The following is a 54,981-nucleotide window of genomic DNA, read 5'->3' as shown; positions in this document are numbered from 1 at the left end:
GACCTCGACGACTACCGCCAGATCCGGTCGCGGCTGACCCGCGGCAAGTACGTCGACGACGTGACGATCAACGACGTCATCCTCGCGACGGTCACCGGGGCGCTGCGCACGTGGATGCAGACCCGTGGCCTCCCGGTGACGAGCGCGTCGACGCTGCGGGTCATGGTGCCGGTGAGCATCGTCGACGGCTCCGGTGACCCGCTGACGGACGCCGCGATGACCGCCTGCTTCATCGACCTGCCGATCGGGGAAAACACCCCGTCGATGCGACTGCACCAGATCGCCTTCGCCATGCGTCAGCAGATCGAGTCGGCATCGGCAGAGGGCATGGGCGCGACCTCCCTCGCGTCGATCGCCGGCTTCGCCCCACCGACCCTCCACACCCTGGGCGCCCGGCTCAGCAGCGTGATGTCACGACGCCTGTCCAACCTCGTCATCACCAACGTGCCCGGCCCCCAGCAGCAGCTGCAGGTCGAGGGCAGCCAGCTCGTCGAGACCTACCCCGTCATGCCGCTCGGGCGCGGTCAGGGCCTGTCGATCGGCCTGACCTCCTACGACGGGCGGGTCTACTACGGGCTCACCGGCGACCGCGACTCCATGGCCGACCTCGACCTGCTCGCGCAGGCCATCGAGGACTCCCTCGCCGAGCTGCGCTCGGCCCGGCGCACCCGGAGGGCCTGACGTGCGGGTCTACCTGCCGCTGCTCGAGTCCGACCTGACACAGGTCGCCGCGGACGGGATGCTGCCGGAGCGCACCGGCTACGCCGTCACCGACGAGGTGCGCGCGCTCGACCCCGCCGCGGACGAGGAGGACCTCGAGTTCGAGGCCATGTGCCAGGCGCTCGACGCAGCCCGTGCGCTCGGCGCCGGACGACGCGTCATCGCCTCGGCGGACGTCGACCAGGCGAGGGGGAGTGGCACGGACGCCGCGCTCGCCGGGCTGCTGCACGTGCCGGTCACCGACGTCGCCTCCTTCCATGTCGAGGAGAGCGCCGGCGAGGTCGGGTCCGGCTACGACGACCTGCTCTGGTACGACGTCACGGAGCTGTCCGCGCTCGTCTGACACGTGGACGCGCCCTGGTCGGCAGGGGCCGGGGCGTCAGGACAGGCGCGTGGTCAGCTCGGCGATCTCGTCGTCGATCGACTGCTCGATCGCCGGCTTGCTGGCCGCCTCGATCTTGCGGCCGAGGAGCGGGATCGAGCAGGTGAGGTCAGCGGCCACGGACAGCCGGGAGGCGCCGGCCTCCGGGGCGAGGGTGATCGTGCCGACGAGGCTGACCGGCACGCCGGCCACGGAGATCTCGAGGTCCGCCGTGCGCGACCCGTCATCGGCAGCGGGGCGCCAGTGCTGCTGCTCGGACACCGTGAGGGTGTCGCCGACCATGGAGACGACCGGCCCGGGCATGCCGGCGGTCGGCAGCCTGCGCTCGCAGTGCACGTTGGCCCCGCCGCCCGGAGCATCGGCGACGGTGGCCGTCGCGTCGGGGACCTGCGCGCGCACCTTGGCGAGCTGGTAGTCCTCGGTGCGGATGACGGCAAAGGCCTCGTCGACTCCGGCGGGCAGGGTCGCGCTGCGGGTGATCTTCATGGGCACACGCTAGCGCGGGAAGCGGGTGGTCACGTGCGCAGCGCAGCGGCCGCCAGGGCCAGCTCGTGCGCCGCGCGCCGGCAGTCCGCGGCGAGCCGAGCCCGGTCGCTGCCCAACCCCGAGACGAGCTGGTGCACCCGACCCTGCAGCTCCTCCCTCCGATCGGCGCCCGCGGCCTCGCCGCCGGCATCGGCGACGCCCGTGATGCCCCAGGCACGGTGCACGGTGCCGTCGCGGACCTGCAGGCCCGCGGCCGCGGCCTCCTCCTCGAGGGCGTGCAGGCCGGCCGTCGTCGCGGCCAGCTCGGCCGCCGACTGCTGGAGCGAGCGCGCGCACTCGTCGAGGGTCGCGGCGCTGGCCGCGGCGGACGCCGCCACCCGGTCGACACGCTGCCGGGTCGCGACCGCGCGCGGCCCCGTCCACCCGGGAGAGGCGTCGTCGAGGGTGGCGCGCACCCGGTCGGCGTGGGCGGTCAGCTCCAGGGCGGTGCGGCGCAGGGTCGCACCGAGCGCGCTGACGGAGGCCGGGTCGCCGAGGAGCGGGTGGTTCATGCTGTGCCCCGCGGGGTCGTCACGTGGGACCGAGAGACCGCGGACGGGCTCGCGTGGCCGGAGACGGAGAGGGAGATCTCGCGGCAGGACGCGGACAGCTCCCGCAGCGTGTCGATCGCGGCGTCGACCAACGCGTCGACCGCCGTCTGGGTGGCGTGGTCGCCGACCGAGACCATCGTGTCGAGCAGGGCCTCGCCCCCGGTGGCCGCGGACTCGGCCGCGGCCGACAGGGCGGTGCCGAGAGCCGTGAGGTCCTCCGGTCGAGGGTGCGAAGGGGGCATGGTCCGGACAGCCTAGCCGCGCCCTCTCGTCGGCCGCGGGCGTCGTCCACAGACGTCGCCCCGACGAGCATCGGGCCGGTCACGTGAGGTAGATCATGAGCGCTAGGCTCCGACCATCGGGACAGCGAGGTCCCGATGACCAGTTGCGACGCAGATCGAGGACGCCCCACCCATGGCCCAGCTGCCTGCCCACTCCGTCACCGACAACGCCCCCGGCATCGCCGGAGAGCTTGCTGCCGCCGCCACCGCGGCCGGCGTCGACCCGGCCTTCGTCGAGCGGTACCTGCGACACGCCGACGAGGTGGCGCTGCGCGAGCGCAGTGCCCACGACCTCGTCGCGCTGGCGACGACCCACCGCGAGGTCGCCGCGACGAAAGCCCCGCAGGAGACGATCGTCGAGGTCGTCGACGGGGCCCTGCACGTCGTCACGGCGGACCGCCCCTTCCTCGTCGACTCGGTGCTCGGCCAGCTCGCGTCCGAGGGGATCCGGGTCTCCCTGCTCGTCCACCCCCTCTTCGTCGTCCGGCGGGACGCCGACGGCGCGCTCCTCGAGGTCCTCGACGAGGACCCCCGCACCGGGCACGACGAGGCCGGCGTGCTCCACGAGTCCTGGATCCGCGTCGAGCTGGCCGAGCCCTGCGACCTGTCGCTGCTGCGTGAGCGGGTGGCCGAGGTCGTCGACGCGGTCGCTGCGGCGGTCGACGACTGGTCCGCCATGCGCGATCAGGTGCTCGACGCCGCGGCCCTGCTCGAGCAGGGCCGCGGCACCGGCGACGTCCAGGAGCAGACCGCGTCCGCGGAGTTCCTCCGCTGGCTGGTCGACGACCACTTCACCTTCATCGGCTCGCGGGACCACGTGCTCGACCTCGCCTCGCACGACGGCTCAGTGACCGCGATCCCCGGCAGCGGCCTGGGTATGCTGCGCTCCGACTCGACGGCCGAGGCCATCACCCCGCTCGGCGGCGCACTCGGTCACGAGACCGCCGACGTCAGCTGCCTCTCGATCGGCAAGTCGCACGCAGTCCTGCCCGTGCACCGTGTCACCCACCCCGACCTCGTCGCCGTGAGGTTCACCGACGAGGCGGGGCAGGTCGTCGAGCGCCGCATTGCCGGGCTGTTCTCGTCGACGGCCTACACGAGCTCGGTGCTCACCATCCCGCTCATCCGGGACAAGGTCGACCGGATCCTCGCGGAGTCCGGGTGGGCCCGCGACAGCCACTCAGGCGCCTTCGCCACCCGCCTGCTCGAGTCCTTCCCGCGGGACGAGCTCTTCCAGGCCCCCGTCGAGCACCTGCGCGCCGTCGTCACACGCATCCAGCAGATGGCGTACAGCATGCGCACGGCGGCCTTCCTGCGCCGTGATGTCCGAGGGCAGTTCGTCACCGCGATCGTCTACCTGCCCCGTGACCGCTACACGACGGCCGTGCGACACCGCATAGAGGACCACCTGCGCGAGTCGACGGGGGCCGACGAGGTGTCCTTCACCGCGCACGTCTCCGACGAGCCGATGGCCCGGCTCTACTACGTGCTGCGCGGCACGCGCGGGGTCGAGCTGCCCGAGGGCGAGGCCGCCACCGCCCTCGACGCGGCGATCGCCGAGGCCGTCCTCACGTGGGAGGAGCGCCTCGTGCGCACCGCCGGCAAGCTCGTCGGCGCCGAGGTCGCCCAGCAGCTGCTGCAGCCGTGGGCCGGTGGCTTCCCCGTCGACTACCAGGACGACTTCGACGCGGCCCAGGCCGTGGCGGACCTGAAGAACCTCGTGCTGCTGGGCGAGGGCACCCCCTTCGCCTGTGCCCTCTACGACCCCCGCCGCGGGCACGGCGGCGGTGAGGACCCGCGGATCCGCCGCTTCAAGCTCTTCAGCATCGAGGAGCTCATCCTCGACGACCTCATGCCGATCTTCCGTGACCTCGGGGTCCAGGTCATCGAGGAGGAGCCCTACACCCTCACCCGGGCCGACGGCGTCCGCGCGGGCGTCTACGACATCAGCCTGCGCGTCGACGACCCGGCCGTGTGGGAGGCGCACTCGCACGAGGCTCTGCGCGGCCTCGTCGAGTCGGCCGTCACGGCCGTTCGCTCGGGGCGCACTGAGTCCGACGGCTTCAACGCGCTCGTCATCCGGGCCGGCCTCACGTGGCGGCAGGTCTCCCTGCTGCGCGCCATCGGGCGCTACCTGCGGCAGGCGGGCGGCAGCTGGGGGCAGACGAGCCTCGAGACCGCGCTCGTCGACCACCACGAGATCGCCCGCGACCTCGTCGAGCTCTTCGAGGTGCGCTTCGACCCCGAGCGCTTCGACGGCCTGGCCGACGACGCTCGCGCCGCCGCCGAGCAGGAGGTCGTCGCCCGGATCGAGACGGCGCTCGAGGCGGTGACCTCGCTCGAGCACGACCGGATCATCCGCGCCTTCATCGGCGTCATGGCGGCCACGCTGCGCACGAGCTACTTCATCCGTGACGAGCAGGGCGAGCCGCTGCCGCGGATCTCGCTCAAGCTCGAGCCGGCCAAGGTGCCGGGCATGCCCAAGCCGCACCCCGCCTTCGAGATCTGGGTGCACAGCCCGCAGGTCGAAGGGGTCCACCTGCGCTTCGGTGCGGTCGCCCGCGGTGGCCTGCGGTGGAGCGACCGCCGCGACGACTTCCGCACCGAGGTGCTCGGCCTCGTCAAGGCGCAGATGGTCAAGAACGCCGTCATCGTGCCCACGGGCAGCAAGGGTGGCTTCTTCGGCAAGCAGCTGCCCGACCCCACCGTCGACCGCGAGGCGTGGATGGAGGCTGGGCGCTCGGCCTACCGCGCCTTCATCTCCGGCCTGCTCGACGTGACCGACAACCGTGTGGACGGTGCCATCGTGCCGCCGGACCGGGTGGTCCGGCACGACGGCGACGACTCCTACCTCGTCGTCGCCGCGGACAAGGGCACGGCCACCTTCTCGGACCTGGCCAACTCCATCGCCCGCGAGTACGGCTTCTGGCTCGACGACGCCTTCGCCTCGGGTGGGTCGGTCGGCTACGACCACAAGGGCATGGGCATCACGGCCCGCGGCGCGTGGGAGTCGGTCAAGCGCCACTTCCGCGAGCTGGGTCACGACACCCAGACCGAGGAGTTCACCGTCGTCGGCATCGGTGACATGAGCGGCGACGTCTTCGGCAACGGCATGCTGCTCTCCGAGCACATCCGGCTCGTCGCGGCCTTCAACCACCTGCACGTCTTCATCGACCCCCAGCCCGACGCGGCCGCGTCCTTTACCGAGCGCCGGCGCCTCTTCGAGCTGCCCCGCAGCACGTGGGACGACTACGACCGCTCGCTCATCAGCGAGGGCGGTGGCGTGTGGTCACGCAGCGCCAAGTCGATCCCGGTGAGCGAGCAGGCCGCGGCCGCACTCGGCCTCGACGGGCCGACCTCGCTCACCCCCAACGAGCTGATCCACCTCGTCCTCCAGGCCCCGGTGGACCTGCTGTGGAACGGCGGCATCGGCACCTACGTCAAGGCGACGAGCGAGTCGCACACCGATGTGGGCGACCGCGCCAACGACGCCATCCGGGTCGACGGACGCCAGGTGCGTGCCCGGGTCATGGGCGAGGGCGGCAACCTCGGCGCCACCCAGCGGGGGCGTATCGAGGCGGCCAAGGCCGGGGTGCGCATCAACACCGACGCCGTCGACAACTCGGCCGGTGTCGACACCTCCGACCGTGAGGTCAACATCAAGATCCTGCTCGGTGAGGCGATCCGTCGGGGGATCCTCGACGAGGCCGACCGGGTCGAGCTGCTCGCCTCGATGACGGACGAGGTCGCCGAGCAGGTGCTGCGCGACAACTACGAGCAAAACGTGTTGCTCGGCAATGCCCGGGCGCAGGACGGGGCGATGCTCGTCGTCCACGAGCGCCTCATGGAGACCCTCGTGCGTCGCGGTGACCTCGACCGCGAGCTCGAGTTCCTCCCGAGCAGCGCGCAAGTGCACGACCGCCTGGCGGCAGGGGAGGGGCTCTCGTCTCCCGAGCTGTCCGTGCTGCTCGCCTACAGCAAGCTCGCGCTCAAGGCCGACCTCCTCGAGTCCGACCTGCCCGACGACCCGGCCACGGAGCGGCAGCTGACCGAGTACTTCCCGACGCCGTTGCGCGGGACGTACGGCGAGGCGCTGCGGGCCCACCCCCTTCGTCGGGAGATCGTCACGACCGCTGTGGCCAACGACCTCGTCAACCGGGGCGGGATCACCTTCGTCCAGCGGGCGGTCGAGGAGACCTCCGCTACGTCGGCGCAGGTGGCCAGGGCCTTCCTCGTCTGCCGTGAGGTCTTCGGTCTGGACGACTACGTCGCCCGCGTCGAGGCGCTCGACAACGTCGTGCCCACGCGCGTGCAGACCCGTCTCTACCTCGAGCTGCGGCGGCTGATGGACCGTGGCGTGCGGTGGTTCCTCGCCAACCGTCCGGGCCGGCTCAACGTCTCGGAGGAGATCGACCACTTCAGCGCACCGGTCGCCGAGCTCGCGCTGCAGATCCCGCAGCTGCTGCGGGGCTCGCAGGCCGAGCGCCTCGTGCGCAAGACGCAGGACCTCGTCGACTCGGGTGTGCCGACTGACCTGGCCCGGCGCACCGCGATCCTGCTCGACCTCTACTCGGTCCTCGACATCGTCGACATGGCGCAGCAGAGCGGCCGGACGACCCTCGAGGTCGCCGAGACCTACTACCTGCTGTCCGAGACCTTCGGCATCGACGAGCTGCTCATCCTCGTCACCCGCCTGCCGCGCGAGGAGCAGTGGGATGCCATGGCTCGAGGCGCCCTGCGCGACGACCGGCGGGGGCGCCCCCCCMCGACGAGGCCGCCGAGCGGGTCCAGACCCAGCTCGGCGGGATCCGACAGCTGTCCTCGCCGGGGGTGGCCGCACTGTCGGTGGCGCTGCGGACCCTGCGGTCCGTCACCCGCTGACCCGGGGCGGGCCCGGGGAGCTGCGTCACTAGGATCGCGACGTGCGGACACTTGCCGACTTCTTGCGCATCACCCCGGGCCTCGAGGCCGAGGACGCCGAGTGGCTCCACCTGCTCGTGGAGGACTGGCACCTGCTCGCCGACCTGTCCTTCAGCGACCTCGTCCTGTGGGTCGAGCACGAAGGGGGGTGGGTCGCCGCGGCGCACACCCGCCCCATGACCGGCCCGATGGTCTTCGTCGAGGAGGTCGTCGGGCAACCGGCGAGCAATGTCTTCGGCGACCTCGTGGACCGGGCGGCCCAAGAGGGGCAGAGCGAGCACGTGCGGGAGCGGGGCCAGGACCTCATCCACGAGCGGGCGCGCACGGTCCGGCGGGCCGGCCGCACGATCGGCATCCTCAGCGTCCACGACCAGCTCGACAGTGGTCGGCCGCAGACCCGCCTCGAAGAGGCCTACGCGGAGATGGGCGACGATCTCTTCCTCATGGTCGCGGAGGGCACCTGGCCCCATGCGACCTCCCCGAGCGGCGCACGGCGCGGGGCCCCTCGGGTCGGTGACGGGGTGATCCGGCTGGACGAGGCGGGACGCGTGGAGTATGCCTCGCCCAATGCGCTGAGCGCGATCCGTCAGCTGGGCCACCCGGGGCCGGTGGAGGGGGAGGTCCTCGTCCAGGTGATGAGCGACCTGCCCGGCCAGACGAGCCACATGGACGAGGGGTTGGCCCTCGTCGCCATGGGCCGCGCCGCGTGGCGCTCCGACCTGGAGACCCGGGGTGCCGCGATCTCGTTGCGCGCGGTGCCGCTGTACCGCGGTCGGACCCGGCACGGCGCGATCGTCCTCGTTCGCGACGTCTCGGAGCTGCTGCGCCGCGGCGCCGAGCTGATGACGAAGGACCAGACGATCCGGGAGATCCACCACCGGGTGAAGAACAACCTGCAGACCGTCGCGGCGCTCCTGCGGATGCAGGGGCGCCGGGTGCCTGATACCTCGGCCCGGACCGCGCTCGGCGAGGCGGAGCGTCGCGTCGGGGTCATCGCGATGATCTACGAGGCGCTGAGCACGGGTTTCGCCGAAGCCCTCGACTTCGACGACGTCGCCGTGCGCGGTCTGCGCGCGATCGTCGAAGTGGCCCGCACGAGCGGCGCCATCGACTCCCAGTTGACCGGATCCTTCGGGCTCGTGCGGGCCGAGGACGCGACGGCGGTGGGGCTGATCCTCTCCGAGCTGGTGCAAAATGCGGTCGAGCACGGCATCCCCGAGGGCGGCTCGATCCACGTCGACGCCCAGCGCACGACCGAGGACGACGAGGGCGACATCCTGCGCGTCACCGTGGTCGACGACGGCCGGGGGCTCCCGACGGGCTTTCGGCCCAGCCGGGCCGGCCTCGGCACGCGCATCGTCACCTCGATGGTGCACGACCTGGGCGGGCAGATCCGCTGGGACGACGCCGAGCCTCACGGCACGCGGGTGCGCTTCAGCGTGCGTCTGGGCGGCGTCGAGAGCTGACCGGGGCCAAACACGACGAAACCGCCCCCGAGCGAGTGCTCGGAGACGGTGGTCAGGTGGTCAGATGTCAGCCGGCTCGGCGGGCCCGGGCCTTGCGACGCTTGAGCGCGCGGCGCTCGTCCTCGGAGAGGCCGCCCCAGACGCCAGCGTCCTGGCCGGACTCGATGGCCCACTTGAGGCAGGTGTCGACGACCTCGCACCGACGGCAGACCTTCTTGGCCTCCTCGATCTGGGCGATCGCGGGGCCGGTGTTGCCGATGGGGAAGAAGAGCTCGGGATCTTCGTCGAGACAGGCTGCGCGGTCGCGCCAATCCATGGGGGTGGTGCTCCTTGTCGTCGGGGAGGTCGTGCACATCGTGTGTCGCTGGCCGGGGCCGACGTGTGAGTCGTGCCGCCGGGGCGTCCACGACCCAAAACACACATCATTGTTCACGCTACCGGTCCGTATGCCAACAGTGTGGGACGACCGCTTTGTTCCGTCGTGCCGTGTGATGAGTCACGAAGGGTCACCTACGCTGCTGGTCGTGACCTCGAGCCAACCCCCTTCGTCGCCCACCCCGTCCGCCCTCGCGGCGGCGCTCGTCTGCCTCGTCGAAGCCCTCTTCCTCGTCGGGACCGCCGTCCTCTACGGGCTCGAGCTCGCGGACGGACGCAGCGACGACGCCAACGTCGCGTCGATGTCGCTCGTGGTCTGCCTGATCTTCGCGATCCTCCTCGCGGTGCTCGCCGCCGCCTGGCGCAAGGGGGCCCGGTGGCCGCGCACGCCGACGATCGTGTGGAACGTCCTCCTCCTGCCGGCGGCGTGGACGCTGGCGACGACCAGTGGGTTGTGGGTGGGCCTCACCCTGGCCGTCGTCGCCGTCGCGGGTGTCGTGGCGGCGCTGCTCGCACCGTCGGCGGACCTGCCGGACCGCGCGCTCTGATGGCCGACATCGACGTGGTCGAGGCGGACATCGCCTCCCTCCGGCACGCTCTGGAGACGGGCCGGACGACGAGCGAGGGGCTCGTGCGGGCCTACCTCGCCCGCATCGAGGCCTACGACCGCGGCGGGCCCGCGCTCAACGCGGTCGTCGTCGCCAACCCGGCAGTGCTCGACGAGGCGCGGGCGTCGGACGAAAGGCGGGCGCAGGGGGCGACCCTCGGGCCGCTCGACGGCATCCCCTACACCGCCAAGGACTCCTACCTCGTCCGTGGACTGACCTGCGCGAGCGGGTCGCCGGCCTTCGCCGAGCTGGTCGCCCAGCGTGATGCCTTCACCATCGAGCGGCTGCGGGCGGGCGGTGCCGTGCTCATCGGCCTGACGAACATGCCGCCCATGGCCAATGGTGGGATGCAGCGCGGTGTCTACGGGCGTGCCGAGAGCCCCTACAACGGCGCCTACCTCACGGCGGCCTTCGGGTCGGGATCGTCCAACGGGTCGGGCACGGCGACGGCGGCGAGCTTCGCAGCCTTCGGTCTGGGGGAGGAGACGTGGTCCTCGGGCCGGGCTCCGGCGAGCAACAACGGCCTGTGCGCCTACACACCGTCCCGCGGGGTCATCTCCGTGCGCGGCAACTGGCCGCTCGTGCCCTCGATGGACGTCGTCGTGCCGCACACCCGGACGATGGCCGACCTGCTCGAGGTGCTCGACGTCATCGTCGTGGACGACCCGGACACCACAGGCGACCTGTGGCGCACCCAGCCGTGGATCGACGTCCCTGCGCCCTCGCAGGTCCGGCCGACGTCGTACCCCGCGCTGCGGTCGGGCGGCTCGCAGCCTCTGCGTGGACTGCGCCTGGCGGTGCCGCGCATGTACCTCGGGACGGACGACGAGGCGGGCACCGGGGTCGGCTTCGGCGGTCCCATCGGGGAGCGGATCGTACCGCGCGCCAGCTCCCTCGAGCTCTTCGCGGCGGCGCGGGCCGACCTCGAGGCGGCGGGGGCGGAGGTCGTCGAGACCGACTTCCCCGTGGTGTCCAACTACGACGGTGATCGTGCCGGTGCGCCGACGGTCGCGACGCGCGGACTGCTCCCGGAGGGCTACCTCGACGAGGAGATCTGGGACCAGTCGATGTGGGGCTGGGAGACCTTCTTGCGGGCCAACGGCGACCCGGGGCTCCACCAGCTCGCCGACGTCGACGGCGCGCAGATCTTCCCGCCCCCCGAGGGGGCGTTGCCCGATCGGTACGGTGAGCTCGACTTCGACCTCGCCGACTACGTGACCCGGGCGCGCGAGGTCGGCGTCGTCGAGGACGTCACGACCCTGCCCCTGCTCGAAGGGGGGCTGCGCGGCCTCGAGGAGACCCGTCGGGTCGACCTCGAGGAGTGGATGGACGGACTCGGTCTCGACGCGGTGATCTTCCCCGCGGTCGCCGACGTCGGGCCGGCGGATGCCGACGTCAGCGAGGCGTCGGCCGAGGCCGCGTGGCGCAACGGCGTGTGGGTCGCCAACGGCAACCTCGTGCCCCGCCACCTCGGCATCCCCACGGTCACGGTGCCGATGGGGACGATGCGTGACATCGGGATGCCGGTCGGTCTGACCTTCGCCGGTCGCGGAGGTGACGACGTGCGGCTGCTGACGATCGCCGCGGCCTTCGAGGCGACGGGCACACGTCGCACCGAGCCGCCGCGGACGCCCCGCCTGCCCTGAGGAGGATCAGCTCGCTGTCGGGCCGGGCCGGGCGACCTGGATCTCCTCGGCCACGCCGTCGACGACGAGGTAGCCCCGCCCGGCGAGGCGGGGCAACGCTGGGACCCGCAGGCCGAGGGCGTCACCGTCGGACCGCGCGAGTGGCTGGAGCAGCAGCCCGGTGCGCTCGCGGGCGAGGTCGGCGACGAGTCCGCGGACCTGACCGGCGGCCGTTCGGGTCGTCGTCGACCCGATGAGGAGCCCGCGGTCGAGATCCAGGCGTCGCCCGATCTCGCGCACGACGTCGGCGACGGGGGTGCCCTCGAGTCGCTCGAGGTCGTCGACGACGACCGCCAGGTCGGGGTGCTGCTGACGCAGGGTGACGAGCTCGTCGCGGTCGTCGGGCCCGAGGGTGGGGCAGCCGAGGCCGTCGGCGAGCGCCGGGGAGCCGAGGACGACGAGCGGCTGGCCGGCGGAGCGGAGCTGCCCGGCCAGCATGGCGAGTGCCGTCGACCGGCCGCTGCGGGCCGGGCCGCAGACGAGGAATCGGCGCGCACCGTCGGTGCGCCACAGCACGGGGTCTCGACCCGAGCCGCCGAGGCCCACCGGGACCATCTCCCGGTCGCCGGGCGGCAGGTCGGCGAGCAGCACCTCGTCGGGCAGTGCGCACACGGTCCACGGGGGAGTGGTCGGCGCAGCACGGGGCGCGGCGGGGGATGCCGGTCGGGCCACCTGCACGAGATGACCGCCGGGCTGCCACCGGGCACGTCCCGGGACGAGGCGCTCGGAGACCTGGGTGCGGGTGAGCCCGGCGAGGGCGGCGTCGCCCCGATCGCCGAGGTGCAGGACGAGCCGCGAGGCGACGAGGGAGGACACCCGCCCGGACAGCAGCTCGCGTCCGCCGGCGACGAGGACGCACAGGCCGGCCGAGGTCCCGTCCCGCATGAGCGTCTCGAGGCTCTCGGCCGTCTCGCCGAGGTCGCTCGCCCCGCGCGGGCGCGTCACCCGACCCCAGCCATCGACGGCGAGGAGGAGGTGTGGCGGGGGCGTCGGCCCGCCGGCGCTGTCGTGGGCGCTCCACCACGCGTCGAGGGTGGCGTGGCCGCTCGCTCGCAGGAGACGACGCCGGTCGCTGATGTCGGCCTCCAGGCGCTCGAGGAACCTGCCGACGACCGTCGTATCCTCGCCGTCGACCACGCTGCCGACGTGGTCCAGGCCGGACAGGGTGGTCGTCGTGGCCGACCCGTCGCCGATGACCTGGACCTGGAGCCGGTCGGGTGACCACCGCCGGGCGGCGGCGTGGACGACGGCTGCCAGTGCCGTCGTGCGCCCCGAGCCGGGCGCCCCGACGACCATCCAGTGGCCTGTGGCGGGCGACCACTCGGCGGCGACCTGCCGTTGCTCGGTCGGCAGGTCCATGAGGGCAAAGGGCGCGCCGGCGCCGGTCTCGCCCGAAGGGAGCTGGGTGTCGGTGAGCTCGTCGGGCAGGGGCGGCAGCCACGGCCGGTGGGGTGGTGGCACGTCGAGTCGGGCGGCCAGCTGGGTCAGCGTGGCGGTCAGCCGCTCCAGGTCACTCGGGCCCGAAGCGTGCTGCGGCGGGGCGACGGGCCAGGGCCGGCCGGGTCTTCGCAGGAGGAGAGGTCCCTCGGAGTCGGCGGCGTGCCCGGCGATGCGTCCGGTCTGGAAGGCGCGCGCCGGACCGCCCCCGGTGCTCGCCAGAGCCCGCCCTGGAGCGCTCTCGGGGAGGTCCGCCGCGTCGGGGCAGCCGATGACGTCGTCGCTGTCGGACCGGTCGCACACCCGCAGCGCGATGCGCAGGTTGACGTTGGCGCGGATGTCGGCCGAGACGATGCCCCCCGGTCGCTGCGTCGCGAGGACGAGGTGGACCCCGAGCGAGCGCCCGACGGCCGCGATGCGCAGCAGGTGGGCGAGGGCCTCGGGCTGCTCCTCGGCGAGCATCCGGAACTCGTCGATGACGATCACGAGACGGGGGAGCGGGTCGCCGTGGTGGCGGTCGATGTCGGGGGCGCCGGAGGCGGCGAGGATGTGCTCGCGCCGGGTGAGCTCGGCATCGAGGCTGCTCAGGGCGCGTTCGGCGGCGGTCGGGTCGAGGTCGGTGAGCATGCCGACGGTGTGCGGGAGCCGGGCGCACTCGGCGAAGGCCGCGCCACCCTTGTAGTCGACGAGCACGAAGGTGATCTCCTCGGGCGACAGGTGCGCCGCCAGGGCGGCGACCCAGGTCTGCAGGAACTCCGACTTGCCGGAGCCGGTCGTGCCTGCGACGAGGGCGTGCGGGCCGTCCCGGCGCAGGTCGAGGCGCATCGGGCCGTCGCCACCGACGCCGACGACGACCTCGAGATCGGAGGGGGTGCCCTCGTCGTGCCGCCACTCCTCGGCGAACCCGTCGAGGTCGTCGGGGTCGCACCCGACGACGTCGACCCAGCGAGCAGCCGAGGGCAGGCTGCCACCCGTGCTGCCGGGCGTGGCGTCGCGCAGCGGCGCCAGTGCCGTCGTGAGTCGGCGGGCCCACGCCTCCCCGGTGCCGTCGACGACTCCGCGGGCGATCGGCTCGTCGGCTCGCAGCAGGCGCAGGTCGTCGTCGTGGAGGGCGACGACCGCCCTGGCCTCGTGGGGCAGGTGCTCGGCGACGTCGGCCAGGGCGATGACGTGGACCCGGTGGTCGCTCCCCGTGCCCATGATCGTGCGCAGGTTGGGGTCGCTGCGCCACGTGCCGGCGTCGTCGACGATGACGACGTGGGTCGTCGGGGGTGGGCTCGCGTCGTGCCGTGAGCGGGGCGTCTGCGCCACTCGCGCGGTCGTCAGGGCGGCGAGGTCGGCGAGCACGGCGGCACCGCCGTCCGGGTCGGCCGTGGCCCGGGCGGAGTCCGGGTCGTCGTCGTGCGCCCTCAGGTGCACCAGCCCGGCGAAGGGAGCCCACCATCCCGTGTCGTCGGCGACGACGCTCACGCGCACGTCGTGGTGCGAGTGCAGGACGACGAGCTGGCCGAGCAGGTGCCGTGCCAGTCGGTCGCGGCGGACGCGGTCGCCGGCGATGCCGAGGACCCCGATGTCGGTGAGGTCGACGACGAGGGGCACGTCGTCGAGCACGGGATGCTCCCGGGTGCCGGCTCGGTGCTCCACGTCGAGACGGGCGGGCAGGGCGCCGAGTCCGAGGCGCAGGCACAGGTGGAGCTCGTGGCCCACCCGTCGCTCCCACAGGTGGGGGCCGTCGCCCCGTGCGGCATCCAGCAGCGCCGCGGCATCAGGGGCTGCTCGCAACCGGTCGCGGCGCTCGGCGGCCAGGGCGGCGGTCAAGCGCTCGCCGGCACGTGCACGGTCCCGGACCCAGGCCGCGTGGGCCTCCCTGTGCTCGCGGCGGGAGCTGGTCCGGTCGGACAGGGTGGACCCGAGGACGAGGATCGGAGAGAGCAGGCCGAAGAGGAGCATCCGCGGCCCGAAGAAGAGTGCGAGGAGCCCGGCGAAGGGCAGCGGGAGCAGCACCATGAGCCACGGGATGCGACGTCGGCGCGGTGAGCTCGGTTCGGCAGGGACGGTGATGGTCGGCGGTGCGCCTGCCCGCGGGACGTGGGGGAGCGGGTTGACCCCGAGGGTGCCGTCGCCGGTCACGGTGCGACGGGAGGGACGGGGGCGGTGGGCCTCGATGACGAACGTGCTCCTGCCCGCGCGCAGGTGGCTGCCGGCCCGCACCCGGGTGCCAGCGGCCGGGACGGCCGCACCGTCGACGGTGGTGCCGTTGGTCGTGCCGAGGTCACGCAGGAGCACGCCGTCACGGTCGACGGTCAGCTCGAGGTGCTCGCGGGAGAGCGCGTCGTCCGCGACGCGCAGGGTCGCAGCCTCGCCTCGGCCGATCGTGTGCCGCCCTGGCTGGAGCTCGTGGGTGCGGCCGGCGTCAGGGCCGCAGCTCGTGACGACGCGAAGGGGCGCTCGCCGAGGCAGGGCGTCCTCCTCGGCGTCGTCGGAGCCGAGGACGAGTGTCGCCGCGTCGAGGAGGGGCGGTCGACCGATCGGCGCATCGGGCGGTACGCGTCGGCCACCGACGTGCACCGTCGTGTCGGTGCGGCCGTGGGCGGCGAGGAGGTCGTCGAGCGTGTGGTGGGCTGCGGCGCGCACGTCGACGGTCGTGCTCGATGCGTCGGATCGGTCGACGAGGTTCATCCGCAGCTGCATGGTCGGCACGGTAGATCCGGACGGCCACGGGTCGCCCGCGGTTGTCCACAGGCACGTGTCAGTCGTCGAGCCCCCGGGCGGCGAGGGCGTCGCCGAGCTCGTCGGCGCGACGCAGCGCGCCGACGATGAGCGGTACGGCGAAGGCCCGCGGGCTCGCGGTCAGACCCCGTGCGTGCTGGGCGCTGCGCACGCGGTGGCCGAGGTCGATGACGAGCGGGACCGCGCGGATCGCCAGCTGCAGCATGAGCCCGACGCGCTCGGGGTCGACGCCCACGCGACGCAGCGGGCCGCAGACGCGCACGACGACGTCGATGAGGTCGCTCGTGCGCGTGGTGAGGGTGACGAGGTTGGCGAGCAGGACGAGGGCGAGGAGCACCCCGACGATGACACTGGCGCGCTGCCACCCGGCGACGATGGTCTGGAAGACGGCGAGCGGCACCATGACGAGGAGCAGCGGTCGCAAGAGGTGCAGGAGCACACGGAGCGGCATGCGCGCGATGGTGTAGCCGGCCAGCACGAGGAGCAGCCCGCTCGCCGTGACGAGCGGTGACCGGACGAAGGGGGAGGCGACCCCCACGAGGAGCAGCCCGAGCAGCTTGGCCCCGGCCGGGAGGCGGTGCAGCAGCGAGCTGCCGTCGCGGTAGAGCCCGATCACGGGCGGGCGTCCATGAGGTCGAGGTAGTGCGCGATCGCCTCGGTGGGCGGCCCGTCGTGGACGAGTCGGCTGTCGTCGAAGACGAGCACCCGGTCGAAGTCGGTGAGCAGGTCGAGGTGGTGGGTGACGAGGACGACCTGCTGGGTCAGGGCCCGCACGGCGTCGGCGACCCGACGGGCGTTGCGGATGTCGAGGAGTGTCGTCGGCTCGTCCATGACGAGCAGGTCGGGCTCCGTGACGAGGACGGCGGCGAGGGCGAGGAGTTGTTTTTGCCCGCCGCTCAGCAGGTGTGCGGGGTGGTCGCCTCGTCCGGCGAGCCCGTGTGCGGCGAGCGCGGCCTCGACCCGGTCGGCGATCTCGGCGCGGGACAGGCCGCGTCGCCTCAGGCCGAAGGCGACGTCCTCGGCGACGGTCGGCATGACGATCTGCGAGTCGGGGTCGGTGAAGCAGAAGCCGACCCGGCGTCGCACCTGCTTGCCCTGGCGGGTGGTGTCGAGGCCGTCGAGGGTCACCGTGCCGTGCTCCGGGACGACGAGGCCGTTGAGCATCCGGGCGAAGGTCGACTTGCCGGACCCGTTGGCCCCGATGACCCCGATGCGGTGCTCGTCGAGGCGGACGGTCAGGTCCCGCAGCACGGGAGGGCGGCCGTCGAAGCCGTGGGTCACGTCGCGGACGTCGATCAGCATGCCTGCACCACCATCGCGACGCCCTGACCGCCGCCGGCGGCGATCGCGGCGAGCCCGAGCTCGCCGGGCCGCAGCTGGTGGAGGAGCCGGACGGCGAGGACCGCGCCCGAGGCTCCCCAGGGGTGGCCGAGGGCGAGGGCCCCGCCCTGCGCGCACACGCGCTCGGCGTCGAGCCCCAGCTCGTCGCAGCAGGCGAGGACTTGGCCGGCGAAGGCCTCGTTGATCTCGATGGCGTCGAGGTCGTCGAGCCCGATCCCGCTGCGCTGCAGGGCCATCCGCGTCGCGGGGACGAGGCCGCGGCCGGGGCGGGTCGGGTCGACGCCGGCCGTCGCGGTGGCGAGGACGCGCAGGCCGTGGCCGCCGAGCCGCTCGTGCGTCGGGCGGTCGACGACGGCGACGGTGGCCGCCCCGTCGCTGATGCCGCAGGAGTTGCCGGCGGTGACGCTCCCTTCGTCGCGGAAGGCCGGTCGCAGCCGGGCCAGCTTGTCGACGGTGAGCGTCGCCTTGGGCCGGTCGTCGCGGGTCACGCCGGCGACGGCGACGACCTCCGCGTCGAAGACGCCAGCCCCGCGGGCGGCCACCGCCCGCGCGTGCGAACGGGCCGCGTACGCGTCCTGGCGCTCGCGCGTCGCGCCGGCCTCCTGCGCGAGCAGGTCGTTGGCCAGCCCCATCTCGGGGTCCTCCCAGCCCTCCGGGGCGAAGGGGGCCCGCTCGTAGCGCACGAGGTCGGCACCGTCGACGGGTGGCCAGTGCCGCCACGGGGCGGTGCTCACCGACTCGACGCCCCCGGCGAGCACGGCACCCGCCCCGCCGCGCACGAGGGAGACAGCGACGTCGATGGCGGCCAGGCCGCTCGCACACTGCCGGTCGACGGTGAGCGCGGGCACGGCGGCGGGCAGGCCGGCGAGCAGGGCCGTGGAGCGGGCGACGTCACCGCCGGGGCCCATGCAGTTGCCGAGGACGACGTCGGTGACGTCGGTCGGGGCGAGGCCGGACCGCTCGAGGGTCGCGGCGAGCACAGGGCCGGCGAGCTGGTCGGCGCGGATACCGGCGAGGGAGCGGCCGGCGGTGCCGATGGCCGAGCGGGTGCCGGCGACGATCACGGGGTGGCTCATCGTGCCTCCTCCAGGGCGGAGCGCACGGCCGCGCGGTCGATCTTGTCGTGCCCGGTCCGTGGCAGCGGGTCGAGGTGCAGCCAGCGGCGTGGTCGTTGGGTGGGGGCGAGGTGCTCGCGGGCGACGGCGGTCAGGTGGGGCACGTCCCCAGCATGCGTGACGGCGGCGGCGACGACCTCGCCGAGGTCGGGGTGGGGCAGGCCGACGACGACGACCTCGCCGGTGGACCGGGGCCGCAGGACGGCTTCGACGTCGGCGATGCGGACGGTGGCCCCTGCGGTGGTGATGCCGCCGGCGCGGCCGTGGACGACGACCCGGCCGTCGACGACCTCGCCGTGGTCGCCGACGGTGACCCAGCCCCCTTCGCGCCGCAGCTCGTGGTCGGGCTCGAGGTACCCGTCGCTGACGAAGGGGGAGTCCACCCACAGCGTCCCCGCCCGCGACTCGACGGCGACGCCGGGGAAGGGACGCAGGTCGTCGCTGTGCCCGCCCCAGGCGACGAAGGAGAGCTCGGCGGCGCCGTAGTAGTGGTGGAGGTGACCTCCCACGGCGGTGACGGCGCTCGCCTCGGCCGGGGTGGTGCGGTCACCGGCGACGACGAGCGTGCGGCCGGTGAGGTCGGTGCCCTCGGCGAGCAGGCGGCGCAGGGCCGTGGGGGTCAGGTGGGCGTGGGTGGCGTCGTCGAGCGCGTCGACGAGCCGCGCGCCGGCCCAGCGGGCGTGGACGGTGGCGAAGAGGTTCATCGTCGCGGTGACCGGACCGGGGACCCACACCCGACTGCCCGACGTCATCCCGGTCAGCTCGCTGACAGCGGCGAAGGAGTCGGTCCACGACGCGGTCGTCCGCACCACGGTGCGGGGCCGGCCGGAGGTGCCGGAGGTCGGCAGGGCGACAGGCACACCGATCCGGTCGGCCTCGACGAAGGCGGCCACGGGGTCCGTCGCCGTCAGCACGTGGACCTCAGACGAGGGCATCCTCGCGGGCCACCCGTCGCGCGCGGATGAGGCCGGGGTAGGCAGCGTGCACCCCCTTCGCGACGACGGCGCAGATGACCGCCTTGGCGAGGTCACCGGGGACGAAGGGGGCGGCCGCGACGAAGGCCGCGCCGACGGACAGGTCGGCGCGCAGCACCATGCCGACGACTCCGAGGAGGTTGAGCAGGAGGACGCCGCCGAGGACGTTGATGCCGATGCCGGGGGCAACGCGGTAGGGCGTGCCCATGGCCTGGGTCATCATGCCGATCGCGTAGGCGGCCACCGGCCAGCCGACGAGGTAGCCGACGCTTGGGCCGGCGAAGACGCCCAGACCGCCGCGGCCGCCGGCGAGGAGCGGCAGGCCGAGCGCGACGAGGGCGAGGAGCACGAGGACGGCCAGCGCTCCGCGGCGGGCACCGAGGACGGCGCCGCAGAGCATGATGCCGAGCGACTGCGCGGTGATGGGGACGGCATTGCCGAAGGGAGCGATGGCGGGGACGAGACCCAGCACGGCGATGATGCCGGCGAAGGTCGCGATCTGCGCCAGTTCGCGGCCGGTGGAGCGCTGCGTGGACACGGGTGCCTCTCGGTTGGGACGGCCGGGGTGGCGTGTGGGGGAGCGGCCGTCGGACTCAGCCACGCATCATGGCACGGTTCACCCCCGAGTAGAACACCGTTCAGGTGGCGAGGTGGGGCACCTGTGGATTCTCGAGATGCGAAGCGCTGACAAATCGCTAGCGTCGTGGTCCATCGGGCCGGGGAGTCCGTGTCGCCACGCCACACCGCACGAGGGGGTCGTCCGATGGACGCCGTCGAGACCGTCGAGACCGAGGTCCGCGAGCTCATCCGACGCTCCGGTCTGGATCCGGTCCGCGAGACCGGGCAGGTCGCCGACCTCGTGCGCGCCGCCGTCGTCGACTACGACGAGCGCAGCACGCACGGTGGGCTGCCGCCGCTCGGCAACGTCGAGCGCGCGGTCAAGCTCGTGCTCGACACCGTCGCGGGTTTCGGCCCGCTGCAGCAGTACTTCGACGACCCGCTCGTCGAGGAGATCTGGATCAACGCGCCCAACCAGGTCTTCGTCGCGCGCAACGGCGTGCCCGAGCTGACGAGCACGGTGCTCACCGGCGACCAGGTGCGCGACCTCGTCGAGCGGATGCTCAAGTCGTCGGGTCGGCGGATCGACCTGTCGTCCCCCTTCGTCGACGCGATGCTGCCCGACGGGAGCCGGCTGCACGTCGTCATCCCCGACATCACCCGGGAGCACTGGGCGGTCAACGTCCGCAAGTTCGTCGTCAAGGCCGACCACCTCGACGACCTCGTGCGTCTGGGCACTCTGACCCGGGAGGCCGCGGTCTTCCTGCAGGCGGCGGTCGCGGCCGGTCTCAACATCCTCGTGGCCGGCGGCACGCAGGCCGGCAAGACGACCCTGCTCAACTGCCTGTCCGCGGCCATCCCGCCGCGGGAGCGGGTCATCACGTGCGAGGAGGTCTTCGAGCTGAAGATCCCCATGCGCGACGTCGTGTCGATGCAGTGCCGCCAGTCCAACCTCGAGGGCCTGGGCGAGGTGCCGCTGCGCCGCCTGGTCAAGGAGGCCCTGCGGATGCGGCCGTCGCGGATCATCGTCGGCGAGGTCCGCCAGGCCGAGAGCCTCGACCTGCTCATCGCGCTCAACTCCGGTCTGCCGGGCATGTGCACGATCCACGCCAACTCGGCCCGCGAGGCCGTGACGAAGATGTGCACGCTGCCCCTCCTCGCCGGTGAAAACGTCGGGTCGCGCTTCGTCGTCCCCACCGTCGCCGGGTCGATCGACCTCGTCGTCCACGCCGCCCTCGAGTCCGACGGGGTGCGCCGCGTGCGCGAGATCGTCGCGCTGCCGGGGCGGATCGAGAACGACGTCGTCGAGACGAGCGACATCTTCACCACCCGTGACGGGCGGCTCGTCCGGGCTGACGGCTACCCGCCCCACCGTGACCGCTTCGCCCGCGCCGGCTACGACGTGGCGGCGCTGCTCGGAGCCCGACCGTGACCGGCGTGCTCGTGGGTGCGCTCCTGGGCACCGGACTCTTCCTCGTCTGGTGGTCGATGTGGCCGGACGAGGGCGAAGGGAGGTCCCCCCGCCGCGAGTCCCGGCTCGTGCGCCGCCTGCGCGACGACCTGGCGCAGGCCGGGTACCGGGGGATCGGTCCCGGAGGGCTCCTCGGTGCGTGCGGCGTGGGCTTCGTGCTCACCCTCGTGACGATCACGGCGCTCACCGCGGTGCCGGCGATCGCGCTGTGCTTCGCGGTGATGGCCGGGTGGGTCCCGCTGGCCGTCGTGCGGATGCGGGCCCGTGCCCGCAGGGCCCACCTGAGGGACCTGTGGCCCGATGCGGTCGACAACGTGACTTCCGCCGTCCGTGCCGGCCTCGCGCTGCCCGAGGCGCTCGCGCAGCTGTCGGTGCGCGGCCCGGAGGAGCTGCGGCCTCCCTTCGCCGAGTTCGCCAGCGACTACCGCACGACGGGTCGCTTCAACGACTGCTTGGACCGGCTCAAGGAGCGGCTGGCCGACCCCGTCGGCGACCGGCTCGTCGAGTCGCTGCGGATCGCACGGGAGGTCGGCGGCTCCGACCTCGGCTCGCTGCTGCGCACGCTGTCGACCTTCCTGCGAGAGGACGCGCGCACCCGCAGCGAGCTCGAGACCCGCCAGTCGTGGACCGTCAACGCCGCGCGACTGGCCGTGGCCGCACCGTGGATCGTCCTCGCCCTGCTGTCGACTCGGCCCGAGTCCGTGCAGGCCTACAACACGACGACGGGGGTGCTCGTCCTCGCCGTCGGGGCCGCCGCGACCGTCATCGCCTACCGGGTCATGGTGCGCATCGGGCGCCTGCCCGAGGAGGAGCGGGTGCTGCGATGACCGACCTCCTCCACGACATCGGGCTGGCGCGCAGCGGTGCCGTCCTCGGTCTGCTGCTGGCCCTCGGCCTTGCCCTCGTGCACCAGGGCCTGCCGCGCCACCGTCGGGCGACCCTCGACGACCGGCTCGCTCCCTATCTGCGCGACACCCCGAAGCCCTCCCGGCTCCTCGAGACCGACGAGGTGTCGCTGCTCGCCGTCATCCCGACCGTCCTGCGCCCCCTCGTCACGGACCTGGCCCAGCGGGTCGAGTCCGTGCTCGGCGGGACGAGCTCGGTGCGTCGCCGACTGCTCCGAGCCGGGCGGGCACCGGACACGGACCGCTTCCGCGCCGAGCAGGTCGTCCACGGGTTCGGCGGGGCCGCCCTCGGCGCCGTCCTCGGCACCGCCTTCGTCACCGGCCAGGGCCGGTCACCGCTCTTCCTCGTCGCCCTCGTCGTCCTGGGCTTCGGCATCGGCGTCGTCGTGCGCGACACACTCCTCAGCCGAGAGGCCGACCGGCGCGAGGCCCGGATGCTCGCCGAGTTCCCCACGGTCGCCGAGCTGCTCGCGCTCGCGGTGGGCGCCGGTGAAGGGGCAGCCGGAGCCCTCGAGCGCGTGGTCCGGCTGTCCGACGGCGAGCTCTCCGACGAGCTCGGTCGCTGTCTCGCCGACGCCCGCGCGGGCGCCAGCCTGCCTGTGGCGCTCCAGGGCCTGGCCGACCGCACCGGCCTGACCTCGCTCGCGCGCTTCGTCGACGGGATCGTCGTCGCCGTCGAGCGCGGGACCCCGCTGGCCGAGGTCCTGCGCGCACAGGCACAGGACGTCCGCGAGGAGGGGCGCCGCCAGATCATGGAGGCCGGCGGCAAGAAGGAGATCGCCATGATGGTCCCGGTGGTCTTCGGTGTCCTCCCGGGGACGATCCTCTTCGCGATGTTCCCCGGCCTCGGCTTCTTCCAGTTCCAGATGTGACCAGACCGCACCACGCCACCAAGGAGATCCACTCATGAGCGACCCACTTATCAAGGCCCACGTCCGGCTCCACCAGGGGCTGCGCCGCGCAGCGGCCCGGCTCGACGACGAGACCGGTGACGTGCCCGGCTGGGTGCTCATCACCCTGATGACCGCCGCCCTCGTCACCGGCATCTGGGCCATCGCCGGGGACCAGCTGAAGACCATGTTCGAAAATGCGCTCAACGGGGTCACCGGCCCCGACCAGGTCCACGAGTGAGCGTCACCGAGCGTCTGGGCGACGACCGCGGTTCGGCGGTCGTCGACTTCACCCTGACCTCGGTGCTCCTGCTCTTCGTCTTCCTCGCCGTCTTCCAGCTCGGCCTGGCGCTCCACGTGCGCAACACCCTCGTCTCGTGCGCCGCCGAGGGTGCTCGCTACGGAGCCCGGGAGGGGTCCTCACCCGAGCAGGGCGCCGCTCGTGCCCGCGACCTCATCGGCAGTGCGCTGTCCGAGCGCTATGCCCGCGGGGTCACCGCCCGGGTCGACATGACGAGTGACGGGGTGGAGGTCGTCGTCGTCGATGTCGTCGCCCCGGTGCCCGTCGTCGGCCCCCTCGGCCCGGGGGAGGGTCTCGACGTCACCGGTCGAGCCTTCCTCGAGACCCAGTGACCCGCCCGGCCCTGCGCGACCGGCTGGCCGACGAGTCGGGGACGGCCGTCATCGAGTTCGTCTGGCTGGCGATCCTGCTCCTCGTGCCCCTCATGTACCTCGTGCTGTGTCTCGCCCGCCTCCAGGCTGGCTCCTACGCCGTCACCCAGGCGGCCCGCGAGTCCGCGCGCACCTTCGTCACCGCGACCGACGACGCCGCTGCGCAGTCGCGCTCGCGGGCGGCAGCCGACATCGCCTTCGAGGACCAGGGCTTCCCGGGATCGGGCGACCTCACCGTCGAGTGCAGCGGGTCGCCCTGCCTGACCCCGGGCGCGACCATCACGACCCGCGCGTCGGTGAGCGTCCCCCTGCCGCTCGTCCCCGCCGTCGTCGGCGACGTCGTGCCGCTGCAGATCCCCGTCTCCGCGACGCAGGTCGCGCCCGTGCCGACCTACGAGGTGCGATGAGCTCCCTTCGTCAGGTCCTGCGGGGCCGCTGCCGCGACGACAGCGGCCAGCTGAGCATCCTCGTCCTCGGGCTGACCGTCATCGCGATGACGCTGATCATCGGCGGGCTCGCGGTGACGTCGGTGCAGATCTCGCGGATGCGGCTGCTCGACGCAGCCGACTCCGCCGCACTGGGGGCGACCGACGACGGGGCCGAGCGGATCTACGACGACGGGATCACCACCGACCTGCCGCTCGACGACGAGATCGTCCGCAGGAGCGCGCAGGACCACCTCGACCAACGCCCTCGGCCGCACGGCATCGAGAGCTGGTCGGTCGCCTCCGGCACCGGCAGCCCGGACGGGCGCACGGCCGTCGTGCGGCTGGAAGGACAGGCGGACCTACCGCTCATCGGCGGGCTGCTCGAGGAGCTCGGCGGCTCGGTGAAGATCACCGTCGAGTCCCGGGCGCGGGCGGGGGTGGTTGGGGGTTGAAGCGGTAGCCCTGCCGGCAGCGCTCAGTCAGGCCTGCCAGCTTCCTGGACTACTGCTTCAACGCACAACCTTCAGCCCGGTCACGAGACCGGCGACGTCGACGAGGCCTATGTCGAGCTCGACGGCTGAGACCTGGTGAGGCCACCCGGCTCCCACGCCGGCCGGTGAGGTGACACCATGACGGCGCGGGGATCCCCGCACAGTCGTGCAGGAGGGACACGCAGTGGCGCAGGAGCAGGCTGGCCCGTCGGGGAGCAGGGTGGACGAGGCCGAAGGGTGTGACGCCCGCCCGACGCAGGACACCACCGCGGGTGGTGGCCTGCGCGCAATCCTCGCGGAGCGACGCGACCTCGCCGACGACGACCCGGCGCGACACTCCCTTCGTGAGCTGCTGCGGACGCGGGTGGCCGGTGGTCCCTCGGGGAGCGGTGCTGGACAGGCGGACTCGTCGGAGGTCGAGGGCGAGGATGTGCCGGAGGTCGTGCACCGCAGCAGCGGTGAGGTGCTGACCGCCGACGAGGCCGAGGACGATGCCGAGACCGTCCCGATCACCGAGGTGCGCACCCCCGACCGGGAGCACGAGCACGACGAGACGCGCATCCGCACCCGCATCTCGCTGCCGCCGACCCTCACCCTGCTGCTCGGGCTCGCCGCGGCCGTCATCGCCATCGCCGGGCTCAAGCAGGTCGCCGGCATCATCGCGCCGACCTTCCTCGCGGCGACGCTGATCATCGCGGTCTACCCGATCTACAAGGGGCTGCGCCGCTTCCTCGGCGGGATCATCGCCGGGCTGCTGCTCATCGTCATGCTCTACGGGATCCTCGCCGCGCTCGGGGCGTCCATCGGCATTGCCGCGAGCAAGTTCGCCAGCGAGCTGGCCAAGCCGGAGTACACGAGCACCTTCACCGGGCTCGTCTCCGACGGGCAGGACTTCCTCACCTCCAAGGGGGTCGAGGCCGAGGAGATCAACGACTTCATCGCCGACTTCGACCTGCGCAACCTCACCGGTCTGGCGACCTCCCTGGCCAACACGGTCACCGGGCTGACGACGACCATGCTCTTCCTGCTCACCGTGATGATCTTCCTCGTCATGGACGCCGGCGGCTTCGGCCGGCGCCTGACGGCCATCCACCAGCACAAGCCCGACGTCGCCGACGCCCTCGTCGACTTCGGCTACCGGGTGCGCAAGTACTGGATCGTCTCGACCGTCTTCGGCGTCATCGTCGCCGTCATCGACTACGCGGCCCTCATGTGGCTCGGGGTGCCGCTCGCGATGACCTTCGGGCTGCTGTCCTTCGTCACCAACTACATCCCCAACATCGGCTTCGTCCTCGGCCTCATCCCGCCGGCCTTCATCGCCCTGCTCTCCGGCGGCGTCTCGACGATGGTCTGGGTCATCGTCATCTACTGCGTGGCTAACTTCGTCATCCAGACCGTTCTCCAGCCGAAGTTCACCGGGGACGCCGTGGGCATCAACGCGACGACCGCCTTCCTGTCGCTGATGTTCTGGACCTACGTCTTCGGTGCTCTCGGCGCCCTGCTCGCCATCCCCTTCACGCTGCTCTTCAAGAGCCTGCTGATCGACCGTGACCCGGCCGCGCGATGGATCAACCAGTTCATCGCGAGCTCACCCGACGAGCGCAGGAGCGCCCAGCCCCTGTGACGCCACCGGCGGGCGCGGGGGTGGCATCACGCGCCGGCGCCTGCCGTAAGGTGATCTGCTGTGGCTGTCGACTTCGAGACCGAGATCAAGAACCTGCGCACGACCATGGGCTCGGTGCGTGAGGTGACCGACGTGCCCGCACTCGAGGCGCAGATCGCCGATCTCGAGCAGCAGGCAGCCGCTCCCGACCTGTGGGACGACCCGGACAAGGCGCAGGGCGTCACCTCCGCCCTCTCGCGGGCCAACGCCGAGCTCGAGCGGGTCCACAGCATGGACGCTCGCATCGACGACCTCGAGGCCCTCGTCGAGCTGGGCCAGGAGGAGGGTGACGCCGAGACCCTCACCGAGGCCGAGGTCGAGCTCGCCAAGATCACGACCGCCGTCGGTCAGCTCGAGGTCCGCACGCTGCTCTCCGGGGAGTACGACGAGCGCGAGGCCGTCGTGACGATCCGCGCCGGGGCCGGTGGCGTCGACGCCGCCGACTTCGCCGAGATGCTCATGCGGATGTACCTGCGCTGGGCCGAGCGCCACGGCTACCCGACCAAGGTCATGGACACCTCCTACGCCGAGGAGGCCGGCCTCAAGTCGGCCACCTTCGAGGTCAACGTCCCCTACGCCTACGGCAACCTCTCGGTCGAAGGGGGGACCCACCGCCTGGTACGGATCTCCCCCTTCGACAACCAGGGCCGGCGCCAGACCTCCTTCGCCGCGGTCGAGGTCATCCCGCTCATCGAGGGCACCGACTCCATCGAGATCCCGGACAACGAGCTGAAGATCGACGTCTTCCGTTCGTCGGGCCCCGGCGGCCAGTCGGTCAACACGACCGACTCCGCCGTGCGCATGACGCACATCCCGACGGGCATCGTCGTGTCGATGCAGAACGAGAAGTCGCAGATCCAGAACCGCGCCGCCGCGCTGCGCGTCATGCAGTCGCGACTGCTCCTGCAGAAGAAGGCCGAGGAGGCCGCCGAGCGCAAGGAGCTCGCCGGCGACGTCAAGGCCAGCTGGGGCGACCAGATGCGCTCCTACGTGCTCAACCCGTACCAGATGGTCAAGGACCTGCGCACCGAGCACGAGACCGGCAACCCGTCCGCCGTCTTCGACGGTGACATCGACGGCTTCATCGAGGCCGGCATCCGCTGGCGCATCGAGCAGGCCAAGTCCGAGGACTGAGCCGGTCCAGAGAGATGACGATCGAGCGCCTGACCTGTGACGGATGGGGCGCTGCGTCATGACGCTGCGTTTCCCGACGACGGGCACCTTTGCCCGGACGGCGTCCGGATGGTCACCGGCAGGGTCGAGGTCGTGCGCGTCGGTCGCTACCGCGGACTCGCCGTACGCCAGCTGAGCCTCCGGGACGGCTGGGCCACGGGGACATCGCTGAGCCGAGCGGAGGATGCCGGGTGGATCTGGGCTTGCACGGGAGCGCTCGATGGGGTGACCGCGACCAGCGCATCCCCGTCGAGGAGCTCGTGGACGTGCAGGAGGAGATCACTGTGGTGTACCGCCGACGCGAGGGGTCGCCGAAGGGGGCAGACGGGTGACGGTTTTTGGGGACATCGGAGGCTTCGTACGCTTGGGTGCGGTCTGGTTTCCGGGCGGCCGCCGTGGCGCGGAGTACGGGGGGCACTTCCTGATCCGCTTCAGCGAGCCATCCGAGTACGGCTCGTGGCAGGGCGTGGGAGAGGTCGAGTGGTCGTGGTCCCTGGTGCGGAGCAAGGGTTGGATCGCCCTGGAGCCGTGGGCGGTGGACGAGGCCGTGAGAGTGTCGCGCTGGGAACGGTATCGGGGCCTGCCCGTGATCCAGGTCGGTCCGGTCAAGGACAACACCCTCGCGGTCAGCCCCGAGAGCTACGACCCGCGAGCCGGCCGGGACGACGATCACGTCCACGGGTGAGGAACGCGGAAGGCCCCGACCGGCAGCTGCCGGTCGGGGCCTCGTCGCTGGTGTCGGGTCAGCCGCGGCGGCTGCCGACGGCCTGGTACTCGCCGACCGTCACGTTGCTCGTCGACGAGCGCGTGACCGTGGTCGACCCGGAGGCGTCCCCGGTGAAGGTCACGGCGTAGGTGATCGTCGCCGTCGCGGTGTAGCTGCCGGGGCGGGTGTAGCCCTTCGGCAGGCCGCAGTCGGGGCTGCTGGCCCAGCCCTTGCTCGTGTCGTAAGGAGTGCCGGCACCGGTGCACGTGACCGACTGGCCGTCGCCGAGCTTCCAGACGACCTTCGACGGCTTCGCCTGGATCCCGACGGTCAGCCCGCCTGCACTCGCGGTGGCGCTGTGGGTGCGCCACTGGTCGCCCTCGAGCCAGAACCACACCGGCGCGCCGACGGTGCCGGTGCACCCGGCGTCGGCGCAGGGTGCCGAGCCCATGTCGGGTGCGGGGAGGGAGAGCCGGGCCATGGCCATGGAGATGACCTGACCGATCGTCACGGCGGGTGTCTCGGGAGCGTCCGTCGCCTCCTCCTCGCCCTCGCACGGGGTGTAGGTGTAGGGCACGACGAGCAGACCGCACGGCGGGGTGCCCGTCGGCTGGTCGGAGCCGTCGTCGAGGCCACCGAAGAGCCCCGTGGGGCCGAAGCTCTCGGGGGAGCGACGACGCCACTCGGCCATCGCCTTCTCGGCGCTGTACTCCTCCCAGGTGCTCGGCAGCCGGTAGCCCGGGTCGGAGCCGCCGCCGCCGGCGACGGCGCCGTTAGAAGCGGCCGGCTGCTGGGCCTGCCCCGCCTGCTGCGCCTGCTCGGCGCGGTCGACCTCCTCGCGCTCCTGGGTCTCGGTCTGCGCCCACGCGCTGCACTGACCGTTGTCGTTGCAGCCGTTGCCGCCGCCGCTGCCCTCGGCGTTGGCCGGAGCCACGAAGGTCATGAGGAGCAGCGCCGCGCTGACGGCGCCGGTGGCGATCCTCGTCATGGTCACGATGATTCCCCCTGGAGGTCGCAGGACCTCTTGTACCCGACTTGGTTGGTGTCGACCTTCCACTCGGCCGTGGGGCCGCTGCGGGTCAGGCTGACGAGGTTGACCATCTCGGTGCCGTCCTTGATCGGGCGGCCGTTGTGGTCCGAGCGGATGTCCGTGCCCGCCTCGGCGGTCTGGTCGCCCCTGGTGAGCTTCTTCTTGGTGAGGTACTGCTGGTGGACCTCGTAGCAGTACTCGACGGTCGCCGTGGTGTTGGAGGTGACCTCGGCCTGGCTCGCGGTGAGCTCGTCCTTGCCCTCGACCGTGACGGCCGGGAAGCTCGCGGCGAAGTCGGCGCTGTCCGCATAGCTGTCGGCGGTCATGACGGCCTTGAGCTCCGCGCTGGGCTTGGTCGACGGGTTCTGCGCCTGCAGGGCCTGCCAGTAGGTGTCGAAGACGCCCTCGACGGCGGCCTGGTCGTCGTTGCCGGCGGACGTGGACGGGAGGTCGCTGGAGGAGGCTTCCGTCGGCTCGTCGTCACCGCAGGCGCTCAGCCCGGCGACGAGCGTCGCGGCGAGGGCCGTCGTGGCGAGGGTGCGAAGGGGGCGCACGTTGAGGTCTCCCGGAAGGTTGGCGTGGGGGCTCCGGCACAGGCCAGCACCCCCCACTTCATCACATCTGCGGAAGGTCCGCACGTCGACACCGTCCGTCCAACTCGCTTTCGACGCCATCCTTGGTTACCGTCAGCGCGTTGACCGACTGACTCAGGGGAAGCCACTTCGATGACCGCAGGACCCGGCACCGAGCTGTCGCCGCCCCCTCCGACCGGGCCGTCCGGGCCCCCGCAGGACGAGGTCGCTGCGGTCCGACCGAGGCGCGACCTGCGCCTGGTCCTGCTCGGTGTGGCGCTGGCCGTGGTCTGTGCCCTGCTCGCCGTCTGGGCGGTCAACCGGGCGGGGGAGGCTCGACAGGTCGTCGTCGTCAAGCAGGACATCCGCGCGGGCGACCGGGTGGAGGCCTCGGACCTCGGGACGACCCAGCTGCGGGGCGGTGACGAGGTCAGCACGGTGCGGGCACGTGATCTCAACTCGCTCGTCGGCAAGCGCGCCGTGCAGCCGATGGCTGCCGGCAGCCTCGTGACCCACGACGACTTCGCCCAGCGGATCACCCCTCGTGCGGGCGACGTCATCGTCCCGATCTCGGTCGTGAGTGGTCAGTACCCCGCGAGCGGTCTGCAGCGCGGTGACGTCGTGCGGGTCATCGTCACCGGTGGCGGGCAGACCATCGAGGGACTCGAGCCGGGAACGGCCTTCGACGGCGTCGTCCTGGCCATCGGTGAGGTCGACGACAAGGGCGCGATGACCGTCGACGTCTCCATCGCCTCGACCGACGCTCCCTCCGCCGCGGCGGCCTCCGGTACCGGTCGGATCAGCATCGTCAACGTCGCACCCGGCGGTAGCGGGCAGGACGGCTGATCCGTGGCGCTGCACGTGCTCACCTCCCTCAGCGGCTCGCCGGGCGTGACGTCGACCGCCCTGACCTGGGCCCAGGTCACGCCCCGTCCCACCCTGCTCGTCGAGCTCGACCCCGCGGGCGGCTCGCCGATGCTGTGCATCGGCTGGAGCGGCACCCACCCGCATAACCGCTCCGTCCTCGACCTGGCTGCCCACCCGGCCAACGAGTACGTCGAGCGGATCTGGGAGCTGGCGATCCCGCTCCCGCGCCGGGCCCGCCAGGCCTGGCTGCTGCCGACCGTCGGCACGGCGGCCCAGATGCGCTCGCTCCTCACCGTCTTCGGTCCCCTCGGGGAGGCCCTGGCGGCCATCAGTCGTGACGGGGGCGTCGACGTCCTCGTCGACCTCGGCCGACTCGGTGCCGCGGGCGCGGCCGTCCAGCTGTGGGCGCACGCCGACAGCGTGCTCGTCTTCACCGACAGCACCCTCTCGGCCCTCAACACCCTGGCCGTCGGCCTGCCCGCCGTGGCCGACGAGCTTGACCAGATCGGCGCGCGCTCCCGGCTGGCGGTCGTCCCCGTCGTCGGCGACGAGAAGGGGGCCTCGCACCGCCCCTACGGACCGCGCGAGATCAGCGGGGTCACCGACGGCGTCGCCGTGCTCCCGGGGGTCGTCCGCGACGCGAAGGCTGCCGGATCGCGCACCTGGGGCAAGCGGGCGCGCTACCCGCTGAGCGTGCGCCGCCTGATCTCGGCCGTCGACGACCACGCGCGCGCGGCCACCGACATGCTCCGCGTGGACGGGGTCGGCGCATGAGCCCGGCGCAGGGCCCTGAGCCCACCCAGCCGACCGACCTGCCGATCTTCGCCGAGCGCGGGTCTGCTCCGGGTGCCCGTTCGCTCGCAGGATCCGCCCCCTTCGCGCCGGCACAGAGCCCGCCGCCCCCGCCCGCCCACGGCGCCCCGAGTGCGGTCACGGTGCCGCGCACGCCCGTCATCGAGGCTCCCGAGTCGACCGCGCCGAGGTCGGTCGCCCGCGCCGCGGCCCAGCCGGTCGATGACCGACAGCACCAGATCCGCGACGCCCTCGAGCGGCTCAAGGCCGTCGACTGGGATGCCGTGCAGCACCTGCGCAGCCAGGTGAGCGCCGCCCTGACGCTCGTGTCGGCGGACACCGTGCTCGACGAGGCCCGCCACCGGACGACGGTCGACCGGCTCACCCAGCAGGCGATCGAGGACTGGTCGCAGGACCGCATCGCTCGTGGCGAGGGGGTCCCGCCGCTCGACATGAAGAACGCCCTGCGGGCGGCCGTCCTCGACTCGATGTTCGGCGCGGGCCGGCTCCAGCCGCTCCTCGACCTGCCGGGCATCGAAAACATCGAGATCGAGGGGCACGACGGTGTCACCCTCGAGTTCAGCGACGGCTCGCTCGAGGTCGGCCCCCCGGTCGCCGACAGCGATGCCGACCTCATCACCGAGATCCAGCACCTCGCGCGCACGTCGGCGACGGGGGAGCAGCAGTTCTCCATGGTGCGGCCGTGGTTGCGTCTGGCCCTGCCCGACGGCTCGCGCATGGCCGCCGAGGCCTGGCTGTCCCACCGGCCCTCGATCACCATCCGCAAGCACCCCTACATCGACACCGACCTCGGCGAGATGAAGCAGCTCGGGGCGATCGACGACTCGCTCCAGGCATTCCTGTCCGCGGCGATCCGCGCGGGCAAGAACGTCATCGTCTCCGGCGACGCCGGTGCCGGCAAGACCACGCTCGTGCGGGCACTGCTCAACGAGCTCGACCCGCAGGAGCGTCTCGCGACGATCGAGGCGCAGTACGAGCTGCTCATGCACCGTCTGCCGGAGCGCCACCACCGCGTCTGGGCCGCAGAGGCCCAGGGTGGCGGCGAGGTCGGTGTCGACGGACGCCCCGTCGGCGAGGTGACGCTGACCCGCCTCATCGAGCTCAGCCTGCAGAAGAACGTCAAGCGGATCGTCGTCGGCGAGGTCGTCGGCGAAGAGGTCATGGCGATGATGGAGGCCATGCAGGGTGGCCGAGGCTCCGTCTCGACCGTGCACGCCCACTCCGCGCTCGACACCATCGAGCGTCTGGTCACCCTCATCACCCGCGCCCGCGGCAATGTCGACACCTCCTTCGGCTACCGACTCGTCGCGCAGAACGTCGACCTCGTCGTCCACGTCGGGCTCGTCGACGAGTCGCACCTCGAGGGCGGCCGCAAGTGGCGGCACGTCGACGAGGTCGTCTCGCTCGAGGTCTCCCGGGACACCCACGTGGCCCACACCCGCATCTACGCCCCGGACGAGTACGGCCGCGCCTGCCCGACCGGCCAGCTCCCGGCCTGGATCAGCGACATCGAGCGGCACGGCTTCGACGCGGGGTGGCTCGACCCCTCCGCCGCGACCTGGGGCGCCCCGCCCGACCTGCTCGTCCGTCACCGGGGTTCGTGATGACCGGACTCGCGATCATGGCTGCCGTGGGTCTGGCCCTGGGCCTGACCCTCGTGGTCGCCGGCCTGACCCGACCGCCTGCGGCGGCCTCCCGGCCGCGGCGTCGGCGGGCGCAGAGCTCCTCCTTCAGCCCCGTCGACCGGCGCAACTTCCTCATCGGGCTGCTCATCGGGCTCGTCCTGGCCCTCTTCGGGTGGGTCATCGCCCTCGTGCTCGTCCCGATCTTCGCCGTGGCGATGCCCTGGCTCATGCGGGTCGACCGGGGGACGACGCCCGAGCAGCTCGAGGCCATCGAGGAGTGGGTGCGCTCGCTCTCGAGCGTCATCGGTGCCGGTCAGGGCATCAGTGGCGCGATCATCGCGACCCGCGCGTCGTGCCCCGACGAGATCCGCCCCCAGATCGACATGCTCATCAGCCGGATCCACGCGCGTCGCCCCCTCACCGACGCCCTGTACGCCTTCGCCGACGACGTCGACAACCAGGTCGGTGACTTCGTGGCGACCGCCCTCATCCAGGCGACCCAGCACGAGGGTGCCGGTCTGCGCGAGGCACTCGCCGGCATCGCGGCCGACGTGTCCGAGGAGGTGCGTGCCCGCCGTGACATCGAGGCCTCGCGGGCCGGCGCGCGCACCCAGGCGCGCCTCATCACGATCATCGTCGTCGGGGTGCTCGCCCTCTTCGTCTTCGTCACCCCCGTGGGTGCCCAGTACCGGTCGACCAACGGGCAGGCGAGCCTGCTCGTCCTGTCGCTCCTCTTCCTCGGCGCGCTCTACTGGCTCAAGCGGGTGGCCACGGTCAAGCCCCTCGCGCGCTTCCTCGTGCGACCGGCCCGGACGACGGAGTCGGCCTCATGAGCCCGCTCGTCCTCGCCATGGCGCTGGCCGCCGTCGCCGGCATCGGCATCACCCTCGTCATCGCCGGGCTGCGACCCTCGAGCCCCGACCTCGAGGCCGCCGTCACCCGGATGCGCCCGGAGACGCTGCTCACCCGACGGCCCGTCGACCACGACCCCGCGGACCGGACCCGCACCGAGCGGATCGGGGCCTGGGCACGGCGACGCACCGACCGGCACAGCTTCCTCCAGGCGCCGCTCGAGGACCTCGAGCTGCTCCAGATCCCTGTCGAGGAGCACTACGGCAAGAAGGTCATCGCCGCAGGCGGGGCACTGCTCGCCTGCACCTTCGTCCCGATGCTCCTCGGCATCGGCTTCGTGCTCCCCTTCGGCATCGGGCTCGCCTTCGGCGCCTTCGCCTGGTTCGTCCCCGACCTCGCCGTGCGCGACAAGGCCAAGGTGAGTCGTGAGGACTTCGCCTATGCCGCCGTCTCGTACCTGCGGCTCGTCGCCATCGCTCGTCGCGCCGGACTCGGGCTCGTCGCCTCGCTCGACTCCGCGGCGCACAAGTCGGACTCGTGGATGTTCCTGCGCATCCGCGAGGAGCTGCGTCTGGCCCGCTGGTCCGGAGAGACCTCGTGGGACGCCCTCGAGCGGCTCGCGGGCCGTACCCGCGTCCCGGAGCTGAAGGAGGTCGCCGACATCATCCGACTGGCCAACGACTCGGGCGCGAGCGTCAGTGACAACCTGCTCGCCCGAGCCGCCTCGATGCGCGACCGGCTCCTCACCCGCGAGCAGACCGCAGCCAACGCCGCCACGAGCTCGATGGGCATCCCGCTCGCCGCGCTGGCCGTCCTCTTCCTCATCGCCATGCTCGTCCCCGCCGCCATGCAGCTCAGTCCGGGCTGACCGTCCGTCACCACCCACCAGGAGAGAAACCATGATCCGCTTCTTCGTCGTCGTCGCCATGCTGTGCATGGCCCCCGTCCGCCGTCTCGACCAGCTCGCCGAGCAGCGCGGTCAGGACCGCGAGGCTGGCCTGACCACCCTCGAGTACGTCGTCCTCGGCGCCCTCGTCCTCGCCGTCGTCGTGACGGTCGCCGCCGTCATCACCGGCAACCTCGAGGACTGGGCCGACCAGATCCCCACGCCCTGACCCACTGACGACGTGCGCTCCCTTCGTCGCCTGACCACATCGCTGTCGGCCCGCCTGCGGGACGACAGCGGTGTGGCCACGCTCGAAGGTGCCGTCCTCGCGCCCATCGTCATCTTCGCGACGATGGTCATCGTCCAGGCCGCGTGCTACTTCATGGCCAACACCACCGCGACCAATGCTGCGCAGATCTCGGTGGAGTCGGCCCGCCTGCAGGGAGCCACCGACGCAGATGGTGAGGAAGCCGGACGCAGCTACCTGTCCCAGGTGACGGCCCTGGACGACGCGACCGTCGATGTCGGCCGGGCCGGAGGGACCGTCACCGCCACGGTCATCGCGCCGGCGCCCTCCATCGTGCCGCTGGTCCCGATGCCGGAGGTCCGCTCGGTGGTCAACGCACCCGAGGAGAGGGTGACGCAGCCATGAGGCGATCCGACGACGGCAGCATCAGCCTCGAGATGGCCATCTGCGCCCCGGTGCTCGTCGGCATGCTCGTGCTCGTGGGGATCTTCGGGCGGACGGCAGCTGCCACCTCGCACGTCGACGGGGCGGCCTTCAGCGCTGCGCGAGCCGCCTCGATCGAGCGCGACGGCGGCTCGGCCCGGGCTGCCGGGGAGGCCGCGGCCCGCGACTACCTCGACCAGCGGGGACTGACCTGCGAGGACGTCGTCGTCCGCGTCGACACCAGTGGCTTCTCGGCACCGGTGGGCACCTCGAGCCGCGTCGTCGCCGAGGTGTCCTGCCGGGTGCCTCTCTCCGACCTCGCGGCGCTCGTCCCGACCCGGGACCGCACCTTCACCGCCGAGGCCGTCAGCCCCATCGACCGCTACCGAGGCAGGTGATGACCATGACCGACCACGGACGCCTCGCGGACGAGAGCGGCTACGTCGCCGTGTGGACCGTCGTCATCGGCGGTGCCCTCATGGTGGCCGGCGGGGTCGTCTACGACTCCGCCGACAAGGCGAACGAGGCCCGCCGGGTGACGATGGTGGCCAACGAGGCCGGCCGGGCCGCGGCCCAGGAGATCACCTCGGACGCCATCTCGGGTCGGGCCGCGCAGATCGACCCCTCGCGGGCCGCCGGCGCAGCCCGTGAGTACCTCGACGCCACGGGGATGAACGGCACCGTGTCGGTCGACGGCACGACGGTGACGGTGACGACCTCGCAGTCGTGGTCGCCGAAGATCATGCCCGTGCTCCAGCCCGACACGCTGACCTCGACGGTCGAGGTCGACCTCGAGCGCGCTGGGCCCGGGGGCGCGCCGTGACCCGCGCGCTGCAGCGGAGCCGGGCGTCAGTCCTGGCGCGAGGTCTGCTCTCGCTGCTCGGGATCGTCCTCATCGTCGTCGGGCTGCCGGTGGCGCTGGTCGTCCTCGGTGGCAACCCGCTCCCTTCGGAGGTCCCGCAGACCCAGGAGGTCATCGACGCGCTGACCCGCCCGGACGACGGCACCCTGCTCATCGGCATCATCACCGTCGTCGGCTGGCTCGTGTGGGCGAGCCTCACCCTCTCCTTCGTCGTCGAGATCCCCGCGGCGATCCGCGGCGTCCCCGCACCGCGGCTGCCGGGCCTGTCCTGGCAGCAGGGACGAGCGGCGGCGATGACCGGGGCGGTCCTCGCCATGGTCGCCCTCGGCACGGCCACCGCGACGCCAGCCAGCGCCGCGACGGCGGCCCCGACCAGCTCGCCCGCGAGCACATCGGCTGCGGTCACCACCGTCACGCACGCCGCGCACGATGCTGCGACCGCGGCGATGACGCCTGACGACGCGTCAGACGTCGTCGTGGCCGGTGGCGAAGGGCGTGTCGTCACCGTGCAGAGCGGCGACACCCTGTGGGACATCGCCGACCGCGAGCTCGGCGACGGCGATCGGTACCCAGAGCTCGTCCGGGCGTCGGCCGACCTCGTCCAGCCGGACGGGGGAGTCCTCACCTCTGCCGACGACATCCACCCCGGGTGGCGGGTCATGGTGCCGGTGGCCGCCCAGGCCACCGCGACCCCCGAGGCGCCCGCGACCGACGGGGCCGTGATCAGCGACATCGACCACGAGGTCTCCGGGACCGGTACCGGCCCCGTGGTCCTGCCCGACCACCACGGAGCGGCCCCTGCGCCGGCCCCGGTCGTCGCCGCTGACACGTCTGCGGACCCCGCCCGCGACCGGGCGCGCCCGGCTCCGGTGGTGGCTCCGGTGGTGGCTCCGGGGGAGGGTCCCGTCGCCAGCTCTTCCTCCGAGGCGCGGTCCCAGGGGCTGCTCGCCGATCGTGGCGGTCCCTCGGCGACGCTGGGTCTCGGCCTGCTCGGCGGCGCCGGGGCACTCGCGCTCGTCGAGGCCCGACGCCGGCGGCAACGCCGCACCCGCCCCCCGGGGTGGCGCGTCGTCGTCCCGACCGGCGCGGCAGCGCGTGCCGAGCAGTGGCTGCGCGCCACGGCCGACGTCGCCGGCCACGCGGACCTCGACGCGGCGCTGACGATGCTCGCCGAGAGGTGCGGCACCACCCCGCCCGCCCTGCGGGCCGCCCGCCTCGGCTCCCAGGAGATCGAGGTGTACGTCGTCGAGGAGCAGCTCGAGCTCCCCGCCCCGTGGGTTGGGGCAGGGGGGGGGACCTGGGTGCTCGACAGGCGGCTCATCGGGGCGCCCACGAGCCGACGCACCGTGTGGCCCGCCCTCGTGACCATCGGCGAGGACGACGCCGGGGCACGGATCTACCTCAACCTCGACGAGATCGGTGCGCTCGAGCTCGCCGGTCGGCCCGACGAGACCCTGGCCGTGCTCGCGGCCCTGGCCGTCGATCTCGGCACCTCGGACACCGGGCTCACCGCGGTCACCGTCGTCGGGCCACTCGGTGACCTCGTGCAGGCCATCGACGACCCGAGGGTCCGGCACGTCGCAGACCCGGGCGAGGTGCTCGAGCGCCTGACCTCGCAGCACCCGTGCGGAGTCGAGGTCCTCCTCGTCGGCACCGACCTCACCGGGGCCCAGACACGGCAGCTCCATGGCCTCGTCGAGGCGTCCGCGGGGTCGCTCACCGTCGTCACGACGTCCCGAGGTGTCTCCGACTGGTCCCTCACGGTGCGATCCGACCGGGGGAGCCTCGCCGCAGTGCTCGCCCCGGTGGGGATGGCCGTGCGGCCGACCTCGCTGGCAGGCCCCGGCTACGACGACCTGCTCGAGGTGCTGCGGACCCCGACGCGCGAGCACGTGCCCGGGCCGGAGTGGACCGCCGGGTCCAGCGCCGACGCCCTCACGGCGCAGACCGTGCCGCGCCGCCGGGTGCCCTCGAGCGAGGTCGACGAGGCGACCACCAACATCTCCCAGCTGCGCACCGACCGCGCCGCGCACGTGCGGGTCCTCGGCCGGCCCCAGGTGGCGGGGACCGGGACGCCGCCGCCCGACGTCGGTCGTGCGACCGAGCTCGCCGCGCTGCTGGCCCTGCACCCGGGCTCCGACGCCCCGGGTGCAGCCGGAGCGCTAGGGGTCACCGAGGACGCGCTCACCTGGGCGGCTCACCAGGTCGACCGATGGCTCGGCACCGGGGCCGGCGTCAGCGTGCAGTCCGGGCGGTACTCGCTCACCGGCGTCCTCCTCGACTGGCAGCAGCTGCGCACCCTCGTCGGCGCCGCGCTCGCCGGTGCGGACTCCGGCAACCTCCGGGCGGCGCTGACGCTCGTGAGCGGCACTCCCTTCGACGGGGTGACCCCCGGCACCTACGGGTGGGCCGCGGTGGACCGCGCCGAGATGTGTGCCGCGGTCGCCGACATCGCGCACGAACTCGCCCAGCGTCACCTGCGGGCCGGTGAGCCCGAGGCCGCATCGTGGGCTGCTCGCAAGGGGCTGCTCGCCGAGCCGCTGAGCGAGATGCTCTGGCGCGATCAGCTCCACGCCTCGTGGCAGGCCGAGGACGAGGAGCGGGTCCGCGACGCCGTGGCTCGCTCCCGGGAGACGCTTGGTGATCTCGGCAGCCTCGAGGACGACACGACCTTCGTGCTGAGCAGGTCACCGCAGCGCTGACTGCGGGTGCGACATGAGCGAGTTCTCGCTGGCCGAGCGCATCAGGTACCCGACGCTCGCCGATCTGATGGGTTCGGGATTCCACCAAGACTTCTGGGACTTCCACGAGTCGCCTGAGGAGGTGGTCAGCACCTTCACCGGGGACCCGATCTTTTGTGCTCGTATCCCGCTGGAGGTCGAGGAGCTGCTCGGGGAGGTCGACGGTCCGGACCGGGAGCAGCGGCTCGACGAGGTGCTGTGGGTGCTGTACAACAACTTCGACAACGAGGAGGAGGGCCTCAGCGCCTCGGAGTGGTTGACCGCGATGCGGGACCAGGTGGTCGCTGAGACGCCCCGGGTCGAGTTGGTCGAGGCGCTCATCGGGGCTCTGGTGCAGGCGCTGGGCAGCGGTCGGGTCTTCGCTCGAGGTGAAGGCGCGGATGTCGTCGCCACGGCTGTCGGGGAGAGCATCCTCGTCGCCTTCGACACCGGGAAGCAGCTGCACCTCGCCACGCGCTCGCTCGAGCTGGTGAGCGACAGGGAGGGGTGGCAGGCCCACTGGGAGCTTGGCCCGGAGGGCGGGAAGCGGCCACGTCGGCGGCTCCTTCGACGGGCCCACGGTGGTGCCGTATGAGCCGGACGCCTGGCGGGCCCGGGGCGGACCACCCCTCCATGAGCCCCGAGCGCGGAGTGCTGGACGCCACGTACTCGGCTCTCTTCGACAACTACCTCCGCGGTGCCGTAGAGGCCGCGGCATTCAGGAGGCAGTTCTACTCGACGATGGTGTCGGACGCCCGACTCGGCGACGAGGTCCGCTACGCGATCCTCCAGCGGGTCTTCTTCGGCCTGGAGGACCTCGTGCTCGACGGAGACCTCCCTGACGGCCAAGGGCGTGATGATGACGAGATCGACGAGCCCGAGTTCCGGGAGATCGTGGCCGAGGCCGCTGACGACCTCAAGCACCGGCCGGACGACTGGGAGGGCGACCACTCCGTCCGGCACGGGACGTCGCCCGCGAACCGGACAGAGGATCAGTGACGACATGGCAGGCTACGGCGACGCGCTACCCGGCGCTCGCCGATCTGATGGGTTCGGGCTTCCATCTGGACTTCTGGGACTTCCACGAGTCGCCTGAGGAGGTGGTCAGGACCTTCACCGGGGACCCAGGCGCTCATCGGGGCTCGGGTCGTCGGTGCCAGGGGTGGGAAGGTGCTCGTGCTCCAGACGAGCGCTGGCTCGATCCGCTACCCGGGAGGTGCTCTGGTGCAGGCGCTGGGCAGCGGTCGGGTCTTCGCTCGAGGTGAGGGCGCCGATGTCGTCGCCACGGCTGTCGGGGAGAACATCCTCGTCGCCTTCGACACCGGGAAGCAGCTGCACCTGGCCACGCGCTCGCTCGAGCTGGCGAGCGACAGGGAGGGGCGGCAGCCCCACTGGGAGTTCGACGCCGCGGACCGTGGAGCGCGGGCGGAGCAGGCCCCCCGTCGTTCGCGATGGTGGGGACGCCGTGGACGTTGACGCCGATCAGGGTCGGGACCTAACGCGCCGAGGTCACGTGGGTGTCACGGCCGTGCAGCGAAGCGACATATCCTGCAGGCGGCCCTTTGCCCCCTTCGTCCCGCGTAAGGCCCCGAGCACCTGATGATCCGTTTCGAGAACGTCACCAAGAGGTACCCCAACCAGAGCCGTCCGGCGCTCGACGGGATCGACCTCAACATCGAGCGCGGCGAGTTCGCCTTCATCGTCGGCGCCTCCGGTTCCGGCAAGTCGACCCTCGTGCGCCTGACCATCCGCGAGGAGATCGTCAGCTCCGGCCGGCTGCTCGTCGGTGGGCACGACCTGCGCAGGATGCCGCACCGCAAGGTGCCGCAGCTGCGCCGTCAGGTCGGCACGATCTTCCAGGACTTCCGTCTGCTGCCCAACAAGACGGTCCAGCAGAACGTCGCCTACGCCCTGCAAGTCATCGGCCGGCCCCGACGCGCCATCCGAGCCCTCGTCCCCGAGACCCTCGAGCTCGTCGGGCTGGCCGGGATGGAGAAGCGGATGCCGCACGAGCTCTCGGGTGGCGAGCAGCAGCGCGTCGCCATCGCGCGGGCAGTGGTCAACAAGCCGCCGATCCTCCTGGCCGACGAGCCCACCGGCAACCTCGACCCGGCGACGAGCCTGGACATCGTCCAGCTGCTGCGCCGCATCCACGACTCCGGCACGACCATCGTCATGGCCACCCACGACAACGTCATCGTCGACGAGCTGCAGAAGCGGGTCATCGAGCTCGAGGACGGCCACATCATCCGCGACGAGGAGGGTGGCAGCTACGTGCCCAAGGTCGTCGACTCACGCGACCGCGACGAGCGGGAGGCCGTGCGCGCCCACGACGAGCGAGACCACCACGACGACGGGGCGCTCCCGCCCCAGGAGGACCGACCGATCGGCGAGGTGCACGCCCTGGACGAGTGGGACGACGACGCGGAGGACCTGCTGCGATGAAGCCCTCGGTCTTCGCCGACGCCTGGGAGGGCCTGCGGCGCAACAAGTCCATCGCCGTCTCGGTGATCCTCGTGACGATGATCTCCCTCTACCTCCTCGGGGTCGGCCTGCTCGCCCAGCGCCAGGTCGACCAGATGAAGGGGTACTGGTACGACCGCGTCCAGGTCTCGATCTACATGTGCACCGACACCTCGTCGCAGCCCAACTGCTCCGGCGGGGCCGCGACCGAGGACCAGAAGGCATCGGTCGCCGCACAGCTCGAGGAGATGAAGCCCCTCGTCAAGGACGTCTACTACGAGTCCGAGGAGGAGGCCTACAAGCGCTTCAAGCAGGACTACAAGAACTCACCGCTCGCCGGCAACATCCGGGTCGGTGACATCCCGCCGAGCTACCGGGTGCAGCTGTCCGACCCGGAGGAGTTCGAGACGGTCGCCTCCGCCTTCGACGGGGCGCCCGGTGTGGCGAGCGTGCCCAACCTGCGCGAGGTCTTCGCCCCGCTCTTCCGCGCCATCAACATCATCACCGCCGTGATGATCGGTCTCGCGGCCCTGACCCTCGTCTCCGCCGTGCTCCTCATGGCCACGACGATCCGGCAGGCCGCCTTCACCCGCCGACGCGAGATCGCGATCATGAAGCTCGTCGGTGCCTCCAACCGCACGATCCGCACCCCCTTCATCATCGAGACCGTCGCGTCAGGGCTCATCGGGGCGGTGATGGCGATCGGCCTGCTCTGGGTCTCGGCATGGGCCCTCTTCGACCGGTACCTGCTGCAGGAAAACGCGGGGACCGCCTTCATCTCCGCCAACGACGTCTGGATCGTCGCGCCCTTCCTGATCGTCGGGGTGGTCGTGCTCGCCATCGCGACGTCCACCGTGACCCTCTGGCGCTACCTCAAGGTCTGACGGGGCGCGCCGGGGGGCGCAGGTCCTGTCCTCCCGGCCGCTTCGTGGCTACCGTTGACCCCGATGCAACGCCCCTCCCGTGCCCCGTCCTCCCGTCGCGCCCGTGCTCTCACGGGTGCGGCGCTGTCGCTGTGCCTTTTCGCCGGTGCCGGGTACGCCGTGGCCGCCGAACCGGACCCGCAGGATCGCAAGAGCAAGGTCGACGAGGACCTCAAGCAGGCCCGAGGCGACCTGCACGACACCTCCGCCGAGCTCGTCGCTGCGTACGACAAGCTCAAGGCCACCCGCACCAAGCTGCCCGGCGCGCGCAGCGCCGCTGCCGCAGCCGAGAAGGCCGAGACGAAGGCCCAGGGCGAGTACGACGATGCCGTCGCCGCCTATGACCTCGCCAAGGCCAACGAGGACAAGGCCGTCAAGGAGCTGCGGACCACGACCTCGAAGATGTCGAGTTCGCGTCGCGCGGTCGCGGGCTTCGCCGGGCAGGTCTACCAGCAGCAGGGCCTCGGCACGATGTCCGTCGCCGTCGGCAGCGAGGACCCCGGTGCCTTCGTCGACAAGATGATCATGGCCGAGTCGGTCGGCGACACGCAGAGCTCCGCCCTCGAGGAGCTGAGCACCTCTCGCGCCAACCTCGTCTCCAGCGGCGACCGCCTCAAGGCGCTGCGGCAGAAGACGAGCGACGCCAAGGCGACCAAGCAGACCAAGCTCACCGCGGCGCGTGACGCCAGCGCCCGCGCCGACGCGAAGCAGGCCGACCTCGAGTCCCTCGAGAAGGACCAGGAGACGCAGTCGGCTGCCCTGCGCCGGGAGAAGAAGAAGGACCAGAAGAAGGTCGACAGCCTCCAGGCCCAGTCGGACAAGCTGACCAAGATCCTCGAGGACCGCGCGCGCAAGGCCCGCATCCGGGAGGCCCAGATCCGCAAGGCGCGCGCGGAGCAGCAGAAGCGGGAGGCCGATGCCCGGGCCCGCGCCGAGCGCTCCCGCAGCAGCTCCGACGACTCGAGCAGCGGTGGCACGAGCGACCCGAACCCGCCAGCTCCGGTGAGCAGCGGGGTGCTCCAGGCCCCGAGCAATGCTCCCGTGAGCTCCGAGTTCGGCCTGCGCCTGCACCCGATCTACAACACGTGGCGTCTGCACGCCGGCCGGGACTACGCCGGCGCCTGCGGCAGCCCGATCTACGCGGCAGCCGACGGCGAGGTCGTCATGGCGCTGCCGCCGGGGTCGACCGGGGGGTACGGCAACCAGATCGTCGTCGACCACGGCATCAAGCGGGGCGTCTCGCTCTCCACGACCTACAACCATCTCCAGTCCTTCGCCGTGCGCAGCGGCAAGGTCAAGCGCGGCCAGGTCATCGGGTACACCGGCACGACCGGCAGCTCGACGGGCTGCCACCTGCACTTCGAGACCCGCACCAACGGCACGCCGGTCGACCCGCGCGGCTGGCTCTGAACTGCCTTCGCCCCAATCCACGCGACTGCTGTCGTGGGCGCGGGGTACCGTGTCCCGTCACACCACAGCGAAGGGGGGAGAGCACCCATGGCCAAGAAGACCGCCGAGGGCGAGCTCGTCGTCGCCCGCAACCGCAAGGCCCGGCACGACTACCTCATCGAGGACACCTACGAGGCCGGCCTCGCGCTCATGGGCACCGAGGTCAAGGCGCTGCGCATGGGGCGGGCCAGCCTCGTCGACGGCTATGCGATCTTCTACGGCGACGAGCTGTGGCTCGAGGGTGTCCACATCCCCGAGTACGTCCAGGGCACCTGGACCAACCACACCCCGCGGCGCCGCCGCAAGCTGCTGCTGCACCGCGCCGAGCTCGACAAGATCGCCACCAAGGTGCAGGGGAGCGGTCGCACCATCGTGCCGCTGTCGCTGTACTTCAAGAACGGCCGGGTCAAGGTCGAGATTGCCACGGCCACGGGCAAGAAGGCCTACGACAAGCGCCACGCGCTGCGTGAGCGGCAGGACCAGCGCGAGACCGCACGGGCGGTCTCGGACAGCTACAAGCGGCGCGGCTGATCGGCTCGCGGTGCGCGGGAATGTGTTTGGTCCTCGCCGCCGTTGAGTGGATACTGGCTCAACAACTCCACAGCGTGACGTGTCCATCCCATGGGGGTGATCGGTTTCGACATTGGCCGGTCCTTCAGGGGAAGCGGGTCGAGGATGCACGGTCATCTCGTCAACGCCCCGTGCAAACCCAATAGGTGCCAATTCCAAGCGCACCGACTTCGCCCTCGCCGCCTGAGCGAGCCCGAAGTCCGTTGGCCTAGGTGTGATCTCGACCTAGATCCCAGCGTCAGCTAGAGATCTTGCTGCGGTGTCAGGTCACGGGACATCGCGGGACTCCTACGTGACTGGGCCTGTCGGGGAACGTGTGCGTGCGAGCCCCGGGGCCGAGAAAATCCATAGCGCACTGCACCCGGAGAAGCCCTGATTGTCTGCCAGTGGACGCGGGTTCGATTCCCGCCACCTCCACCATCGTGGGCACGTCACGTAGGCGCACGCTCGGCACGGACTCGGTCCGTCCGGTCGTGCTCCGTGGATGCGTGAGCACGACGAAGGGCGGGACCGTCACGGTCCCGCCCTTCGTCGTGTCGTGGGTCAGCAGGTCACTTGAAGGCGTCCTTGACCTTTTCGCCGGCGGCCTTGAGGTCGCCCTTGGTCTCTTGGACCTTGCCCTCGGCCTGCAGGTCCTCGTTGTCGGTGGCGTCGCCCGCCGCGCCCTTGGCCTTGCCGGCGAGCTGGTCCTTGGCGTTGTCGATCTTGTCGCCGATCCCCATGGTGCCTCCTGTGGTGGTGGGTGGACCTCCACGCAACCACACGAGGGGCGGCGGCGCCACCCCCTTCGTCGAAGGGGGGAGAGCTCAGCTCGTGGCTTCGGCCGCGGCGACCTGCGCCTTGACCTCGTCCATGTCGACGTCCTGGACGGCGTCGAGCAGCTGCTGGAACTGCGCCTTGGGCAGGGCGCCGGCGCTCTGGTGCAGCAGGATGCCGTCACGGAAGGCCATGAGGGTGGGGACGGACGAGACCTTGGCCAGCGAGGCCAGCTCGGGGTTGTCGTCGATGTCGACCTTCGCGAAGGTGATGTCGTCGCGGCTGTCCGCGGCCTCCTCGAAGACGGGCGCGAACTGGCGGCAGGGGCCGCACCAGCTCGCCCAGAAGTCGACGATGACCGTCCCTTCGCCGCTGACGGCGGAGCGGAAGCTCTCGAGATCGAGGTCGGTGATCTTGCTCATGACCTCCACCATAGGCCGACCTGGGGGCCGGCGGCGACGCGCGGTGTGCTGTGCTGGCCCGGTGCGCCTGACCCCGACCCGCCCGTGGCCCCTCCTCGCCGCCCTGGTGAGCGTCGTCGTCCTGCAGCTCGTCGTGCTCTACCTGCCGACCGCGCCGGGGCCGCCGTCGCCGATCCCGCACGGGGACAAGGCAGTCCACGCCGTGGTCTTCGGTCTGCCGGTGCTCGTGACGGGTCTCGGTCGCCGGTCGTGGTGGCCGTGGGTGGCGCTGGCCTGCGCGGTGCACGCACCTGTGAGCGAAGTCATCCAGCACCGGCTGCTTGCGGACCGGTCCGGCGACCCGTGGGACGTCGCCGCTGACATCGTCGGTGTGGCCGCGGCCGCAATAGGGGTACTATTTGTCGTTCGGCGACCGTGACGTCGCCGCCTCGAGGAACTCGCACGATCGCTTCCGACCACTGACGTCGCCCGCGCCCTGTGTGTGCGGGTTTACCCATTTCAGTGAGAGACGAAGGATCACCCGTGCCCGCGAAGAAGAAGCCCCGCTGGACCACCGCGCAGAAGAACGCTGCCGCGAAGAAGAAGGCGACCGCCAAGGCGCCGAAGAAGCCCTACCACCGGGGTCAGGCCCCCACCGAGGCCCCCCGCGGCAAGGACCGCTGGCGCGACCGCGAGGACGCCCCGGCCGGCGAGCGCCCCAAGCGCGTGCGTCGGGACGGCAGCGAAGACCGTGGGTCGCGCACCTGGCAGCGTCGGGATGACCGTGGTGGCTACCAGCGTCGGGATGACCGCGATGGCGGACAGCGTCGCGATGACCGTGGTGGCTACCAGCGTCGGGATGACCGCGATGGCGGACAGCGTCGCGACGACCGTGGTGGCTACCAGCGTCGGGATGACCGCGATGGCGGACAGCGTCGCGACGACCGTGGTGGCTACCAGCGTCGGGATGACCGCGAAGGGGGACAGCGTCGCGACGACCGTGGTGGCTACCAGCGTCGGGATGACCGTGGTGGGTACCAGCGTCGCGACGACCGGCGCCGTGGTCCGGCCCCGCGCTTCGAGCGCGAGCAGGCCCGGCGCGGCTTCGCCCCGCGGACCGAGCAGGTCGAGGACCCGGAGGCGCTGCGCCAGGAGGCCGACACCTGGACCTCGTCGGCCCGCAACTCGCTGAGCGGCCCGGTCGAGGTCGCCGAGGACAACGGCTTCGCAGCGCTGGGCCTGCCCGAGGTGCTCGTGGAGCGTCTCGCCCGCGACGCCATCACGACCCCCTTCGCCATCCAGGCCGCCGCGATCCCCGACGCCTTGGCGGGCAAGGACGTGCTCGGCCGTGGGCAGACCGGCTCGGGCAAGACCCTCGCCTTCGGCCTGCCGATGCTCGCCCGCCTCGCCGGCGGTCGGGCCCGCAGCCGCAAGCCGCGCGGGCTGGTCCTCGTGCCCACCCGTGAGCTCGCCATGCAGGTGAGCGACTCGCTCGAGCCGCTGGTCCATGTGAGCGGGCTGCGGATCAAGCTGGTCGCCGGTGGCCTGTCGTACACCGGGCAGACGGCCGCCCTCGACAAGGGTGTCGACGTGCTCATCGCGACGCCGGGCCGACTCGTCGACCTGCTCGACCGCGGGGCGCTGACGCTCGACGCGGTCGAGGTCGCCGTGCTCGACGAGGCCGACCACATGGCCGACATGGGCTTCCTGCCCTCCGTCACCCGGATCCTCGACGAGTGCGCCCCCGGTGGGCAGCGGCTGCTGTTTTCGGCGACGCTCGACCGCGGCGTCGGTGACCTCGTCGAGGCCTACATGAGCGACCCGGTGACGCACAGCACCGACGAGGCGGCCGCGAGCGTCTCGACCATGGAGCACCACCTCATGCTCATCGAGCCCAACATCAAGAAGCAGATCACCGCCCGGATCGCCTCGCGCCCCGGCCGCACCGTCGTCTTCGCCCGCACCAAGCTCGGCTGCGAGCGGATCGCCGGGGAGCTGCGCGAGGCGGGCGTGGCGGCAGCGCCGCTGCACGGCGGGCTGAGCCAGTCGCAGCGCAACAAGACGATCGGTGCCTTCCGCACGGGCACGCTGCCCGTGCTCGTGGCCACCGACGTCGCCGCGCGCGGCATCCACGTCGACGACGTCTCCCTCGTCATGCAGGTCGACCCGCCAGGTGACCACAAGGACTACCTCCACCGCGCCGGGCGCACCGCTCGTGCGGGCGAGAAGGGCAGTGTCGTCACGCTGGTCCTGCCCCACCAGCGCAAGGAGGTCACCAGGATGGCCGACCAGGCCGGTCTGGAGACCCGACCGACGCGCACCACTCTCGACGACGAGGTGCTCACCGACCTCGGTGCCGTCGAGCCGAGCGGCGTCCCGATCCCCGACGCCGACTTCCGCAAGCTCGTCGACCCGCGACCGGCGCGACGCCACCCGGGGACCCGCGGCCCCCGCGGTGCCCGCGACCACCGTGGCGGCGGTCGGGGTGGCCGACAGGGTGGCTACCGGGGTCGCCCCCGCGACTAGGGTCTGGGTATGGAGACCTCGCTCGCCGGCAAGCTGCTCGTGGCGACACCGGACCTCACGGACGACCTCTTCGCCCGCAGCGTGGTCCTCGTGCTCCAGCACGACGAGGACACGGCCGAAGGGGTGATCCTCAACAAGCCGCTCGACACGCCTGTCGACGACGTGCTGCCCGGGTGGCAGCAGGGGTCGAGCCGGCCCCAGCGGGTCTTCCAGGGCGGACCGGTCCAGCTCGACTCGGCCATCGGCCTCGTCGGCCTGCCGGGTGATGCCGAGGAACCGCCCGGCGTGCGGCGGCTCTTCGGCGCCATCTCGCTCGTCGACCTCGACAGCCCGCAGGAGATCATCTGGCCCCAGGTGAGCGCGCTGCGGATCTTCGCCGGATACTCCGGGTGGAGCGCCTCGCAGCTCGCCGACGAGCGGGCGCGCGGTGGCTGGTACGTCGTCGACGTCGAGGTCGCTGACATCTTCGACGAGGACCCGGCCACCCTGTGGCGGCGGGTGCTGCGGCGTCAGCCCGGCTCGCTCGGCTGGGTCTCGACCTACCCGGTCGACCCCGACCTGAACTGACCCTTCGAGACGGTCGCTGCGCGACCTCCTCAGGGAGCGGGAAGACGGTCGCTGCGCGACCTCCTCAGGGAGCGGGAAGACGGTCGCTGCGCGACCTCCTCAGGGAGCGGGAAGACGGTCGCTGCGCGACCTCCTCAGGGAGCGGGAGGGCGGTCGCTGCCACTCTTCGTGCCGTGACAGGGTGTCCCGGCCATGACGTCACTCCGGGTCGGGGGAGGGCACGCGCCTACGATGGGGGCATGAGCACGCCAGCCGACCCCAGTCAGCCCGGAGGCCCGATCGCCGAGCCCGGTGGCCCCTCCACCTCGACCGCCGTCCTCGAGCGGACCGAGCCGGCCCCGCAGCTGGCCGAGCCCGGCGACCACGAGCGCTTCAGCCACTACGTGCGCAAGGAGAAGATCCTCGAGAGCGCGCTGTCCGGCGAGCCCGTCAAGGCGCTGTGCGGCAAGACCTGGGTGCCCGGACGTGACCCCGAGAAGTTCCCGGTGTGCCCCATCTGCAAGGAAATCTACGACGGTCTCCGTGCGCCCGAGGACGGCGAGGACTGATCGGCGACGTGGGCTCCTTCTACCGTCAGCTCGACGAGACGCCTTCGAGTCACTGCCCTCCACCGCCGGGCCGTGGAGCCCGCACGCCCAGCACGCCGGGCCTCCTGCCGCCCTGCTCGCGCGGGCGATGGTGCGGCACGACCCCGACCCGGCCACCCGGCTGGCGGACGTGCGCCTGGACATCCTCGGGCCGATCCCGGTCGCGCTGGTCACCGTCGACGTCGAGGTGCTGCGCGGCGGTCGGTCGATGCAGCTGCTCCAGGCGATCGCTTCGGTCGACGGTCGACCTGCTGCCGTCGCGCGAGCCTGGCGCGTGCGGCGGGCCCCCGAGGACTTCCCGCGGCTGGCCGGATGGCGCGGCGACGCGCCCGACCCCGTGCCGGAGCCGGACGGGCAGGGGCGGATCGACCTGCCCGGCATGCACGCCGACGGCTACATCAGCGCATCGAGTGGCGCTTCGTCGACGGGGGAGTGGGCGCCGGTGGCACCGCCGTGGCGTGGGGGCGCCAGCTCATCCCGCTGCTGCTCGACGAGGAGCCGACGCCGTGGGAGCGCACCCTCGTCCTCGCCGACTCCGGCGGTGGCGTCACCATGACGCTCGACCCGCGGCGGCACACGTACATCAACTGCGACCTGCCCGTCGCCCTCGACCGTGACCCCGAAGGGGAATGGGTCCGGATGAGCTCGCAGGCCCTCGCGACCCCCGGCCACGGCGGCACGGTCCACACCGGCCTCGCCGACGTCCACGGCGACATCGGCACCGGTCTGCAGACCATGGTCGCGATGGACGCGGGGGCGTGATCGGGGCGAGCGGGGCTCCCTTCGCCCGGCGGTTTTCGGTCCTGTCACCCGGGCGATCTACAGTGGCCCAGCGATGAGTCAGTCTGCTGCGTCCCACCTGTCACCCGCCTTCCCGAGGCGGGCGGCGTGGGGTACCGCCGGCGCGCTGCGGGCCTGGCAGGCCGAGGCGCTCAAGCTCTACCTCGAGTCCGGGCGCACCGACTTCCTCGCCGTCGCGACCCCGGGTGCCGGCAAGACGACCTTCGCCCTGCGCGTCGCCGCGGAGCTCCTCTCCGCCGGTGAGGTGACCGGAGTGACCGTCGTCGCGCCGACCGAGCACCTCAAGACCCAGTGGGCCGACGCGGCCGGTCGGGTCGGCATCCACCTCGACCCGAAGTTCTCCAACACCACCGCGGTGACCTCGAGCGACTACGACGGGGTCGCCGTCACCTACGCCCAGGTGGCCTCCCGCCCTTCGGTCCACGAGAGCCGCACCCGGGCCGAGCGCACCCTCGTCATCCTCGACGAGATCCACCACGGCGGTGACAACAAGTCGTGGGGCGACGGCATCCGGCAGGCCTTCGAGCCGGCGACCCGCCGCCTCTCGCTCACGGGCACCCCCTTCCGCTCCGACACCAATCCCATCCCCTTCGTCGGCTACGAGTACGGCGACGACGGGATCCTGCGCTCGAGCAGCGACTACACCTACGGCTATTCCGAGGCCCTGCGCGACGGCGTGGTGCGGCCGGTGCTCTTCATGGCCTACGGCGGCGCGATGCGCTGGCGCACCCGTGCCGGCGACGAGGTGGCCGCCCGCCTCGGCGAGCCGATGACCAAGGACCTCGTCGCGCAGGCCTGGCGCACCGCGCTCGACCCGAAGGGGGAGTGGATCCCGTCGGTGCTCGCCGCCGCCGACAAGCGGCTCACCGAGGTGCGCCGGGGCGTGCCCGACGCCGGCGCCATGGTCATCGCGACCAACCAGACGCAGGCCCGCGCCTACGCGCGGATCCTCACCGAGCTCACCGGCGAGAAGCCGACCGTCGTCCTCTCCGACGACAACGGCGCCTCGCAGAAGATCGAGGACTACTCCGCGAGCACGTCACGATGGCTCGTCGCCGTGCGGATGGTGAGCGAAGGGGTCGACGTGCCCCGACTGTGCGTCGGCGTCTACGCGACGTCGACGTCGACGCCGCTCTTCTTCGCCCAGGCCGTGGGGCGCTTCGTGCGGGCCCGCGGCCGCGGCGAGACGGCGAGCGTCTTCCTGCCGAGCGTCCCGGTGATCCTCGCCCACGCCGGCACGCTCGAGGAGCAGCGCGACCACGCCCTCGACCGGCCGGAGGCCGCCGACGACGAGGCTCCGCTGTGGTCGGAGGAGGAGGGCATGCTCGCCGCCGCCAACCGCGCCGACGGGGCGAGCGACGACCTGCTCGGCTCCTTCGAGGCGCTCGAGTCCGACGCGCACTTCGACCACGTGCTCTACGACAAGCAGCAGTTCGGTCTGCACGCCGAGGTCGGCTCCGAGGACGAGCAGGACTACCTGGGTCTGCCCGGTCTGCTCGAGCCGGACCAGGTGCACGCCCTGCTCACCGAGCGGCAGACCAAGCAGTCGAAGAAGACCGGTCGCACCCGCAAGGACGACGACGCCCCGATGGCGGCCCATCGTGCCCTCGCGGCCCAGCGCAAGGAGCTCAACAAGCTCGTCGCGGCCTATGCCACGAAGACCGGCTCGCCTCACGCCAACATCCACATGGACCTGCGTCGGGCCTGCGGCGGACCGGAGCTCGCCCAGGCGTCGAGCGAGCAGGTGACCGAGCGGATCGAGCGGATCCGGCGCTGGTTCGTCGGCCGACGCTGACGCGCTCTGCCCCTATCCGGGACAGCGCCCGGGCATCATGGGGACATGACCGTCTTCGCGTGGATCCTCGTGGCCCTGGGCGTGCTCGTGCTCGTCCTGACCCCGCTCCGTCTGCGGCGCTCCAAGGGCGAGCAGGGGATGACCGACTTCTCCGGGTGGGTGCTCAACGCCCACTCGATCACGCTCGTCGTCGGGCTCGGGCTCATCGCACTCCGGCTGCTCGACGTGCACACGTCCACGGGCGCGACCTGGCTGGCGATCATCTGCATGGTCATCGCCTCGCTCATCGGCCTGAGCTTCCTCGGGCGGTGGCGTCGCAGCGGTTCGCGGCACGCCGAGGCCTTCCACGGCGACTCGTGGACGCGCGGTCCCGGGCTGTCGCAGATCGCGCACATCGGCACGGCCCTCGGGACCATCGCCCTGGCGTGGATGCTGCTCGCCGACAAGATCTGAGCCCTTCGAGACGGTCGCGGGGCGACCTCCTCAGGGCCCGGGGGTGGTGGGGCGGTCGCGGGGCGACCTCCTCAGGGCCCGGGGGTGGTGGGGCGGTCGCGGGGCGGCCTCCTCAGGGCACGGGGGTTGCCGGGCGGTGGGCCGCTGCCTCGACGAGGGGTCCGGTGCGCATCTCCAGGTGGGTGACGAGCGCGATCGACGTGCTGGCGCGCACCACGTGCGTGTCATCGATGATCTCGTCGATGACCCTGCCCAGGTCCGCATTGTCCATCGCGACGATCCGGATGATGAGGTCACCGACCCCGGTCGTCGAGTGGATCTCCAGCACCTCGGGGATCGCCATGAGGTGGTCGACCACGGCCTGGTGCCCCAGCCGCTGACGGATCTCGAGGGTGCACAGTGCCGTGACCGGGTAGCCGAGCGAGGACGGGTCGAGCGTCGGTGCAAAGGTGCGGATGACCCCCTTCGTCTGGAGGCGGTCGAGCCGAGCCTGCACGGTGCCGCGGGCCACCCCGAGCTCACGGCTCGCCCCGAGCACCCCGATCGACGGCCGTTCGGCGAGCAGTGCGAGCAGGCGGGCGTCGAGCTCGTCGATGGCCGGTGGGCGCGAAGCGGGAGTCGGCATGGTCAGATTGTCGCCTCCAGGCCCCAATCATGGCAACAGATTGCGCAGCATGCGCACCGGGATGGGGGCCGGTTGCACACGGCGGTGGCGGTGATGATCCTGAGCCCATGTCCAACACCGCGGTTGAACTCACCAGGCAGGAGCGCGAGGCCGAGCTCGACCTCGACCAGCTCAAGCAGCTCGTCGGGCTCGTCGAGTACGACGAGGAGCGCGACCCCTTCCCCGTGACGGGCTGGGACGCGATCGTCTTCGTCGTCGGCAATGCGACGCAGACGGCGCACTACTACCAGAGCGCCTGGGGCATGGAGCTCGTCGGCTACTCCGGCCCCGAGCACGGCAACCGCGACCACAAGGCCTTCGTCCTCAAGTCCGGCTCGATCCGCTTCGTCGTCAAGGGCGCGGTGAGCCCCGACAGCCCGCTCATCGCCCACCACGCCAAGCACGGCGACGGCGTCGTCGACATCTCGCTCGAGGTGCCCGACGTCGACAAGTGCATCGCCCAGGCCAAGGCGGCTGGCGCCACGGTCCTCCAGGAGCCCGAGACGGTCAGCGACGAGCACGGCTCGGTGCGCATCGGCGCGATCGCGACGTACGGCGAGACCCGGCACACCCTCGTGCAGCGCACCATCGACGGCCAGACCTACGCCGGGGCCTACCTGCCGGGCTACGTCGAGAGGTCCTCCAACTTCGTCAAGCGCGACGGCGCTCCCAAGCGGCTCTTCCAGGCGCTCGACCACATCGTCGGCAACGTCGAGCTCGGCAAGATGGACGAATGGGTCGCCTTCTACAACCGGGTCATGGGCTTCGTCAACATGGCCGAGTTCGTCGGTGACGACATCGCGACCGAGTACTCGGCCCTGATGTCCAAGGTCGTCGCCAACGGCAACCACCGCGTGAAGTTCCCCCTCAACGAGCCCGCGATCGCCAAGAAGAAGTCGCAGATCGACGAGTACCTCGAGTTCTACACCGGGCCCGGTGCCCAGCACCTCGCGCTCGCGACCAACGACATCCTGCGCACCGTCGACGAGCTGACCACGGAGGGCGTCGAGTTCCTCGACACCCCCGACGCCTACTACGACGACCCCGAGATGCGCGCCCGCATCGGCGAGGTCCGCGTCCCCATCGAGGAGCTGAAGAAGCGCAAGATCCTCGTCGATCGCGACGAGGACGGCTACCTGCTGCAGATCTTCACCAAGCCGCTCGGTGACCGCCCGACGGTCTTCTTCGAGATCATCGAGCGGCACGGCTCGCTCGGCTTCGGCAAGGGCAACTTCAAGGCGCTCTTCGAGTCCATCGAGCGCGAGCAGGACAAGCGCGGCAACCTCTGACGCGCACGGGTCCGGGAGCGGGGAAGGACGCCTGTCCACCTCCGCTCCCGGCCCTGTTGCGGGGAGAGGCGCCCCGTTAGCATGAGGCAACCCTCACCTCACCCGGGAGCTCTCATGGACCAGCCGCTGTCGCTCGCCCTGCGCACCGAGACGGCCTCGGCGCACGACGACGCCGAGGGTTCCGCCTTCGTCGAGCAGCTCATGGCTGGCCTGGCCTGCCGCCCGGCCTTCGTCGCGCTCGTCGCCCAGCAGCTGGTCATCTACCGCGCCCTCGAAGAGGTGCTCTGGACGCACTACTCCGATCATCCCTTCGTCGCGCCGGTGCTCGACCACCGGCTCGACCGGGTCGCCGCGCTCGAGCAGGACATGGCCCACCTCTGCGGCGAAGACGTCGACGGTCGACTGGCCGCCGGCGACATCCACATCGTGCGCGCCGCGGTCGACTACGCGGCGCAGCTGCGTGAGCAGCACACCCCCGAGTCGATGCTCGCGCACCACTACGTGCGCTACCTCGGGGACCTCTCCGGGGGCCAGATCATCGCGCGGATGGTGCAGCGGCACTACGGCATCGACCCCGCGGGGCTGAACTTCTACCACTTCGAGCAGATCCCCAAGCCCAAGCCCTACAAGGACGCCTACCGCGCGGCCCTGGACTCGCTCGAGCTCGACGAGACCGCGCGTCGCCGGGTCCTCGACGCAGCCGTCGACAGCTTCGAGCTCAACCGGCGGGTCTTCGCCGACCTCGGTGCGGCCCGCGCACCCGAGCACGCCGC

General features: G+C 72.1%; 56 protein-coding genes, 1 other RNA gene and 3 pseudogenes (2 of these 60 cut by a window edge). 45 read left to right on the top strand and 15 right to left on the bottom strand.

What is annotated here, in order from left to right:
- Together AB4Y78_RS10385 and AB4Y78_RS10380 are read left to right on the top strand one after the other, a co-directional pair.
- Window positions 1-681: the final stretch of a WS/DGAT/MGAT family O-acyltransferase gene (locus tag AB4Y78_RS10385; protein ID WP_040881532.1), read on the top strand. It extends 747 nt beyond the left edge of the window; only the last 681 of its 1,428 coding nucleotides appear in the window; its start codon lies off the left edge, out of view; the stop codon is at window positions 679-681.
- Between the two features lies 1 nt (window position 682).
- On the top strand, window positions 683-1,063 hold the full coding sequence (locus AB4Y78_RS10380; protein ID WP_441713440.1) for a DUF6912 family protein: 381 nt from the start codon (window positions 683-685) through the stop codon (window positions 1,061-1,063).
- A gap of 36 nt (window positions 1,064-1,099) precedes the next feature.
- Here the strand turns inward: AB4Y78_RS10380 and AB4Y78_RS10375 are convergent, their stop codons facing one another.
- From AB4Y78_RS10375 to AB4Y78_RS10365, 3 genes are read right to left on the bottom strand one after another with little or no spacing between them, the layout of a single operon-like run.
- A complete protein-coding gene (locus tag AB4Y78_RS10375) occupies window positions 1,100-1,588 on the bottom strand; it encodes a DUF2505 domain-containing protein (protein ID WP_007928825.1) in 489 nt (162 codons plus the stop codon).
- A gap of 29 nt (window positions 1,589-1,617) precedes the next feature.
- Window positions 1,618-2,139, bottom strand: a complete 522-nt coding sequence (locus AB4Y78_RS10370; RefSeq protein WP_441713441.1) for a WXG100 family type VII secretion target — start codon at window positions 2,137-2,139, stop codon at window positions 1,618-1,620.
- A complete protein-coding gene (locus AB4Y78_RS10365) occupies window positions 2,136-2,420 on the bottom strand; it encodes a hypothetical protein (RefSeq protein WP_441713442.1) in 285 nt (94 codons plus the stop codon). The genes AB4Y78_RS10370 and AB4Y78_RS10365 overlap by 4 nt, the downstream gene beginning before the upstream one ends.
- 172 nt (window positions 2,421-2,592) lie before the next feature.
- Here AB4Y78_RS10365 and AB4Y78_RS10360 point away from each other — a divergent pair.
- The 3 genes and pseudogenes from AB4Y78_RS10360 to AB4Y78_RS10350 all read left to right on the top strand — a co-directional run.
- Window positions 2,593-7,146: pseudogene (locus AB4Y78_RS10360) on the top strand (NAD-glutamate dehydrogenase); the annotation flags it as partial.
- 235 nt (window positions 7,147-7,381) lie between these two features.
- Window positions 7,382-7,741, top strand: a pseudogene (locus AB4Y78_RS10355) (histidine kinase N-terminal domain-containing protein); the annotation flags it as partial.
- Between the two features lie 159 nt (window positions 7,742-7,900).
- A complete protein-coding gene (locus AB4Y78_RS10350) occupies window positions 7,901-8,845 on the top strand; it encodes a sensor histidine kinase (RefSeq protein WP_441713569.1) in 945 nt (314 codons plus the stop codon).
- A gap of 67 nt (window positions 8,846-8,912) precedes the next feature.
- On the opposite strand, the gene AB4Y78_RS10345 is transcribed toward AB4Y78_RS10350, so the two are convergent.
- Window positions 8,913-9,161, bottom strand: a complete 249-nt coding sequence (locus tag AB4Y78_RS10345; RefSeq protein WP_007925026.1) for a WhiB family transcriptional regulator — start codon at window positions 9,159-9,161, stop codon at window positions 8,913-8,915.
- Between the two features lie 208 nt (window positions 9,162-9,369).
- Here AB4Y78_RS10345 and AB4Y78_RS10340 point away from each other — a divergent pair, with 208 nt between their 5' ends.
- Both AB4Y78_RS10340 and AB4Y78_RS10335 read left to right on the top strand, forming a co-directional pair.
- On the top strand, window positions 9,370-9,768 hold the full coding sequence (locus AB4Y78_RS10340) for a hypothetical protein (RefSeq protein WP_007925024.1): 399 nt from the start codon (window positions 9,370-9,372) through the stop codon (window positions 9,766-9,768).
- The gene (locus AB4Y78_RS10335) at window positions 9,768-11,474 is read left to right on the top strand and encodes an amidase (RefSeq protein ID WP_441713443.1); all 1,707 of its coding nucleotides are present in this window, start codon (window positions 9,768-9,770) and stop codon (window positions 11,472-11,474) included. The genes AB4Y78_RS10340 and AB4Y78_RS10335 overlap by 1 nt, the downstream gene beginning before the upstream one ends.
- Before the next feature lie 6 nt (window positions 11,475-11,480).
- On the opposite strand, the gene AB4Y78_RS10330 is transcribed toward AB4Y78_RS10335, so the two are convergent.
- The 6 genes from AB4Y78_RS10330 to AB4Y78_RS10305 are packed head-to-tail and all read right to left on the bottom strand — an operon-like array spanning window position 11,481 to window position 19,648.
- Window positions 11,481-15,641, bottom strand: coding sequence for an FtsK/SpoIIIE domain-containing protein (locus tag AB4Y78_RS10330; protein ID WP_441713444.1), 4,161 nt, complete (start codon window positions 15,639-15,641; stop codon window positions 11,481-11,483).
- A gap of 58 nt (window positions 15,642-15,699) precedes the next feature.
- Window positions 15,700-16,296 (bottom strand): energy-coupling factor transporter transmembrane component T family protein, encoded by a 597-nt coding sequence (locus AB4Y78_RS10325; protein WP_387355191.1) that lies wholly within the window; start codon window positions 16,294-16,296, stop codon window positions 15,700-15,702.
- Window positions 16,293-16,982 (bottom strand): energy-coupling factor ABC transporter ATP-binding protein, encoded by a 690-nt coding sequence (locus tag AB4Y78_RS10320; RefSeq protein WP_441713445.1) that lies wholly within the window; start codon window positions 16,980-16,982, stop codon window positions 16,293-16,295. Before AB4Y78_RS10320 ends, AB4Y78_RS10325 begins: the two co-directional genes overlap by 4 nt.
- Window positions 16,976-18,097: a thiolase family protein gene (locus tag AB4Y78_RS10315; protein ID WP_441713446.1), complete on the bottom strand. Its 1,122-nt coding sequence runs from the start codon at window positions 18,095-18,097 to the stop codon at window positions 16,976-16,978. The genes AB4Y78_RS10320 and AB4Y78_RS10315 overlap by 7 nt, the downstream gene beginning before the upstream one ends.
- Complete coding sequence (locus tag AB4Y78_RS10310) at window positions 18,094-19,071, bottom strand: AMP-binding enzyme (protein WP_441713447.1); 978 nt, start codon at window positions 19,069-19,071, stop codon at window positions 18,094-18,096. The genes AB4Y78_RS10315 and AB4Y78_RS10310 overlap by 4 nt, the downstream gene beginning before the upstream one ends.
- Window positions 19,058-19,648 (bottom strand): biotin transporter BioY, encoded by a 591-nt coding sequence (locus AB4Y78_RS10305; protein WP_441713448.1) that lies wholly within the window; start codon window positions 19,646-19,648, stop codon window positions 19,058-19,060. The genes AB4Y78_RS10310 and AB4Y78_RS10305 overlap by 14 nt, the downstream gene beginning before the upstream one ends.
- A 225-nt stretch (window positions 19,649-19,873) precedes the next feature.
- On the opposite strand from AB4Y78_RS10305, the gene AB4Y78_RS10300 reads away from it, so the two are divergent.
- From AB4Y78_RS10300 to AB4Y78_RS10255, 10 genes are all read left to right on the top strand, one after another.
- The gene (locus AB4Y78_RS10300) at window positions 19,874-21,100 is read left to right on the top strand and encodes a CpaF family protein (RefSeq protein ID WP_259909523.1); all 1,227 of its coding nucleotides are present in this window, start codon (window positions 19,874-19,876) and stop codon (window positions 21,098-21,100) included.
- Window positions 21,097-21,966: a type II secretion system F family protein gene (locus AB4Y78_RS10295; protein WP_441713449.1), complete on the top strand. Its 870-nt coding sequence runs from the start codon at window positions 21,097-21,099 to the stop codon at window positions 21,964-21,966. Before AB4Y78_RS10300 ends, AB4Y78_RS10295 begins: the two co-directional genes overlap by 4 nt.
- Window positions 21,963-22,916 carry a type II secretion system F family protein gene (locus AB4Y78_RS10290; protein ID WP_441713450.1) on the top strand — a complete coding sequence of 318 codons (954 nt, stop codon included), beginning with the start codon at window positions 21,963-21,965 and terminating at the stop codon, window positions 22,914-22,916. The genes AB4Y78_RS10295 and AB4Y78_RS10290 overlap by 4 nt, the downstream gene beginning before the upstream one ends.
- A gap of 34 nt (window positions 22,917-22,950) precedes the next feature.
- Entirely contained in the window at window positions 22,951-23,175 is a 225-nt protein-coding gene (locus AB4Y78_RS10285) for a hypothetical protein (protein ID WP_007928455.1), read from the top strand.
- Window positions 23,172-23,567: a TadE/TadG family type IV pilus assembly protein gene (locus AB4Y78_RS10280; protein WP_007928453.1), complete on the top strand. Its 396-nt coding sequence runs from the start codon at window positions 23,172-23,174 to the stop codon at window positions 23,565-23,567. The genes AB4Y78_RS10285 and AB4Y78_RS10280 overlap by 4 nt, the downstream gene beginning before the upstream one ends.
- Window positions 23,564-24,013, top strand: coding sequence for a TadE/TadG family type IV pilus assembly protein (locus AB4Y78_RS10275; RefSeq protein ID WP_007928452.1), 450 nt, complete (start codon window positions 23,564-23,566; stop codon window positions 24,011-24,013). The genes AB4Y78_RS10280 and AB4Y78_RS10275 overlap by 4 nt, the downstream gene beginning before the upstream one ends.
- Window positions 24,010-24,486 carry a pilus assembly protein TadG-related protein gene (locus AB4Y78_RS10270; RefSeq protein WP_007928451.1) on the top strand — a complete coding sequence of 159 codons (477 nt, stop codon included), beginning with the start codon at window positions 24,010-24,012 and terminating at the stop codon, window positions 24,484-24,486. The genes AB4Y78_RS10275 and AB4Y78_RS10270 overlap by 4 nt, the downstream gene beginning before the upstream one ends.
- Before the next feature lie 223 nt (window positions 24,487-24,709).
- Window positions 24,710-26,149 (top strand): AI-2E family transporter, encoded by a 1,440-nt coding sequence (locus tag AB4Y78_RS10265; RefSeq protein WP_441713451.1) that lies wholly within the window; start codon window positions 24,710-24,712, stop codon window positions 26,147-26,149.
- A gap of 60 nt (window positions 26,150-26,209) precedes the next feature.
- Window positions 26,210-27,322: a peptide chain release factor 2 gene (prfB, locus tag AB4Y78_RS10260; RefSeq protein WP_259921276.1), complete on the top strand. Its 1,113-nt coding sequence runs from the start codon at window positions 26,210-26,212 to the stop codon at window positions 27,320-27,322.
- Between the two features lie 403 nt (window positions 27,323-27,725).
- Window positions 27,726-28,046 (top strand): hypothetical protein, encoded by a 321-nt coding sequence (locus AB4Y78_RS10255; protein ID WP_441713452.1) that lies wholly within the window; start codon window positions 27,726-27,728, stop codon window positions 28,044-28,046.
- Between the two features lie 58 nt (window positions 28,047-28,104).
- Here AB4Y78_RS10255 and AB4Y78_RS10250 read toward each other — a convergent pair whose 3' ends face one another.
- Entirely contained in the window at window positions 28,105-29,055 is a 951-nt protein-coding gene (locus tag AB4Y78_RS10250; protein WP_441713453.1) for a hypothetical protein, read from the bottom strand.
- 2 nt (window positions 29,056-29,057) lie between these two features.
- On the bottom strand, window positions 29,058-29,651 hold the full coding sequence (locus AB4Y78_RS10245; RefSeq protein ID WP_441737103.1) for a hypothetical protein: 594 nt from the start codon (window positions 29,649-29,651) through the stop codon (window positions 29,058-29,060).
- Window positions 29,652-29,822: 171 nt separating this feature from the next.
- Between AB4Y78_RS10245 and AB4Y78_RS10240 the strand changes: the two genes are divergently transcribed.
- From AB4Y78_RS10240 to ssrA, 18 genes are all read left to right on the top strand, one after another.
- On the top strand, window positions 29,823-30,515 hold the full coding sequence (locus AB4Y78_RS10240) for an SAF domain-containing protein (protein WP_441713455.1): 693 nt from the start codon (window positions 29,823-29,825) through the stop codon (window positions 30,513-30,515).
- 3 nt (window positions 30,516-30,518) lie between these two features.
- Window positions 30,519-31,310 (top strand): hypothetical protein, encoded by a 792-nt coding sequence (locus AB4Y78_RS10235; RefSeq protein ID WP_259909620.1) that lies wholly within the window; start codon window positions 30,519-30,521, stop codon window positions 31,308-31,310.
- On the top strand, window positions 31,307-32,953 hold the full coding sequence (locus AB4Y78_RS10230) for an ATPase, T2SS/T4P/T4SS family (RefSeq protein ID WP_282072751.1): 1,647 nt from the start codon (window positions 31,307-31,309) through the stop codon (window positions 32,951-32,953). The genes AB4Y78_RS10235 and AB4Y78_RS10230 overlap by 4 nt, the downstream gene beginning before the upstream one ends.
- On the top strand, window positions 32,953-33,807 hold the full coding sequence (locus AB4Y78_RS10225; RefSeq protein WP_007928441.1) for a type II secretion system F family protein: 855 nt from the start codon (window positions 32,953-32,955) through the stop codon (window positions 33,805-33,807). Before AB4Y78_RS10230 ends, AB4Y78_RS10225 begins: the two co-directional genes overlap by 1 nt.
- Complete coding sequence (locus tag AB4Y78_RS10220; RefSeq protein ID WP_441713456.1) at window positions 33,804-34,694, top strand: type II secretion system F family protein; 891 nt, start codon at window positions 33,804-33,806, stop codon at window positions 34,692-34,694. The genes AB4Y78_RS10225 and AB4Y78_RS10220 overlap by 4 nt, the downstream gene beginning before the upstream one ends.
- Window positions 34,695-34,725: 31 nt before the next feature.
- Window positions 34,726-34,941, top strand: coding sequence for a hypothetical protein (locus tag AB4Y78_RS10215; protein WP_441713457.1), 216 nt, complete (start codon window positions 34,726-34,728; stop codon window positions 34,939-34,941).
- A gap of 12 nt (window positions 34,942-34,953) precedes the next feature.
- Window positions 34,954-35,364, top strand: a complete 411-nt coding sequence (locus AB4Y78_RS10210; protein ID WP_083853760.1) for a TadE/TadG family type IV pilus assembly protein — start codon at window positions 34,954-34,956, stop codon at window positions 35,362-35,364.
- On the top strand, window positions 35,361-35,780 hold the full coding sequence (locus AB4Y78_RS10205) for a TadE/TadG family type IV pilus assembly protein (RefSeq protein WP_007928437.1): 420 nt from the start codon (window positions 35,361-35,363) through the stop codon (window positions 35,778-35,780). The genes AB4Y78_RS10210 and AB4Y78_RS10205 overlap by 4 nt, the downstream gene beginning before the upstream one ends.
- Before the next feature lie 5 nt (window positions 35,781-35,785).
- Window positions 35,786-36,205 (top strand): hypothetical protein, encoded by a 420-nt coding sequence (locus tag AB4Y78_RS10200; protein ID WP_441713458.1) that lies wholly within the window; start codon window positions 35,786-35,788, stop codon window positions 36,203-36,205.
- Window positions 36,202-38,946 carry a hypothetical protein gene (locus tag AB4Y78_RS10195; protein ID WP_441713459.1) on the top strand — a complete coding sequence of 915 codons (2,745 nt, stop codon included), beginning with the start codon at window positions 36,202-36,204 and terminating at the stop codon, window positions 38,944-38,946. The genes AB4Y78_RS10200 and AB4Y78_RS10195 overlap by 4 nt, the downstream gene beginning before the upstream one ends.
- Window positions 38,947-38,959: 13 nt before the next feature.
- On the top strand, window positions 38,960-39,559 hold the full coding sequence (locus AB4Y78_RS10190) for a contact-dependent growth inhibition system immunity protein (protein WP_441713460.1): 600 nt from the start codon (window positions 38,960-38,962) through the stop codon (window positions 39,557-39,559).
- 38 nt (window positions 39,560-39,597) lie between these two features.
- Window positions 39,598-39,963, top strand: coding sequence for a hypothetical protein (locus tag AB4Y78_RS10185; RefSeq protein ID WP_259921206.1), 366 nt, complete (start codon window positions 39,598-39,600; stop codon window positions 39,961-39,963).
- Window positions 39,964-40,134: 171 nt separating this feature from the next.
- Window positions 40,135-40,440, top strand: coding sequence for a hypothetical protein (locus AB4Y78_RS10180; RefSeq protein ID WP_441713461.1), 306 nt, complete (start codon window positions 40,135-40,137; stop codon window positions 40,438-40,440).
- Window positions 40,441-40,563: 123 nt separating this feature from the next.
- On the top strand, window positions 40,564-41,409 hold the full coding sequence (ftsE, locus tag AB4Y78_RS10175) for a cell division ATP-binding protein FtsE (RefSeq protein WP_007924614.1): 846 nt from the start codon (window positions 40,564-40,566) through the stop codon (window positions 41,407-41,409).
- The gene (gene ftsX / locus AB4Y78_RS10170) at window positions 41,406-42,311 is read left to right on the top strand and encodes a permease-like cell division protein FtsX (protein WP_441713462.1); all 906 of its coding nucleotides are present in this window, start codon (window positions 41,406-41,408) and stop codon (window positions 42,309-42,311) included. The genes ftsE and ftsX overlap by 4 nt, the downstream gene beginning before the upstream one ends.
- Before the next feature lie 63 nt (window positions 42,312-42,374).
- Window positions 42,375-43,760, top strand: a complete 1,386-nt coding sequence (locus AB4Y78_RS10165) for a peptidoglycan DD-metalloendopeptidase family protein (protein ID WP_441737100.1) — start codon at window positions 42,375-42,377, stop codon at window positions 43,758-43,760.
- 87 nt (window positions 43,761-43,847) lie between these two features.
- Entirely contained in the window at window positions 43,848-44,330 is a 483-nt protein-coding gene (gene smpB, locus AB4Y78_RS10160) for an SsrA-binding protein SmpB (protein ID WP_007924617.1), read from the top strand.
- Between the two features lie 92 nt (window positions 44,331-44,422).
- Window positions 44,423-44,789: a transfer-messenger RNA gene (gene ssrA, locus AB4Y78_RS10155) on the top strand.
- Window positions 44,790-44,920: 131 nt separating this feature from the next.
- Here the strand turns inward: ssrA and AB4Y78_RS10150 are convergent.
- Entirely contained in the window at window positions 44,921-45,091 is a 171-nt protein-coding gene (locus AB4Y78_RS10150) for a CsbD family protein (protein ID WP_259921202.1), read from the bottom strand.
- Window positions 45,092-45,175: 84 nt separating this feature from the next.
- A complete protein-coding gene (gene trxA / locus AB4Y78_RS10145; RefSeq protein ID WP_040880585.1) occupies window positions 45,176-45,547 on the bottom strand; it encodes a thioredoxin in 372 nt (123 codons plus the stop codon).
- 61 nt (window positions 45,548-45,608) lie between these two features.
- On the opposite strand from trxA, the gene AB4Y78_RS10140 reads away from it, so the two are divergent.
- The 8 genes and pseudogenes from AB4Y78_RS10140 to AB4Y78_RS10105 all read left to right on the top strand — a co-directional run bounded on the left by AB4Y78_RS10140 (window position 45,609) and on the right by AB4Y78_RS10105 (window position 52,255).
- A complete protein-coding gene (locus AB4Y78_RS10140; protein ID WP_441713464.1) occupies window positions 45,609-45,965 on the top strand; it encodes a VanZ family protein in 357 nt (118 codons plus the stop codon).
- Between the two features lie 104 nt (window positions 45,966-46,069).
- The gene (locus tag AB4Y78_RS10135; protein ID WP_441713465.1) at window positions 46,070-48,052 is read left to right on the top strand and encodes a DEAD/DEAH box helicase; all 1,983 of its coding nucleotides are present in this window, start codon (window positions 46,070-46,072) and stop codon (window positions 48,050-48,052) included.
- A 9-nt stretch (window positions 48,053-48,061) separates the two neighbouring features.
- Entirely contained in the window at window positions 48,062-48,619 is a 558-nt protein-coding gene (locus tag AB4Y78_RS10130; RefSeq protein WP_007924628.1) for a YqgE/AlgH family protein, read from the top strand.
- A 239-nt stretch (window positions 48,620-48,858) separates the two neighbouring features.
- On the top strand, window positions 48,859-49,167 hold the full coding sequence (locus AB4Y78_RS10125) for a DUF3039 domain-containing protein (RefSeq protein WP_007924631.1): 309 nt from the start codon (window positions 48,859-48,861) through the stop codon (window positions 49,165-49,167).
- Window positions 49,085-49,420, top strand: a pseudogene (locus AB4Y78_RS10120) (acyl-CoA thioesterase domain-containing protein); the annotation flags it as partial. The gene AB4Y78_RS10125 and the pseudogene AB4Y78_RS10120, both read left to right, overlap by 83 nt.
- 98 nt (window positions 49,421-49,518) lie before the next feature.
- Window positions 49,519-49,968, top strand: a complete 450-nt coding sequence (locus tag AB4Y78_RS10115) for a hypothetical protein (RefSeq protein WP_441713466.1) — start codon at window positions 49,519-49,521, stop codon at window positions 49,966-49,968.
- Window positions 49,969-50,041: 73 nt separating this feature from the next.
- The gene (locus AB4Y78_RS10110) at window positions 50,042-51,802 is read left to right on the top strand and encodes a DEAD/DEAH box helicase (RefSeq protein ID WP_007924635.1); all 1,761 of its coding nucleotides are present in this window, start codon (window positions 50,042-50,044) and stop codon (window positions 51,800-51,802) included.
- Between the two features lie 45 nt (window positions 51,803-51,847).
- Window positions 51,848-52,255, top strand: a complete 408-nt coding sequence (locus AB4Y78_RS10105) for a hypothetical protein (protein ID WP_282070684.1) — start codon at window positions 51,848-51,850, stop codon at window positions 52,253-52,255.
- A gap of 112 nt (window positions 52,256-52,367) precedes the next feature.
- Here AB4Y78_RS10105 and AB4Y78_RS10100 read toward each other — a convergent pair whose 3' ends face one another.
- A complete protein-coding gene (locus AB4Y78_RS10100) occupies window positions 52,368-52,880 on the bottom strand; it encodes an Lrp/AsnC family transcriptional regulator (protein WP_441713467.1) in 513 nt (170 codons plus the stop codon).
- Window positions 52,881-52,987: 107 nt separating this feature from the next.
- On the opposite strand from AB4Y78_RS10100, the gene hppD reads away from it, so the two are divergent.
- Both hppD and AB4Y78_RS10090 read left to right on the top strand, forming a co-directional pair.
- Window positions 52,988-54,208: a 4-hydroxyphenylpyruvate dioxygenase gene (gene hppD, locus AB4Y78_RS10095; RefSeq protein WP_128276768.1), complete on the top strand. Its 1,221-nt coding sequence runs from the start codon at window positions 52,988-52,990 to the stop codon at window positions 54,206-54,208.
- A gap of 114 nt (window positions 54,209-54,322) precedes the next feature.
- Window positions 54,323-54,981 carry the 5' portion of a heme oxygenase (biliverdin-producing) gene (locus AB4Y78_RS10090; protein WP_441713468.1) on the top strand. Its footprint extends 19 nt past the window's final position, so only the first 659 of its 678 coding nucleotides appear in the window; the start codon lies at window positions 54,323-54,325; its stop codon lies off the right edge, out of view.

The sequence above is a fragment of the Janibacter sp. RAF52 genome (genome assembly GCF_052114035.1).
GTDB lineage: Bacteria > Actinomycetota > Actinomycetes > Actinomycetales > Dermatophilaceae > Janibacter > Janibacter hoylei.
Note: the sequence above shows the minus strand (reverse complement) of the source record. Positions and strands in the feature narration are given on the sequence as shown.

Excerpts from the sequence above, each read along its gene's own strand:
- ftsX (WP_441713462.1), top strand. The coding sequence starts at position 41,406 with ATGAAGCCCTCGGTCTTCGCCGACGCCTGGGAGGGCCTGCGGCGCAAC.
- AB4Y78_RS10110 (WP_007924635.1), top strand. The coding sequence starts at position 50,042 with ATGAGTCAGTCTGCTGCGTCCCACCTGTCACCCGCCTTCCCGAGGCGG.
- AB4Y78_RS10320 (WP_441713445.1), bottom strand. The coding sequence starts at position 16,982 with ATGCTGATCGACGTCCGCGACGTGACCCACGGCTTCGACGGCCGCCCT.
- AB4Y78_RS10200 (WP_441713458.1), top strand. The coding sequence starts at position 35,786 with ATGACCGACCACGGACGCCTCGCGGACGAGAGCGGCTACGTCGCCGTG.
- AB4Y78_RS10250 (WP_441713453.1), bottom strand. The coding sequence starts at position 29,055 with ATGACGAGGATCGCCACCGGCGCCGTCAGCGCGGCGCTGCTCCTCATG.
- AB4Y78_RS10335 (WP_441713443.1), top strand. The coding sequence starts at position 9,768 with ATGGCCGACATCGACGTGGTCGAGGCGGACATCGCCTCCCTCCGGCAC.
- AB4Y78_RS10375 (WP_007928825.1), bottom strand. The coding sequence starts at position 1,588 with ATGAAGATCACCCGCAGCGCGACCCTGCCCGCCGGAGTCGACGAGGCC.
- AB4Y78_RS10190 (WP_441713460.1), top strand. The coding sequence starts at position 38,960 with ATGAGCGAGTTCTCGCTGGCCGAGCGCATCAGGTACCCGACGCTCGCC.
- AB4Y78_RS10225 (WP_007928441.1), top strand. The coding sequence starts at position 32,953 with ATGACCGGACTCGCGATCATGGCTGCCGTGGGTCTGGCCCTGGGCCTG.
- AB4Y78_RS10100 (WP_441713467.1), bottom strand. The coding sequence starts at position 52,880 with ATGCCGACTCCCGCTTCGCGCCCACCGGCCATCGACGAGCTCGACGCC.
- AB4Y78_RS10310 (WP_441713447.1), bottom strand. The coding sequence starts at position 19,071 with ATGCCCTCGTCTGAGGTCCACGTGCTGACGGCGACGGACCCCGTGGCC.
- AB4Y78_RS10270 (WP_007928451.1), top strand. The coding sequence starts at position 24,010 with ATGAGCTCCCTTCGTCAGGTCCTGCGGGGCCGCTGCCGCGACGACAGC.
- AB4Y78_RS10230 (WP_282072751.1), top strand. The coding sequence starts at position 31,307 with ATGAGCCCGGCGCAGGGCCCTGAGCCCACCCAGCCGACCGACCTGCCG.
- AB4Y78_RS10240 (WP_441713455.1), top strand. The coding sequence starts at position 29,823 with ATGACCGCAGGACCCGGCACCGAGCTGTCGCCGCCCCCTCCGACCGGG.
- AB4Y78_RS10150 (WP_259921202.1), bottom strand. The coding sequence starts at position 45,091 with ATGGGGATCGGCGACAAGATCGACAACGCCAAGGACCAGCTCGCCGGC.
- smpB (WP_007924617.1), top strand. The coding sequence starts at position 43,848 with ATGGCCAAGAAGACCGCCGAGGGCGAGCTCGTCGTCGCCCGCAACCGC.
- AB4Y78_RS10130 (WP_007924628.1), top strand. The coding sequence starts at position 48,062 with ATGGAGACCTCGCTCGCCGGCAAGCTGCTCGTGGCGACACCGGACCTC.
- AB4Y78_RS10315 (WP_441713446.1), bottom strand. The coding sequence starts at position 18,097 with ATGAGCCACCCCGTGATCGTCGCCGGCACCCGCTCGGCCATCGGCACC.
- AB4Y78_RS10365 (WP_441713442.1), bottom strand. The coding sequence starts at position 2,420 with ATGCCCCCTTCGCACCCTCGACCGGAGGACCTCACGGCTCTCGGCACC.
- AB4Y78_RS10215 (WP_441713457.1), top strand. The coding sequence starts at position 34,726 with ATGATCCGCTTCTTCGTCGTCGTCGCCATGCTGTGCATGGCCCCCGTC.
- trxA (WP_040880585.1), bottom strand. The coding sequence starts at position 45,547 with ATGAGCAAGATCACCGACCTCGATCTCGAGAGCTTCCGCTCCGCCGTC.
- AB4Y78_RS10205 (WP_007928437.1), top strand. The coding sequence starts at position 35,361 with ATGAGGCGATCCGACGACGGCAGCATCAGCCTCGAGATGGCCATCTGC.
- AB4Y78_RS10345 (WP_007925026.1), bottom strand. The coding sequence starts at position 9,161 with ATGGATTGGCGCGACCGCGCAGCCTGTCTCGACGAAGATCCCGAGCTC.
- ftsE (WP_007924614.1), top strand. The coding sequence starts at position 40,564 with ATGATCCGTTTCGAGAACGTCACCAAGAGGTACCCCAACCAGAGCCGT.
- AB4Y78_RS10290 (WP_441713450.1), top strand. The coding sequence starts at position 21,963 with ATGACCGACCTCCTCCACGACATCGGGCTGGCGCGCAGCGGTGCCGTC.
- AB4Y78_RS10300 (WP_259909523.1), top strand. The coding sequence starts at position 19,874 with ATGGACGCCGTCGAGACCGTCGAGACCGAGGTCCGCGAGCTCATCCGA.
- AB4Y78_RS10185 (WP_259921206.1), top strand. The coding sequence starts at position 39,598 with ATGAGCCCCGAGCGCGGAGTGCTGGACGCCACGTACTCGGCTCTCTTC.
- AB4Y78_RS10125 (WP_007924631.1), top strand. The coding sequence starts at position 48,859 with ATGAGCACGCCAGCCGACCCCAGTCAGCCCGGAGGCCCGATCGCCGAG.
- AB4Y78_RS10165 (WP_441737100.1), top strand. The coding sequence starts at position 42,375 with ATGCAACGCCCCTCCCGTGCCCCGTCCTCCCGTCGCGCCCGTGCTCTC.
- AB4Y78_RS10330 (WP_441713444.1), bottom strand. The coding sequence starts at position 15,641 with ATGCAGCTGCGGATGAACCTCGTCGACCGATCCGACGCATCGAGCACG.
- AB4Y78_RS10115 (WP_441713466.1), top strand. The coding sequence starts at position 49,519 with ATGGCGCGGCGACGCGCCCGACCCCGTGCCGGAGCCGGACGGGCAGGG.
- AB4Y78_RS10105 (WP_282070684.1), top strand. The coding sequence starts at position 51,848 with ATGACCGTCTTCGCGTGGATCCTCGTGGCCCTGGGCGTGCTCGTGCTC.
- AB4Y78_RS10285 (WP_007928455.1), top strand. The coding sequence starts at position 22,951 with ATGAGCGACCCACTTATCAAGGCCCACGTCCGGCTCCACCAGGGGCTG.
- AB4Y78_RS10220 (WP_441713456.1), top strand. The coding sequence starts at position 33,804 with ATGAGCCCGCTCGTCCTCGCCATGGCGCTGGCCGCCGTCGCCGGCATC.
- hppD (WP_128276768.1), top strand. The coding sequence starts at position 52,988 with ATGTCCAACACCGCGGTTGAACTCACCAGGCAGGAGCGCGAGGCCGAG.
- AB4Y78_RS10370 (WP_441713441.1), bottom strand. The coding sequence starts at position 2,139 with ATGAACCACCCGCTCCTCGGCGACCCGGCCTCCGTCAGCGCGCTCGGT.